This is a genomic window from Curtobacterium sp. ODYSSEY 48 V2, from assembly GCF_023712625.1.
Classification (GTDB): domain Bacteria; phylum Actinomycetota; class Actinomycetes; order Actinomycetales; family Microbacteriaceae; genus Curtobacterium.
In genome coordinates this window covers 57,672-115,065 of the sequence record NZ_JAMAXX010000001.1, presented here as the reverse complement: position 1 = coordinate 115,065, position 57,394 = coordinate 57,672, and the positions used below count along the sequence as shown (strand labels likewise).

Annotated in this window: 49 protein-coding genes and 1 pseudogene (2 of these 50 only partly in view); 33 read left to right on the top strand and 17 right to left on the bottom strand. The window is 71.5% G+C overall.

The features are described from left to right. From M3666_RS00490 to M3666_RS00460, 7 genes are all read left to right on the top strand, one after another. Positions 1-820, top strand: the 3' portion of a protein-coding gene (locus M3666_RS00490) for a polyprenyl synthetase family protein (protein ID WP_066651867.1). 239 nt of this gene lie to the left of the window's left edge; 820 of the gene's 1,059 nt are visible here — the last part of the coding sequence; the start codon falls outside the window, past its left edge; its stop codon occupies positions 818-820. Then, a complete protein-coding gene (locus tag M3666_RS00485; RefSeq protein ID WP_209684186.1) occupies positions 817-1,734 on the top strand; it encodes a phytoene/squalene synthase family protein in 918 nt (305 codons plus the stop codon). Before M3666_RS00490 ends, M3666_RS00485 begins: the two co-directional genes overlap by 4 nt. Further along, positions 1,731-3,395 carry a phytoene desaturase family protein gene (gene crtI / locus M3666_RS00480; protein WP_251154165.1) on the top strand — a complete coding sequence of 555 codons (1,665 nt, stop codon included), beginning with the start codon at positions 1,731-1,733 and terminating at the stop codon, positions 3,393-3,395. Before M3666_RS00485 ends, crtI begins: the two co-directional genes overlap by 4 nt. After that, entirely contained in the window at positions 3,395-3,757 is a 363-nt protein-coding gene (locus M3666_RS00475) for a lycopene cyclase domain-containing protein (protein WP_066651873.1), read from the top strand. Before crtI ends, M3666_RS00475 begins: the two co-directional genes overlap by 1 nt. Next, the gene (locus M3666_RS00470) at positions 3,754-4,224 is read left to right on the top strand and encodes a lycopene cyclase domain-containing protein (protein ID WP_251154164.1); all 471 of its coding nucleotides are present in this window, start codon (positions 3,754-3,756) and stop codon (positions 4,222-4,224) included. The genes M3666_RS00475 and M3666_RS00470 overlap by 4 nt, the downstream gene beginning before the upstream one ends. After that, entirely contained in the window at positions 4,221-5,147 is a 927-nt protein-coding gene (locus M3666_RS00465; RefSeq protein ID WP_144411207.1) for a prenyltransferase, read from the top strand. The genes M3666_RS00470 and M3666_RS00465 overlap by 4 nt, the downstream gene beginning before the upstream one ends. Before the next feature lie 114 nt (positions 5,148-5,261). Then, on the top strand, positions 5,262-6,305 hold the full coding sequence (locus M3666_RS00460; protein ID WP_251154163.1) for a Gfo/Idh/MocA family protein: 1,044 nt from the start codon (positions 5,262-5,264) through the stop codon (positions 6,303-6,305). 295 nt (positions 6,306-6,600) lie between these two features. Here M3666_RS00460 and M3666_RS00455 read toward each other — a convergent pair whose 3' ends face one another. Further along, positions 6,601-7,341 (bottom strand): MBL fold metallo-hydrolase, encoded by a 741-nt coding sequence (locus M3666_RS00455; RefSeq protein WP_251154162.1) that lies wholly within the window; start codon positions 7,339-7,341, stop codon positions 6,601-6,603. A gap of 63 nt (positions 7,342-7,404) precedes the next feature. Here M3666_RS00455 and M3666_RS00450 point away from each other — a divergent pair, with 63 nt between their 5' ends. From M3666_RS00450 to M3666_RS00440, 3 genes are all read left to right on the top strand, one after another. Beyond that, a complete protein-coding gene (locus M3666_RS00450; RefSeq protein ID WP_251154161.1) occupies positions 7,405-7,926 on the top strand; it encodes a hypothetical protein in 522 nt (173 codons plus the stop codon). 3 nt (positions 7,927-7,929) lie between these two features. Then, entirely contained in the window at positions 7,930-8,991 is a 1,062-nt protein-coding gene (locus M3666_RS00445; protein WP_066651884.1) for a YihY/virulence factor BrkB family protein, read from the top strand. A 93-nt stretch (positions 8,992-9,084) separates the two neighbouring features. Next, complete coding sequence (locus M3666_RS00440; protein ID WP_251154160.1) at positions 9,085-9,786, top strand: SDR family oxidoreductase; 702 nt, start codon at positions 9,085-9,087, stop codon at positions 9,784-9,786. 26 nt (positions 9,787-9,812) lie between these two features. Here M3666_RS00440 and M3666_RS00435 read toward each other — a convergent pair whose 3' ends face one another. After that, positions 9,813-11,387, bottom strand: a complete 1,575-nt coding sequence (locus M3666_RS00435; protein ID WP_251154159.1) for an ABC-F family ATP-binding cassette domain-containing protein — start codon at positions 11,385-11,387, stop codon at positions 9,813-9,815. 311 nt (positions 11,388-11,698) lie between these two features. Here M3666_RS00435 and M3666_RS00430 point away from each other — a divergent pair, with 311 nt between their 5' ends. Further along, on the top strand, positions 11,699-12,124 hold the full coding sequence (locus M3666_RS00430) for a DUF3151 domain-containing protein (protein WP_251154158.1): 426 nt from the start codon (positions 11,699-11,701) through the stop codon (positions 12,122-12,124). Between the two features lie 207 nt (positions 12,125-12,331). On the opposite strand, the gene M3666_RS00425 is transcribed toward M3666_RS00430, so the two are convergent. From M3666_RS00425 to M3666_RS00410, 4 genes and pseudogenes are all read right to left on the bottom strand, one after another. Continuing rightward, positions 12,332-15,388, bottom strand: coding sequence for a glycoside hydrolase family 2 TIM barrel-domain containing protein (locus M3666_RS00425; protein ID WP_374109566.1), 3,057 nt, complete (start codon positions 15,386-15,388; stop codon positions 12,332-12,334). A gap of 2 nt (positions 15,389-15,390) precedes the next feature. Further along, complete coding sequence (locus tag M3666_RS00420) at positions 15,391-16,326, bottom strand: carbohydrate ABC transporter permease (protein WP_081984575.1); 936 nt, start codon at positions 16,324-16,326, stop codon at positions 15,391-15,393. A gap of 182 nt (positions 16,327-16,508) precedes the next feature. After that, positions 16,509-17,426, bottom strand: a pseudogene (locus M3666_RS00415) (carbohydrate ABC transporter permease); the annotation flags it as partial. Further along, positions 17,423-18,787 (bottom strand): ABC transporter substrate-binding protein, encoded by a 1,365-nt coding sequence (locus tag M3666_RS00410; RefSeq protein WP_066651907.1) that lies wholly within the window; start codon positions 18,785-18,787, stop codon positions 17,423-17,425. The pseudogene M3666_RS00415 and the gene M3666_RS00410, both read right to left, overlap by 4 nt. A 379-nt stretch (positions 18,788-19,166) precedes the next feature. On the opposite strand from M3666_RS00410, the gene M3666_RS00405 reads away from it, so the two are divergent. Further along, entirely contained in the window at positions 19,167-19,442 is a 276-nt protein-coding gene (locus tag M3666_RS00405; RefSeq protein ID WP_251154157.1) for a hypothetical protein, read from the top strand. Beyond that, the gene (locus M3666_RS00400; protein ID WP_209684164.1) at positions 19,442-20,608 is read left to right on the top strand and encodes a Vms1/Ankzf1 family peptidyl-tRNA hydrolase; all 1,167 of its coding nucleotides are present in this window, start codon (positions 19,442-19,444) and stop codon (positions 20,606-20,608) included. The genes M3666_RS00405 and M3666_RS00400 overlap by 1 nt, the downstream gene beginning before the upstream one ends. Before the next feature lie 170 nt (positions 20,609-20,778). Here the strand turns inward: M3666_RS00400 and M3666_RS00395 are convergent, their stop codons facing one another. After that, a complete protein-coding gene (locus M3666_RS00395) occupies positions 20,779-21,942 on the bottom strand; it encodes an MFS transporter (protein WP_251154409.1) in 1,164 nt (387 codons plus the stop codon). A gap of 134 nt (positions 21,943-22,076) precedes the next feature. Here M3666_RS00395 and M3666_RS00390 point away from each other — a divergent pair, with 134 nt between their 5' ends. Further along, positions 22,077-22,817, top strand: coding sequence for a GntR family transcriptional regulator (locus tag M3666_RS00390; RefSeq protein ID WP_251154156.1), 741 nt, complete (start codon positions 22,077-22,079; stop codon positions 22,815-22,817). A 136-nt stretch (positions 22,818-22,953) separates the two neighbouring features. Here M3666_RS00390 and M3666_RS00385 read toward each other — a convergent pair whose 3' ends face one another. After that, on the bottom strand, positions 22,954-23,109 hold the full coding sequence (locus tag M3666_RS00385) for a hypothetical protein (RefSeq protein ID WP_158407723.1): 156 nt from the start codon (positions 23,107-23,109) through the stop codon (positions 22,954-22,956). Positions 23,110-23,314: 205 nt separating this feature from the next. Between M3666_RS00385 and M3666_RS00380 the strand changes: the two genes are divergently transcribed. From M3666_RS00380 to M3666_RS00350, 7 genes are all read left to right on the top strand, one after another. Continuing rightward, positions 23,315-24,418, top strand: a complete 1,104-nt coding sequence (locus M3666_RS00380; protein ID WP_251154155.1) for a LacI family DNA-binding transcriptional regulator — start codon at positions 23,315-23,317, stop codon at positions 24,416-24,418. Positions 24,419-24,651: 233 nt separating this feature from the next. Next, the gene (locus tag M3666_RS00375) at positions 24,652-26,433 is read left to right on the top strand and encodes an ABC transporter substrate-binding protein (protein WP_251154154.1); all 1,782 of its coding nucleotides are present in this window, start codon (positions 24,652-24,654) and stop codon (positions 26,431-26,433) included. Beyond that, positions 26,430-27,410, top strand: a complete 981-nt coding sequence (locus tag M3666_RS00370; protein WP_066651916.1) for an ABC transporter permease — start codon at positions 26,430-26,432, stop codon at positions 27,408-27,410. Before M3666_RS00375 ends, M3666_RS00370 begins: the two co-directional genes overlap by 4 nt. Then, a complete protein-coding gene (locus M3666_RS00365; RefSeq protein WP_066651920.1) occupies positions 27,407-28,363 on the top strand; it encodes an ABC transporter permease in 957 nt (318 codons plus the stop codon). Before M3666_RS00370 ends, M3666_RS00365 begins: the two co-directional genes overlap by 4 nt. After that, on the top strand, positions 28,360-30,123 hold the full coding sequence (locus M3666_RS00360) for an ABC transporter ATP-binding protein (RefSeq protein ID WP_251154153.1): 1,764 nt from the start codon (positions 28,360-28,362) through the stop codon (positions 30,121-30,123). The genes M3666_RS00365 and M3666_RS00360 overlap by 4 nt, the downstream gene beginning before the upstream one ends. Then, positions 30,120-31,007, top strand: a complete 888-nt coding sequence (locus tag M3666_RS00355) for an alpha/beta fold hydrolase (protein WP_251154152.1) — start codon at positions 30,120-30,122, stop codon at positions 31,005-31,007. The genes M3666_RS00360 and M3666_RS00355 overlap by 4 nt, the downstream gene beginning before the upstream one ends. A gap of 8 nt (positions 31,008-31,015) precedes the next feature. Next, positions 31,016-32,212, top strand: coding sequence for a glycoside hydrolase family 1 protein (locus tag M3666_RS00350; RefSeq protein WP_374109565.1), 1,197 nt, complete (start codon positions 31,016-31,018; stop codon positions 32,210-32,212). 112 nt (positions 32,213-32,324) lie between these two features. Here the strand turns inward: M3666_RS00350 and M3666_RS00345 are convergent, their stop codons facing one another. Further along, the gene (locus M3666_RS00345) at positions 32,325-33,263 is read right to left on the bottom strand and encodes a hypothetical protein (protein ID WP_209684154.1); all 939 of its coding nucleotides are present in this window, start codon (positions 33,261-33,263) and stop codon (positions 32,325-32,327) included. Between the two features lie 81 nt (positions 33,264-33,344). Here M3666_RS00345 and M3666_RS00340 point away from each other — a divergent pair, with 81 nt between their 5' ends. Both M3666_RS00340 and galE read left to right on the top strand, forming a co-directional pair. Then, positions 33,345-34,787 carry a polysaccharide biosynthesis tyrosine autokinase gene (locus tag M3666_RS00340; RefSeq protein WP_251154151.1) on the top strand — a complete coding sequence of 481 codons (1,443 nt, stop codon included), beginning with the start codon at positions 33,345-33,347 and terminating at the stop codon, positions 34,785-34,787. Further along, positions 34,784-35,734, top strand: a complete 951-nt coding sequence (gene galE / locus M3666_RS00335) for a UDP-glucose 4-epimerase GalE (protein WP_209684151.1) — start codon at positions 34,784-34,786, stop codon at positions 35,732-35,734. Before M3666_RS00340 ends, galE begins: the two co-directional genes overlap by 4 nt. A 105-nt stretch (positions 35,735-35,839) precedes the next feature. Here the strand turns inward: galE and M3666_RS00330 are convergent, their stop codons facing one another. After that, positions 35,840-37,075, bottom strand: coding sequence for a hypothetical protein (locus tag M3666_RS00330; protein WP_251154150.1), 1,236 nt, complete (start codon positions 37,073-37,075; stop codon positions 35,840-35,842). A gap of 27 nt (positions 37,076-37,102) precedes the next feature. Here M3666_RS00330 and M3666_RS00325 point away from each other — a divergent pair, with 27 nt between their 5' ends. From M3666_RS00325 to M3666_RS00315, 3 genes are read left to right on the top strand one after another with little or no spacing between them, the layout of a single operon-like run. After that, a complete protein-coding gene (locus M3666_RS00325; protein ID WP_251154149.1) occupies positions 37,103-37,885 on the top strand; it encodes a WecB/TagA/CpsF family glycosyltransferase in 783 nt (260 codons plus the stop codon). After that, a complete protein-coding gene (locus M3666_RS00320; protein WP_209684148.1) occupies positions 37,882-39,024 on the top strand; it encodes a glycosyltransferase family 4 protein in 1,143 nt (380 codons plus the stop codon). The genes M3666_RS00325 and M3666_RS00320 overlap by 4 nt, the downstream gene beginning before the upstream one ends. Then, the gene (locus M3666_RS00315) at positions 39,021-40,208 is read left to right on the top strand and encodes an NAD-dependent epimerase/dehydratase family protein (RefSeq protein WP_285840981.1); all 1,188 of its coding nucleotides are present in this window, start codon (positions 39,021-39,023) and stop codon (positions 40,206-40,208) included. The genes M3666_RS00320 and M3666_RS00315 overlap by 4 nt, the downstream gene beginning before the upstream one ends. On the opposite strand, the gene M3666_RS00310 is transcribed toward M3666_RS00315, so the two are convergent. Further along, positions 40,135-40,572 carry a hypothetical protein gene (locus tag M3666_RS00310; RefSeq protein ID WP_209684146.1) on the bottom strand — a complete coding sequence of 146 codons (438 nt, stop codon included), beginning with the start codon at positions 40,570-40,572 and terminating at the stop codon, positions 40,135-40,137. The two genes, M3666_RS00315 and M3666_RS00310, sit on opposite strands and share 74 nt — an antisense overlap. A gap of 2 nt (positions 40,573-40,574) precedes the next feature. Next, positions 40,575-41,780, bottom strand: a complete 1,206-nt coding sequence (locus M3666_RS00305) for an O-antigen ligase (protein WP_209684145.1) — start codon at positions 41,778-41,780, stop codon at positions 40,575-40,577. 21 nt (positions 41,781-41,801) lie between these two features. On the opposite strand from M3666_RS00305, the gene M3666_RS00300 reads away from it, so the two are divergent. Then, on the top strand, positions 41,802-42,635 hold the full coding sequence (locus M3666_RS00300; protein ID WP_209684144.1) for a glycosyltransferase: 834 nt from the start codon (positions 41,802-41,804) through the stop codon (positions 42,633-42,635). A gap of 51 nt (positions 42,636-42,686) precedes the next feature. On the opposite strand, the gene M3666_RS16955 is transcribed toward M3666_RS00300, so the two are convergent. Beyond that, a complete protein-coding gene (locus M3666_RS16955) occupies positions 42,687-46,154 on the bottom strand; it encodes an Ig-like domain-containing protein (protein ID WP_251154148.1) in 3,468 nt (1,155 codons plus the stop codon). An 831-nt stretch (positions 46,155-46,985) separates the two neighbouring features. On the opposite strand from M3666_RS16955, the gene dnaK reads away from it, so the two are divergent. The 4 genes from dnaK (at position 46,986) to M3666_RS00275 (ending at position 51,136) form a co-directional block, all read left to right on the top strand. Beyond that, a complete protein-coding gene (gene dnaK / locus M3666_RS00290; protein ID WP_251154147.1) occupies positions 46,986-48,851 on the top strand; it encodes a molecular chaperone DnaK in 1,866 nt (621 codons plus the stop codon). Positions 48,852-48,854: 3 nt separating this feature from the next. After that, positions 48,855-49,571, top strand: a complete 717-nt coding sequence (locus tag M3666_RS00285; protein ID WP_251154146.1) for a nucleotide exchange factor GrpE — start codon at positions 48,855-48,857, stop codon at positions 49,569-49,571. Between the two features lie 24 nt (positions 49,572-49,595). Next, on the top strand, positions 49,596-50,600 hold the full coding sequence (locus M3666_RS00280) for a DnaJ C-terminal domain-containing protein (RefSeq protein WP_251154145.1): 1,005 nt from the start codon (positions 49,596-49,598) through the stop codon (positions 50,598-50,600). Positions 50,601-50,725: 125 nt separating this feature from the next. Further along, complete coding sequence (locus tag M3666_RS00275; protein ID WP_251154407.1) at positions 50,726-51,136, top strand: heat shock protein transcriptional repressor HspR; 411 nt, start codon at positions 50,726-50,728, stop codon at positions 51,134-51,136. 153 nt (positions 51,137-51,289) lie between these two features. Here the strand turns inward: M3666_RS00275 and M3666_RS00270 are convergent, their stop codons facing one another. Next, the gene (locus M3666_RS00270; protein ID WP_066651959.1) at positions 51,290-51,946 is read right to left on the bottom strand and encodes a GntR family transcriptional regulator; all 657 of its coding nucleotides are present in this window, start codon (positions 51,944-51,946) and stop codon (positions 51,290-51,292) included. A 145-nt stretch (positions 51,947-52,091) separates the two neighbouring features. On the opposite strand from M3666_RS00270, the gene M3666_RS00265 reads away from it, so the two are divergent. Further along, entirely contained in the window at positions 52,092-53,240 is a 1,149-nt protein-coding gene (locus M3666_RS00265; protein WP_251154144.1) for a class I SAM-dependent methyltransferase, read from the top strand. Between the two features lie 62 nt (positions 53,241-53,302). On the opposite strand, the gene M3666_RS00260 is transcribed toward M3666_RS00265, so the two are convergent. The 3 genes from M3666_RS00260 to M3666_RS00250 form a co-directional block, all read right to left on the bottom strand. Next, positions 53,303-55,348, bottom strand: a complete 2,046-nt coding sequence (locus tag M3666_RS00260) for a hypothetical protein (RefSeq protein ID WP_251154143.1) — start codon at positions 55,346-55,348, stop codon at positions 53,303-53,305. 152 nt (positions 55,349-55,500) lie between these two features. Further along, the gene (locus M3666_RS00255; protein ID WP_251154142.1) at positions 55,501-56,331 is read right to left on the bottom strand and encodes an aldo/keto reductase; all 831 of its coding nucleotides are present in this window, start codon (positions 56,329-56,331) and stop codon (positions 55,501-55,503) included. 80 nt (positions 56,332-56,411) lie between these two features. Continuing rightward, the gene (locus tag M3666_RS00250) at positions 56,412-56,810 is read right to left on the bottom strand and encodes a pilus assembly protein CpaE (RefSeq protein WP_251154141.1); all 399 of its coding nucleotides are present in this window, start codon (positions 56,808-56,810) and stop codon (positions 56,412-56,414) included. A gap of 318 nt (positions 56,811-57,128) precedes the next feature. Here M3666_RS00250 and M3666_RS00245 point away from each other — a divergent pair, with 318 nt between their 5' ends. Next, positions 57,129-57,394: the 5' portion of a glycoside hydrolase family 2 protein gene (locus M3666_RS00245; protein ID WP_251154140.1), read on the top strand. 2,440 nt of this gene lie beyond the right edge of the window; 266 of the gene's 2,706 nt are visible here — the first part of the coding sequence; the start codon lies at positions 57,129-57,131; its stop codon lies beyond the right edge, outside the window.

Genomic DNA, 57,394 nt, shown 5'->3' with positions numbered 1-57,394 from the left:
CGCGTACGAGCTGCTGCACACCGCGCTCGTCGTGCACGACGACGTCATCGACCGCGACTGGTCGCGCCGCGGGGAGCCGAACGTCGCCGGGTCCTTCCGTGACACCGGCACCACCGGTGGCCTCGCGCTGCCCACCGCCGAGCACCGGGGGGTGAGCGCCGCCGTCATCGCGGGGGACCTCGCCCTCGTCGCCGCCGCACGCTTCGTCGAGGCGTCCGGTGTCGTCGACGACCGTCGTGCCCGGCTGCTCGAGATCCTCGACGACGCGGTCTTCGCGAGTGCGGCGGGCGAGATGACCGACGTCGACCTCGCGCTGGGCGTCATGCCCTCCGTCGACGAGGTCCTGGCCATGGAGCGGGCGAAGACGAGCGTCTACTCGTTCGAGGCGCCGCTGCAGTCCGGTGCCGTGCTCGCCGGCGCGGACGAGTCCGTCGTGGCCGCCCTCGGTGCCTTCGGTCGCGAGATCGGCATCGCCTACCAGATCGTCGACGACCTGCTCGGGGTCTACGGCGACGAGACCGTGACCGGCAAGTCCGTGCTCGGCGACCTGCGCGAGGGCAAGCGCACCATGCTCATCGCCTACGCCGCGACCACCGACTGCTGGGACGACATCGCGCCCTACCTCGGTGACCCCGACCTCGGCGAGGAACGCGCGGCCGAGCTCCGTGCGACCCTGGAGACCTGCGGCGCGAAGGCGGCGGCCGAGTCCCGGATCGCCGAGCACGCCGCCCTCGCCCGAGCCGAGCTCGCGGCCCTGCCCTACGAGCTCGCCGAACGACTGGAGCACCTCGTGTCCGAACTGCTGGAGCGCGTGCGGTGACCCAGACCGCACCACCGCGTCTGCCCCTGTACGACGCGACGGCCGAGGCTGCCTCCGGGGTCGTCATCGAGCGCTACTCGACCTCGTTCGGCCTGGCGAGCCGGCTCCTCACCCGGGACACCCGCGAGCACATCCGCAACGTGTACGCCCTGGTCCGCGTGGCCGACGAGGTCGTCGACGGTCCCGCGACCGAGGCCGGACTCGACCACGACCTGGCGCGCACCGTGCTCGACGAGCTCGAGGCCGACACCGAGCGTGCGATGGCACTGGGCTTCTCGGTGAACCCGGTCGTGCACGCCTTCGCCCGCACCGCCCGCACGACGGGCTTCGGGCCGGAGCTCACGAAGCCGTTCTTCGCGTCGATGCGCATGGACCTCGAGCGGACCGAGCACGACCAGGAGTCGTTCGACCGGTACGTGTACGGCTCCGCCGAGGTCGTCGGGCTGATGTGCCTCCGCGCGTTCGTGTACCGGGCCGGTCGGCCGACCTTCGACGACGCCGTGCTCGTCGACGGTGCCCGCGCGCTCGGGGCGGCCTTCCAGAAGGTGAACTTCCTGCGCGACCTGCACGCCGACTTCGAGGTGCTCGGCCGCTCGTACTTCCCGGGGGTCGACGTCCGCACGTTCGACGAGGCCACCAAGGACCGCCTGGTCGCCGACGTGCAGGCCGACCTCGACCGTGCCGCGCTGACGGTGCCACTGCTCCCCGTCGACGCGCGCAAGGCCGTCGGCCTCGCGCACGCGCTGTTCCAGGAGCTCAACGACCGGATCGCCGCCTGCCCGGCGGACCGCCTGGTGACGACGCGGGTGCGCGTGCCGAACCCGGTGAAGGCGCAGCTCGCCGCGCGCGTGCTCGCCGGCCGCGCCCCGCTGTCGTCCCGCGCAGCCCACCACCGGTCTGGAGGCCGTGCATGACCCCGTCCCGTGCCTCCCGTCCGTCCACCCCCGCATCGCGGCGCGCGGTGCCGGCCCGACGTGCGGTGATCGTCGGCGGCGGCATCAGCGGACTCGCGTCCGCCGCGCTGCTCGCCCGCGACGGCTACGCCGTCACCGTGCTCGAGCAGCGCGACCAGCTCGGCGGCCGCGCCGGGTCGTGGGAGCGGGACGGCTTCCGGTTCGACACCGGGCCGTCCTGGTACCTCATGCCCGAGGTGTTCGACCACTTCTTCCGGCTGCTCGGCACCACCGCCGACGCCGAGATGGACCTCGTGCAGCTCGACCCGGGCTACCGCGTCTACAGCGAGGGCGACGACGAACCGATCGACCTGCGCGCGGACCGCGAGGCGAACATCGCGCTCTTCGAGTCGATCGAGCCCGGTGCCGGTGCGCGGCTGCGGAAGTACCTCGACTCCGCCGAGGACACCTACGCGATGGCCGTCCGTCGCTTCCTCTACACGACCTTCCAGGACCTGACGAAGCTCGCCGCCCCGGACGTCCTCCGTCGTCTGCCGAAGCTCGCCCGGCTCCTGCTGCAGCCGCTGTCGTCGTTCGCCGCGAAGGCCGTGCGGGACCGCCGGCTCTGGCAGGTCCTCGGGTACCCGGCGGTGTTCCTCGGCACCAGCCCGTACGCCGCGCCGAGCATGTACCACCTCATGAGCCACCTCGACCTGGCCGACGGGGTGCTCTACCCGAAGGGCGGCATCACCGAGGTCATCGCCGCGGTCGAGCGCGTCGCCCGTCGCGAGGGTGCCGAGATCACCACGGGTGCGACCGTCGAGCGGATCGTCGTCGAGGACGGGCACGTGACGGGCGTCGTGCACCGCGATGCCTCCGGTGCGGAGCACACCGTGCCCGCCGACCTCGTGGTGAGCGCCGCCGACCTGCACCACACCGAGCTGCACCTGCTCGACGCGGAGCACCGGACGTACCCGGAGCCGCACTGGCGGAAGCGCGACCCGGGGCCGAGCGCCGTCCTCGTCTACCTCGGCGTCGACGGTCCCGTGCCCGGGCTGCTGCACCACACGCTGGTCTTCACCGCCGACTGGGAGGCCAACTTCGGCGCGATCTTCGGCAAGGACCGACACGTGCCGGACCCGGCGTCGATCTACGTCTGCGCGCCCTCGCTCACCGACGACACCGTCGCGCCCGAGGGCTCGAGCAACCTGTTCGTCCTGGTGCCGCTGCCCGCCGACCTGTCCATCGGGAAGGGCGGCATCGACGGTGCCGGCGACGCCGAGGTCGAGCGCATCGCCGACCGCGCGATCGACGTCATCGCGGAGCGCTCCGGCGTGCCCGACCTGCGCGACCGCATCCGCGTGCGCCGCACGATCGGCCCGCAGGACTTCGCCGACGACTACAACGCGTGGAGCGGCTCGATGCTCGGGCCGGCGCACACGCTGGCGCAGAGCGCGTTCTTCCGCGAGGCGAACGTCTCCCGCAAGGTGGACGGCCTCTACTACGCGGGCGCCTCGACCACCCCGGGCATCGGCCTGCCGATGTGCCTGATCAGCGCCGAGGTGCTGCTCAAGCGCATCCACGGCGACACGTCGACCGAACCGCTGCCGACGCCACTGCCGGCACCGTCGTCGGGGCCCGCCGGGTCGTCGACGGCCGGGTCCGCCCGGACCGTGGGCTGATGCCGGGGGCGTACCTCGCCGGACTCGTGGTGTCGATCGCCGGCATCGCGGTGCTCGACGCCCGGTACCGGCTGTTCCTCTGGCGCAGCCCCCTGCGTGCCGCGGCGGTGATGGTGATCGGGCTCGTGTTCTTCCTCGTGTGGGACGTCGCGGGCGTGCACCTCGGCATCTTCTTCATCGGGCAGGGCGACCTGCTGACCGGGGTGCTGCTCGCGCCCGAGGTCCCGCTCGAGGAGGTCTTCTTCCTCGTGCTGCTCTGCTGGACGACGATGGACCTGTTCGGTGCCCTGCGTCCGGTCGTGGCCCGGCGGCTCGACCGTGCCGGGTCCCGGGTCGGGCCCGACGAGGAGCGACGCTCGTGACCGGCACGGCGACGTACGCCCTGCTCGCGGTACCGTTCCTGACGTTCGCCGCGCTCGTCGCCGTGGCGGCCGGAGTCGTGTCGGCCCGTCGCCGCGGAGCCGGTCGCGGACAGGCCGGTCGTGGGCGGGCCGGTCGCCGGTGGGTCGGTGTGGGCGGTGTCGTCAGCGCCGTGGCGGCCGGCGTCGTCCTGCTCCTGATGACCGGCGTCTTCAACAACGTGATCGTGGGGCTCGGCATCGTCGCGTACGACGACGCGCTGGTCTCCGGCGCCCGGGTCGGGCTGTTCCCGGTCGAGGACCTGGCCTACTCGCTCGGTGCCGCCCTGCTGCTGCCGAGCTGCTGGGTCCTGCTCGAGCGGCCGCGGGCCCGGTCGTCCGCGCACCCCACCGTCCGCGGGGCGGGACGCGGGACCGGTACGGTCGGAACGCCGACCCAGCCACCCCGTCGACCGGAGGAGACCCCGTGACCGTGAGCAGTGCCTCCAGACCGTCGACCGCGCGCGCCCTGTTCGTGTCGTCGCGACCGATCAGCTGGGTGAACACCGCCTACCCCTTCGGCGCCGCGTACCTGCTCGGCAGCGGGGTCGGCGTCGACGGTGGCGGCGGCTTCTCGCTCGTCGCGTTCCTCGTCGGGGTCGTGTACTTCCTCGTGCCGTACAACCTGGCGATGTACGGCATCAACGACGTCTTCGACTACGAGTCCGACCTGCGGAACCCCCGGAAGGGCGGGGTCGAGGGCGCGCTGCTGGACAAGAGCGTCCACCGCACCACGCTGTGGGCGGTCGTCGTCACGAACGTCCCGTTCCTCGTCGCACTCGTGGTGCTCGGCGCGCTGAGCGGCAACGGGCCGTGGTCGTGGCTCGTGCTCGCGATCAGCGTCTTCGCGGTGATCGCGTACTCGGCTCCGGGACTGCGCTTCAAGGAGAAGCCGTTCCTCGACTCGCTGACGTCGTCGACGCACTTCGTCTCACCGGCGGTCTACGGGCTGGCGCTCGCCGGGCCGCACTGGACCGGGGCACTCGTCGCGGTCTGCGTCGCGTTCTTCCTGTGGGGTGTGGCCTCGCACGCGTTCGGCGCCGTGCAGGACGTGCTGGCCGACCGGGCCGGCGGCATCGGCTCCGTCGCGACGGTGATCGGCGCCCGGGCGACGGTCCGGCTGGCGTTCGTGGCGTACCTCGTGGCCGGCGTCGCGCTGCTGTTCTCGGACTTCCCGGGGCCGATCGCGGCGATCGTCGTCGTGCCGTACGCGCTCAACGTCCTGCCGTGGTGGAACATCACCGACGCCGGGGCCGAGGCGGCGAACGCGGGGTGGAAGCGGTTCCTCTGGATCAACTACCTGGCGGGCTTCATCGTCACGATGGCCCTCATCGGCTACGCCTGGACGCACTGACGCAGGCTGCTGCGCGGGCGGTGGGTGCGGCTGCACGACACTCGTCGTCGGCCTGACAGACTGGACGCACGCGCCGCGGGAGTCGTGGCGCGCCGGTCACGAAGGAGTGCACGCATGACGGTCCGCATCATCCACGTCGGTCTCGGAGGGTGGGGCGGCAACTGGGCCCGCACCGCCATCCCGCAGGTCACCGAAGTGGAGGTGGTCGGGCTCGTCGACCCGGTCCCCGCGACGCTGGACGCCGTGCGCGAGGACCTCGACCTGCCGGCATCCGCCGCCTTCGCCTCGCTCACCGAGGCGCTCGCCGGGGTCGAGGCCGACGCCGTCGTCATCACCGCACCGGCCGTCACGCACGTGCCGCTCGCGCTCGAGGCCCTCGAGGCCGGCAAGCACGTCCTGGTCGAGAAGCCGTTCGCGAACTCCACCGACGAGGCGCTCACGGCGGTCCGCCGGGCCGAGGAGCTCGGGCTCGTGCTGCAGGTCAGCCAGAACTACCGCTGGTACCCGGCACCCCGGGCGGTCAAGGAGCTGCTCGCGGCGAAGGAGCTCGGCGAGCTGTCCGCGATCAGCATCGACTTCCGGCAGTGGGACAACGACCAGCCCGTCGAGACCTACCCGCACTACCGGTTCCCGCACCCGATGATCAACGACATGGCGATCCACCACTTCGACCTGCTCCGGATGATCACCGGGCTCGAGGCCGTCCGCGTGTACGCCCGCGCGTCGTACCCGAGCCACAGCAAGTACCAGGACGAGGCCGTCACGTCGATGATCATCGAGCTCGAGGACGGTCTCGTCGTGAGCTACCGCGGCAGCTGGCTCTCGCGTGCTCCGCGGACCGCGTGGGCGGGGGAGTGGAGCATCCAGGGCGAGGACGGCGAGATCTGGTTCACGAGCCGCGACGGATCGCCGAGCGAGATCGCCGGGGACCGCGTGACGCTGCGGGCCGACCAGGACGCCGAGGCCGAGGCCGTCGACCTCCCGACGCTCGAGCACACCGACCGGCAGGGCGGGCTGCAGGCCTTCGCCCGGTCCGTCGAGGGCGGCCCGGCTCCCGAGACGAGCGGCCGGGACAACCTGCGGAGCCTGGCGCTGATGGAGGCCGCTGGTCGCTCGGCAGCCTCCGGCCGCCCCGAGGACGTGGTCCTGCCCGAGTAGGGCGTCGCGGGCTCGGGTGCTTCCGGGCGTACCTGGTCGATCCGGGCGTACCTGGTCGATCCGTTCGACCAGGTACGCCCGTTCTCACCAGGCATCGCAACCGTTCCGGGAAGGAACGGGTGCGCGGGGACGCACGTCACGACGGACGGGAGGCGCGGGGCGGGGCCGCCGCGCGCCTCCCGTCCGTCGTCCACCCGGCACCACTGCCGCGGGACTCGCGCTGCGCGACGGTCCTTGCGCGCGTGCACGCGAAGACCGTCGCCAGACCCGGGTCTCGGGCCCGGCAGTCCCGGCGCTACGCGGCGCCGGCCACCCTCCTGGCCTGCGCGACCGCGGCGCGCACGCCCCGCGAGAACGCGGGGCCGTGCCCGGGCAGCACGTGCCGGGCCTCGGTGTCCTCGAGCCGACCGAGCGACGCGACGGCCTCGTCGACGTCCGCCGTCGCGGCCGGCGCGACCACCCGCGGCCCGATCCCACCGGTGTAGGGGTCGAAGGTGACCAGGGCGTCGCCCACGATCAGCGCGTCGCGGTCGGCGAAGTGCAGCGCGACGTGCCCGTCCGTGTGCCCGGGCGTCTCGATGATCCACGGGTTGCCGGGGACGTCGGCGCGGGACTCCAGCGGCTGGGTCTCGGCGATCCCGTCCACCGTCGCCGCACCGGCGAGCAGCATCCGACCGAGCGGTGCGAGTCCGCCGGGGTGCACCGCGACGAAGCCGAAGCGGTTGGTCTGCGGCCGGTACGAGTACGGGTGAGCCGCCAGGTCGCGGTCGCCCGGGTGCACGAAGACGGGCGTTCCCCACTCGCGGTGCATCCTGGCGGCGGTGCCGACGTGGTCGAAGTGCCCGTGCGTGAGCAGCAGTGCCTCGACCCGAGCGGGCGTGTACCCGAGGTCGTGGACGGCGAGCAGCAGGTGCGGCCAGGCGGCGGGCAGCCCCGCATCGACGACGAGCAGGCGGTCGCCCGTCTCGACGAGGTACGTGTTGGTGTGTGCGATCTCGAGGCGGTGGATCCCCTCGGCGACGTCCCGGAAGAGCATGGGCTGCACCGTAGACCGCGGTCGCTCGGTGCGATGCCGGGGACCGCCTGGTAGGCACGAAGCATGGCCAAGGACAGCATCCCCGAGCTGGAGCTCGCGAACGTGCGGACCCGCGAACGCCTGACGGACAGCGTGAGCGAGATCCGGCGGCGCTCCGACGTGCCCGCGCGCACCCGGCTGGCTCTCGCGAAGGTCCGGCAGCGCTGGCACCGCGACCCGACGCCGCTCATCGCGATGGGCGTCACCGCGGCGACCGGCATCGCGGCGATCGTCCTCGGCACCCGCATCGGGCGGACCGACGCCGGGCACCTCGACCGTCCGGCGGCGTCGACCGCGTTCACCGCGCTCCTGCCCTTCGGCGCGCGCGGTGAGCTCGACGCCGACCAGGCGCGCGGCGGCCGGAAGGGGCGGAAGGCCCGGCGCAAGGCGGCCGAGGAGTCGCTCGAACGCGACCCGGTGCACAAGAACCGCGTGAAGCAGCGGGCCGGCATCGCCGCGGTCCAGCGCCGCGCGACGAAGAACCGGAAGCAGGCCGCCGCGCGGTCGAAGGCGGCGGCGAAGGCCCTCGCGAAGGCGAAGGGCTAGACCATGGCGCACAAGGACAAGACCCTCCAGCAGGAGATGCAGCACAAGCCGGCACCGGACGACCCCCGGAAGCCGGACAGCCCGACGGACCTCACGAAGCCGTCGTTCACGTACACGCTGAAGAAGACGCTCCGCGAGTTCACCAGTGACCAGTGCACCGACCTGGCCGCGAGCCTGACCTACTACACGGTGCTCGCGCTCTTCCCCGGTCTGCTGGCGATCGTGTCGATCCTCGGCCTGGTCTCGAACCCGCGGGACACGATCGACACCCTGCTCGACGTCGTCACGAACGTCGGTGGCGGGCAGGTCGCCGAGCTCCTCCGCGACCCGGTCGAGGGCCTCGTGCGTTCGCCTGCGGCGCCGATCACGTTCATCGTCGGTGTGCTCGGCGCCCTGTGGTCAGCGTCGGGCTTCGTCGGTGCCTTCGGCCGGGCGATGAACCGCATCTACAACGTCCGTGAAGGCCGGCCGATCTGGAAGCTCCGACCGACCATGCTCGGCGTCACGGTGTTCACCGTCGTGCTGCTCGTGCTGGGGCTCCTCGTGCTCGTCTCCGGACCGCTGGCCCGGGCGTTCGGCGACGTCATCGGCCTCGGCGACGCCGCAGCGCTCGTGGTCTCGATCGTGCAGTGGCCGATCCTGCTCGCGATCATGATCGTCGTCGTCGCGGTGCTGTACTACTGGGCGCCGAACATCCGCCAGTCCAAGTTCAAGTGGGTGAGCGGCGGCGCGCTGGTCGGCATCACGATCTGGATCATCGCGAGCGTCGGCTTCGGCTTCTACGTCGGCAACTTCTCGAACTACAACGCGACGTACGGCTCCCTCGGTGGTGTCATCGTCTTCCTGCTCTGGATCTGGATCACGAACAACGCGCTGCTCTTCGGTGCGGAGTTCGACGCGGAGCTCGAGCGCGGCCGTCAGCTGCAGGCCGGCATCCGGGCCGAGGAGGACATCCAGCTCCCCGAGCGCGACACCCGCCAGATCGAGAAGCAGGACGAGCAGCACGCCAAGGACGTGCTCGAGGGCATCAGGATCCGCGAGAGCGCCGGGCGCTCGAAGGACTGACCGGCTCCTGCACAGCGGCTGCGGCCGGCACCGCCCTCCACAGCCGGGAGGCGCGGTGCCGGTCCGCCACGCCCGCTCCGTAGGGTGGGACGCATGACCGACACCGCTCCCGCCTCCGCTGACCGTCCGACCGCACTCGTCACCGGGGCGACCCGCGGCATCGGCCGCGCGATCGCGCTGGAGCTCGGCCGCACCCACCACGTCCTGGTGGGCGGCCGCTCCGCCGACGCGGTCGCCGCGCTCGTGGCCGAGCTGCCGAGTGCGTCACCGTTCGTCGGCGACCTCGGCGCGGGCGACGTGCCGGACCTGCCGGCGTCGCTCGACGTCCTGGTGCACAGCGCCGGGGTCGAGCAGGGCACCCGCATCGCGGACACCTCGCGCGACGTGTGGGAGCAGGTGTTCGCCACCAACGTCTTCGCGGTCGCCGAACTGACCCGGCTGGCGCTCCCCGCGCTCCGGGCCGCGCGGGGCATCGTCGTGCCGATCAACAGCGGCTCGGGGTTCTCCGCAGGTCCCGGCGGCGGTGTGTACGCGGCGTCGAAGTTCGCGCTCCGGGCCTTCGCGGACGCGCTGCGCGAGGAGGAGCGGGCGAACGGCGTGCGGGTGTCGAGCGTGCACCCGGGCCGCACCGACTCCGACATGCAGCGCGCCCTGACCGAGAAGCTCGGCGAGGACTACGACACCGCGTACTACCTGGCGCCCGAGGACGTCGCCGCGGCCGTCCGGACCGTCGTCGACCTGCCGGAGCGCGGCACGATCGAGTCGGTCGCAATCCGGCCGACCCGGAAGCGGTAGCCGCCGGCCGGGCCGGCGCGGAAGGGCTACCGCAACGCGATCCGACCCGTCAGGTCGAGCCGCTCGAGGAAGGTCTCGTCGTGACTGGTCACGACGAGGGCGCCGCGGTACGCCCGGAGCGCCGCCACGAGCTGGTCGACGCTCGTCAGGTCGAGGTCGTTCGTCGGCTCGTCGAGCACCAGGAGCTGCGGCGGCGGGTCTGCGAGCACCAGCGCGGCCAGCGCCACCCGGAAGCGCTCCCCGCCCGACAGCGAGCGGACGGGCCGGTCCACCGTGTCGCCGCGGACGAGCAGACGCGCGAGTCGGTTCCGGAGCTCCCCGTCGGGTACGTGCGGGGCGTCCCGCCGGACGTTCTCGAGCACGGTGGCGTCGTCGTCGAGTCCGTCCCGACGCTGCGCGAGGTACCCGATCCGGTCGACGTGCGGCACCGCCGCGGTGTCCGGGACCGGGTGGTCCCGTGCGGTGGGGCTCCCGACGAGCTGGTCGAGCAACGTCGTCTTGCCGACGCCGTTGTCGCCCGTCACGGCGAGGCGTTCCGGGCCCTGCACGACGGTGTCCCGCCCGCGCACGGTGATCGTCGCGATGCGCCGTGACGCCGGCACGTCCGGGTCTGGGAGCGCCACGTGCAGGGGCTCGTCGTCGCGCAGGCGCAGTTCGGCCTCCCGGACCGCCGACAGGGCCTGCGCCTCCGCCGAACCGTGCGCCGTCCGGAGCCGACCAGCGGTCTCCTGCGCCTTCTTCCGCTGCTCGTTCGCCAGGATCTTCGGCATCGAGCGGCCCGCCTTCTCGCCCGCCCTCGCCCGGCGCGCGATCGTCGTCTCGGCCTCGATGCGCTGCCGCTTCTCCGTGCGGTGCCGTTGCTCGGCGACGCGGACCTCGCGGGCGACGGCGGCCTGCTGCACGGCGAGGTGTTCCTCGTACGCGCTGAACGTCCCGCCGAACACCGTCGCCGAGCCGCTGCGGAGCTCCACGGTCTCGTCGACGTGCTCCAGCAGCTCCCGGTCGTGACCGACGACGACGAGGGTGCCGCGCCAGCCGTCGACCAGGTCGAGCAGGGCCGCGCGGGCCCGCCGGTCGAGGTTGTTCGTCGGCTCGTCGAGCAGTGCGATCGGTCGTCCCCGCAGTCGGATGCCGACCACGGCCGCCAGGACCGCCTGCCCGCCCGAGAGGGTCGTGACGGGTCGGTCGAGGTCGTCGCCGTCGAGCCCGGGGACGTCCGCGAGCGCTGCGGCGGCACGCTCCTCGACGTCCCAGTCGTCGCCGACCGCGTCGAGGTGTGCAGCCGAGGCGTCGCCGTCCAGGACGGCTCGGAGCGCCGTCAGCGTCGTGCGGATCCCGAGCAGGTCCGCCACGGTGTCCCCGGGGCGGGCGTGCAGCCGCTGGGGCAGGTGGTCCACCGCACCGGTCGTGCTGACCGAGCCGGACGTGGGCTGGAGCCGGCCCGTGACGAGCCGGACCAGCGTGGACTTGCCGGCGCCGTTCCTCCCGACCAGGCCGGTGCGTCCGCGGCCGAAGGCGGCGGTGAGGCGGTCGAGCGCGACGGTGCCGTCGGGCCAGGTGAAGGTGAGGTCGTGCAGGACGACGGACGGTGTTGCGGGCATGGGGGTGCCTCCCGGATCGTGAGCTGGGCGCACGACACCGGACCCGCGGCGACCGGAGGGGTCGGCACACGGGAGCGCCCGAGGGGGCGCGACGACCAGGGCGCCCGACGGGGCGCGACGATCACGGTGTCAGCGCGAGGACTGCGCGGTACCGGTGATCGACTGCAAGGCTGCTCGTTCCGTCGGGGACCCCCGTGTCCGCCACCCGTGCTGCCGGTCGGTCTCCCGCCCCGGCGGCCCCGCGTGACGACGAAGTGTCACCCACCGTAGGGCGGACGCCGCTCCTCGGCAAGAGGTGACAGGCTGGGGGCATGCCGGAGAACCTGCTGCCGAACCCGACCGCGAACCCCGCGACCCTGCTGCCGGAGGAGCCCGAGGTGACCGCCGCGCTCGCCGCCGACGCCCCGGTGTCGAGCGTCGTCGTGTCGCACCCGTCCTCGAGCCTGGCGTGGGCGCTCCTCGCCGACGAGGCCTGGGCGCGCGGCGCGACCCTCGAGTCCTACGCCTACGCCCGCGTCGGGTACCACCGCGGCCTCGACGCCCTGCGGAAGGCGGGGTGGCGCGGTGCCGGGCCGGTGCCGTGGTCGCACGAGCCGAACCGCGGCGTGCTCCGCGCGCTCTTCGCCCTGCGCCGCGCGGCGTCCGCGATCGAGGAGCCGGGCGAGCCCGAGCGCCTGACGGAGTTCCTCGAAGCGTCGGACCCGGAGGCGCTCCGCGCCCTCACCGGCGGGGAGTAGCGGGCGGCCGTGGCGGCGCCGCTGCGCGGCTGCCGCCCGCTGCGGATGCAGTCCGACCGTGCGGCACCGCGCACCGCGGTGTCGGCGCGACGCCGCCGCACAACCGCAAGCACCTCGCGCCACGGGAACCCGTGGCGCGAGGTGCTTCCGGTTGTGCGCGAGCAAGCCGCGCCACGGCGCGCCGGCGCCGCCGCGGCCGCGCCGCCCCTACCCGAGCACCACGCTCCACGAGAACGCCTGCGGCCACAGCTGGTGCTCCGGGAGCACGTCGAGCCCGCAGGCCCGCGACCCCAGCCCGTGCTGCGCCGCGTCGAGGTACAGGTACGCGTGCTCCGGCGTCGGCAGCTCGTACGGGTGCATCGCACGCCCGAGCTCCTGCGCGGTCCACGGCGAGAGCGTGAAGCCCGCCCGGTGCGCCCCGACGGTCGACACCGTGAACGGCCCGACCGACAGCGTCCGCAGCCCCGGCCGGTGTCCGGTCTCCTGCGGCAACGAGTAGTCCACGGTCAGCGCCCGCGCCGGCGCACTGAACCGGCCGACCCGAGCAGCACGCGACGAGTCCGCGTACGACTCCGCCGGTCCGGTCCCGAACCACGAAGCATCGCCGTCGAGCAGCGACGCCGGCAGGTCGAACCGCACGCCGATCCGCGGCCAGGTGACGTCCCACGCCCCGAACGGCACCGCGTCGGTCTGCAGCAGCAGTCCGTCGTCGGTCAGGGTCCAGCGGTGCGTGACGTCGACGCCCCACCCGCTGTTCGCCGCCGCCACACGGACGCGCTGCTCGAGGCCGTGGTCGGTCCGCGACACCGACACGAGCCGGTGCGTCAACCGGTCGAGCCCGCGTGCACGCCACCGGACCGCCGACGCGGGAGCGGTGGGGTCGCCGACGCCCTTCGTCAGCACCGGGTCGGCCGTCTCGTACCCGCCCTGCGAGGCCAGGCTGTCGTTGTCCGTCGGTGCGCGCCACAGCTCGAGCCGCGGACCGGCGACCTCGTGCCCCTTCCAGGACACCAGGTCACCGCGGGCGGCGAAGGTCCCCTCGCCGAGACGGTCGCCGTCCCATCCCTGCCGGGAGGTTCGGGGCACGTCCGCCGCGCGGCTCGCCACGAGCCGCTGCGTGCGTGCGACGACGTGGCCGGTGTCCGCCCACGCGGTCGGCCCCGCCAGCTCCGCCGTCACGTCGAGCCACAGCTCGTCGCCGGGGGCCAGGGACCTGGAGTCCGCGGCTGCCGCGAGCACCTCGTCGGGCACCGGGACCGTGGCCGACTGCCGGGCCGCGACGACGCCGGGGGTGAAGCGGCCGCTGGCCTCCTCGACCCCGTTCCGCGACAGGGTCCAGCGGAAGCGCAGTCCCGCGGTCGATGCGGAGTGGTACCGGTTCTCGACGAGCACGGTGGTGTCCGACAGCGAGAACCGGATCGGGGCCACGACGGCCGCGAACTCCGCCAGCCCCGGCGTCGGGGAGTCGTCGGGCAGCACGAGGCCGTCCATCACGAAGTTGCCGTCGTGCACGACCTCGCCGAAGTCGCCGCCGTAGGCGTAGTAGTCCTGGCCGTCGGCGGTGCGGGCGAGGAGCCCGTGGTCCCGCCACTCCCACACGAAGCCGCCGTGCAGTCGCGGGTACCTGTCGACCAGGTCCTCGTACTCCTGGATCTGGCCGGGTCCGTTGCCCATCGCGTGGACGTACTCGCAGTGCAGGAACGGCTTCGTCCGCTGCCGCGCGGCCTCGGCCGGACCGCACCCGAGCAGCGGGGTCTCCGGGCCGCCACCGATCGACTCGGTCTCCTGCAGCGTCGGGTACATCCGCGAGTACACGTCGGTGTAGGCGCCGGTGTAGTCGCCCTCGTAGTGCACCGGGCGTTCGTCGTCGCGGTCGTGCACCCACTGCGACATCGCGGCGAGGTTCCGGCCGGTGCCGGACTCGTTGCCGAGCGACCACATGACGATCGACGCGTGGTTCTTGTCGCGCTCGACCGTCCGGGCGATCCGGTCGAGGTACGCGTCACGCCAGGCCGGGTCGTCCGAGGGGTTCCCGACCCAGTCGGTGAAGAGGAAGCCGTGGGTCTCGAGGTCGCACTCCAGGACCACCCAGAACCCGAGCTCGTCCGCCAGGTCGAGCACACGGGGGTGCGGCGGGTAGTGCGAGGTGCGGATCGCGTTGACGTTGTTCCGCTTCATGAGCGCCATGTCCGCGCGGGCGTGCTCCTCGTCGAAGACGCGGCCGCGCACGGGGTGGGTCTCGTGCCGGTTCACCCCGTGGAACACCACGCGCTCGCCGTTCACCAGGAACCGGTCGCCGACGATCGACACGGTGCGGAAGCCGAGGCGCAGCGCGACGGTCTCGCCGCCCGCGCGGCCGCCGGCGTCCGTGCCGGTGGAGACGGTCGCGTCGTACAGCTTCGGGACCTCGGCGCTCCACGGCTCGACGCCCTCGAGGGTGATCGGCGCGACCTCGTCGGCCGAGGCCCACGTCACGTCGACACCGAGGTCGGGCACCCGGAAGCGCACCGGGAACGCGGCATCGAGGGTCGGGAACGTGATCGTCCCCGTGCCGGTCTCCGGCCGTCCGGAGGCAGCCGTACCGGCCGTGGCGGCGTTGCCGAGCGTGGCGGTCCAGCCGGCGCGCACGAACACGTCGTCGATCGGCGCGGTCGGTCGGGCGAGCAGGGTGACGCTGCGGAAGATGCCGGGCAGCCACCACTGGTCCTGGTCTTCGAGGTACGAGGCGGCCGACCACTGGTGCACCCGGACGAGCAGCTCGTTCGACCCCGGCACGAGCAGCGAGGTCACGTCGAACTCGGTCGCGAGTCGGGATCCGGTCGACCAGCCCACGAGGGACCCGTTCAGCCACACCCGGAAGTGCGACTCCACCCCGTCGAAGCGCAGCAGCACCCGGGCCGCGGCGTCGAAGGACGCGGGGACCTCGAACGTGCGGCGGTGGTCGCCGGTCGGGTTCTCCTCCGGCGGGTGCGGCGGGTCGATCGGGAACGGGTACTGCAGGTTCGTGTAGCTCGGCGCGCCGTGCCCGTGCAGGACCCAGTGCGACGGCACGGGGAGGCTGCCCCACCCGTCCTCCACCCCCGGGAGCGGGACGTCCGCGACCGGCGACCACCGGAAGTCCCAGTCCCCGTCGAGCGACAGGGACGGGGCGTCGGTGTGCAACCAGGCCCGCGGCGCGAGCCGGGTGTCCGAGCCCGGTGCCGTCGAGGCGAGCGCGTCGAGCGCCTCGGGCGTGGTGCTGGTGGAGGACGAGTGAGCAGCGATGGTCAACCCTTGACCGATCCTTCCGTGAGGCCCCCGCGCCAGAAGCGCTGCAGGACGATGATCGCGATCACCAGCGGGATCACCGAGACGAGCACGCCGCCGGTGGTGAGCTGGTAGAACTCTGGCAGACGATCGACCTGTGCCCGCCAGTTGTTGAGTCCCAGTGTGATCGGGTAGAGCTTCTGGTCTGCCAGCATGATGAGCGGCAGGAAGAAGTTGTTCCAGATGCCGACGACCTGGAACAGGAACACGGTCACGAGCGCCGGGGTCATCTGGCGCAGCACGATCGTGTGGAAGATCCGCAGCTCGCCGGCACCGTCGATGCGGGCCTGCTCGAGGAGCGCCGTGTCGACCGAGGCGGCGGCGTACACCCGGCAGAGGAACAGCCCGAACGGGGAGACGAGGCTCGGGATGAGCACGCTCCAGTACGTGTCGGTCAGGCCCATCGTCGAGAAGAGCAGGAACAGGGGCAGCGCCGTCGCGGTCCCCGGCACGAGCACACCGCCGAGGATCGTGCCGAACACCAGCTGCCGCCCGCGGAACTCGTACTTCGCGAGCGCGTACCCGCCGGCCGCGGCGAAGTAGGTCGCCAGGACCGCGCCGACGCCGGAGTACAGGACGCTGTTCGCGATCCAGCGGACGAAGATGCCGCCGTCGTACGAGAACACCTGCTGGATGTTGCTGAACAGCGCGAACTCGCCGCCGAACCAGAACCCGTTCGTCGCGAACAGGGCGCCGGTGGTCTTCGTCGCCGCGATGACGACCCAGTACAGCGGCACGAGGAAGTAGACCGCGACGATGACCAGGATGGCCGTCACCACGATCTGCGAGCGGGGGGAGCGGTCGAGCTTGCGGCGCTGGTGCGCCGTGATCGACGTGGTGTCGACGGGCTCGGCCGCCTGCTTGGTGACTGGCGCCTCGATGGCTTCGCTGGTCATGCTTCCGCCCCCTTGCTGTCGGCCTGGAGGCGCGGCGCGGCTCCGGTGGTGGTGCTGCGGTCCGCGACGCCGGTGGCGGGTCGCGACCCGGTGGCGGACGTGCCGCGCGTCTGGAGCGCACGCCGTGCCTCCAGGCCGTCGCGCTTGGCCCGCTTCTTCTGGTCGCGCTCGTTCTTCGGCGCGCGGTTCGTCAGCGCGAGGAACGCGAACGACAGGATGAACGCGGCCAGCGCGATGATCACGGCCTGCGCGCTCGCGACGCCGTACTCGTTGAACGCGAAGGCGTTCGTGTACGCGGCGTAGTTCGGCGTGTACTCGGTGTCGATGGCGGGCGCGACCGTCGACAGGATCTGCGGCTCGGCGAAGAGCTGCAGCGTGCCGATGATCGAGAAGACCGTCGTGAGCACCAGGGCCGGGGCGATGAGCGGGATCTGGATCCGCCACGCGACCTGGAAGGGGCCGGCGCCGTCCATCTTCGCGGCCTCGTAGACCTCGCCGGGGATCGACTTGAGCTGCGCCACGATGATGAGCATGTTGTAGCCGGTGTAGGTCCACGTGACGATGTTCGCGATCGACCACAGCACGCTGTTCGCGCCGAGGAAGTCCGGCTGCAGCCCCATCGACTGCAGCAGCGACACGATCGGCGACAGGCCGGGCACGTAGAGGAACGACCAGAGGATCGTCGCGATGACGCCGGGGACGCCGTACGGCATGAAGTAGACCGCGCGGAAGAAGGCGGGCCAGCGGGCGCTCGCCGACTCGAGCAGCAGCGCGAGGATCGTGCAGAGGACGATCATCACCGGCACCTGCACGATGCCGAACAGGAGCATGCGCCAGATCGAGCCGACGAACCCGGCGTCGTTCAGCGCGGTGACGTAGTTGTCGAAGCCGGCGAAGCGGCCGGTGACGCCGTCCTCGCCGAACAGGCCCTCGCGGTCGACGGTGGTGAAGCTCTGGAAGAGCGCGCTGATGATCGGGATGATGAACGTCAGCACGAACAGGGCGAGGAACGGGGCGAGCAGGATCCACGGGGCGCGCTTCTGGGCGCTCGTGGCCTTGGTGCTCGTGCGGAAGCCGGATCCCGGCTGGGTGGCGGTCATCGTGCGGTCCTGACGCTGAGGCCCTTGTCCTTGAAGGACTGGACGATCTCCCGCTGGGCGAGCTCGACCGCGTCCGTGAGCTTCAGCCCACCGGTGAGCTTGCGGCGGAACTGGTTCTGCAGGCTGGTGAAGGCCGACTGGGTCACGGGCGACCACGACCACTCCAGGTTCTGCTCCTGGGCCGAGGGGACGAAGACCTCCTCGTTGTAGTTCTGCCCGGAGAACCACTCGGACGGCTGCTGGCGCGCCTTGCCGATGTAGTCCTTCGCCGGCGACCACCCGATGCCGCAGTACTTGATCATCGCGTCGACGCCCTCCTTCGAGGTCGTCATCCACGTGATGAACTCGAGCGCTTCCGCCGGGTGCTTCGCGTTCGCCAGCACGGCGGCCGTCGAGCCGCCGATCGAGCTCGAGCCGTAGCCGGTGCCGCCCCACGTCTGCATGGGGGCGACCTTCCACTTGCCCTCGCCGCCCTGCACGGACTGGATGAGGGCGTCGCCCCAACTCGCGCTCGTGACCGCGGCGATCTTGCCGCTCGCGGCGGCGGCGTACCAGCCCGGGGAGTACGCCCCGGCACTCGTGTCGACCAACTTGTCGTCGATGACCCCGTCGAAGAACTCGGCGACCATCATCGTCTTGTCGTCGGTCATGTCGACGACCCAGGCGTCACCGTCGGTCCGGAACCAGCGCGCGCCCGCCTGCTGCGCGTACGCGGCGAAGGGCGAGGCGTCGGCGACCGGGAACACCTCGAGGTAGTTGCCGTTGCCCGTGCCGCGCACCTTGTCGGCCAGGTCGCGCCACTCGTCCCACGTCGTCGGGGGCTGACCGCCGGCCTGCTCGAGGATCGCGGTCTGGTAGTAGAAGCCCATCGGGCCGGTGTCCTGCGGGATGCCGTAGACGCCGTCGACGAACTCGACCTGCGACCACGCGGCCTCGTCGTACTTCGACTGCACGTCCTTCGCGCCGTACCGGGCGAGGTCGACCAGGCCGTTCGCGAGCATGAACTCCGGGATCTGCCGGAACTCGACCTGCCCGATGTCCGGACCGCCGCCGGCCGCGAGCGCGGAGTACATCTTCTGGTACCCGCCCGCGTTGCCCCCGGGGATCCAGTTCGCGGTGACCTGGATGCGCGGGTTCTTCGCGTTCCAGACGTCGCAGACCTTCTGGAGGTCCTTGAGCCACGCCCAGTAGGTGATCTGGACGGTCTCGCCACCGGCGGCCGCGGGGACCAGCGCAGCCTTGTTGACGTTCGTCGATCCCGGGACGGCGCACCCGGCGAGCAACCCCGCCGCAGCTGTTCCGAGTCCGAGTCCGAGCAGGTTCCGTCGTGACAGGACGGTTCTCGATGGGATGGGTGTCATCACGGCTCCGGTTCGTCGTTGAGCGGGGTCGGAGCCAGCAAAGCACAAAACCGAGCGAGGCTGTGCATTCCTGAAGTATCCACAGAACGTCGTGACCGAACCGTGGCCCGGTGCCTCCGGCGACGCGGCGCGGTGCGGCGGCGCGCGACGGCGCGAGACTCGGTTCCGCGGACACGTTCGCGGTCGCGGCGACGCGAATCCGTCCGCTCACGCGAGCCTCGGGGCGGGCCGTCGCCGCTCCGCACCGCGCTGGCTGCGTGTTCGCTCCGACCTCCGAACGTGGTCAGCGCCGAGCGCGCACCGTGGTCAGCACGCACAACACCGAAGCCGCAGGCGGCCCGACAGCGACGTCGGCGGCACCGACGCAAAGGGGCAGGCGATGACCGATCGCGGCAACAGCACGCACGGACCCGAGCTCGACGACCAGCTCGCGCACGAGGCGCAGAGCATCGTCCAGGGGCACGGCAGCAACGCACACGTCGAGGAGTTCCGGCAGTCCGAACCGGTGCCCGACGACACCGACGACGCCGAGACGGTGACGGCCTCCGGGTACGACGGCGAGCTCGAGGGGTCGTTGCAGGACGACGGATCGGGCGTCGGCGGGGGATCGGACGCCGTCTTCACGACCGAGACCGACGAGGAGGGCGAGCGCTGATGGCCCAGACCACCCGCGAGACCAGCGCCCTGCAGCCCGAGATCGTCCAGGCGCTCCAGACGCCGGGCACCTGGACGTGGGCCTACGTCGACGCGTCGGGCAACCGCGAGGACCCGCGCCGCATCGCCGCGCTCCAGCGTCGGACCGTCTCCGATGCGCTCGCGGGGCAGGGCTGCTCCGAGCGTGCCGCACAGATCATCGAGGAGGAGCTCGTCGAACAGCCCGGCGTGCCCGCACCCGTCGCCCGGTACGTGCTCGTCCGCGACGACGAGCTCGTGCTCAGCGAGGTGCTGCCCGGGCACCTGCACGGCCAGGAGTCGATCGGCACCGGCGCCGTCCCCGACCTGCTGCCCCTGCTCGCCCACCGGCCCTTCGACCTGCCGTTCCTCGTCGTCACCGTCGGACGTGAGGGCGGCGGCTTCCGCAGCTACCGACTCGGGCACGCCCCCACCGGCGCCGCCGAGGACGAGCAGCGCGTGCAGGGCCGGACCGACACGCTGCACAAGGCGAAGTCCGGTGCCGGGTGGAAGCAGCCGCACTGGCACCAGCACGCCGAGGAGATCTGGAAGCAGACCGCCGGCGAGGTCGCGGCCGCGATCGAGGAGACCGTCCGGGCGACCGCGCCCCGGCTGATCGTGCTCGCCGGGGACATCCGTGCCCGCGAACTCCTGCGTGGTGAGCTCTCGACGTCGACCCGGGCGCTGGTCACCGAGGTCGCGGTCGACCCGCGCGCCGACGACGCCTCCGAGAAGGCGCTCGTGCAGCACGTCGACCTCGCCCTCGCCCGCGTCCTGGCGTCGCGGCGGCACGACGTGCAGGACCTGCTCCGCACGCACGAGGGTCGCGGGGACAACGAGAGCGTCAGCGGGATCGGTGCCGTCGTGTCCGCGCTGCAGCAGGCCCAGGCAGCCGTCGTCACGCTCGACGCCGGTGCGCTCGGGGACCGGACGCTGTACGCGCTCGATGCCGCACCCTGGGTCGCCACCGCTCCCGAGCAGGCCGCGGGGGCGTCGGTGCTGGGGCAGGTCCCGGCGGTCTGCGCACTCGTCCGGGCGGTCGTCCTGACCGACGCCGAACTCGTCCTGGTGAACGCGGCGTCGCTGCCGAGCGGTGCCCCCGCGTCCGCGCTCCTGCGCTGGCCGGTCGGTCCCGCCGTCCCTGCCTGACCCCGTCCGCCGCGGAGGCCCCTCGCACGGACGCCCCTTCCGCGGGACGCAACGTCGGCGGTTGCTCGCAGCGGTACACCCCTGCGAGCAACCGCCGACGTTGCGTGTTGCGGGCGAGGCTCCTCCGGGTCGCGTGCCGGGCGTCGAGCTGCCCGGGGCGGTGCTGGGCGTCAGTCGTGGGAGACGTCGTCGCGCGGGACGACCGGTAGCGCGAGCAGGGGGAGCGCAGCCACGATCGCGAACGACGCTGCGAAGCCGAGCACCCCGACGAGTGCACCGACACCGGGGCCGACGGCGCTCGCCGCCAGGAACTGCCCCGTGTTCTGCGCACCGAGCGCCCGGCCCGACCACGAGGGCCCCGCCGCCTCGGCCACCGACGTGTAGGCGAGCCCGTTGTCCGCCACGGTGACGCTCGTGGCGATGACGAGGAACACCGCCGCGGGCGCCCAGTGCGACACGTCGACGAGCGCGAGTGCGCCCATCACGGCCGCTGCGGCCACCGCGACGACGCGCAACGGCCCGACCCGGGAAGCGACGCGGTCGCTCCAGGCGCCGACCAGGATGCGCCCGACGGCCCCCACGAACTGCGAGGCGCCGACCAGCAGCCCGGCCGCAGGCGTCGACCAGCCGAGGCCCACCAGCCAGACCAGCCCGTACGTCGAGAGCGTGAACTGCGGCACGACGAGCAGCACCGACACGAGGTGCACCCGCCACAGGAACCCGGACGCCCGGTACGGGTTCGCTGGGCCCCCGTCGATCGTCGCGGTCGCCGCCGCTGCCCGGGCCTGCCGAGGCCGTGGGGGATCGACGATGCTCACGGCGCAGAGCACGGTGAGCACCGCGCACAGCACGAACGGCAGCACGAGTGCGGTCCGGACACCGTGCGTCTCGGTCAGCAGCGGCACCGTCACGGCAGCGAGCGTCACGCCGAGCGGCTGCGACATCTGCCGGATGCCCATCGCGAGACCGCGGCGCTCCCTCGGGAACCACCCGACCACGACCCGTCCGCTCGCCGCGTTCGTCGACGCGCTCGTCATGCCCGCCGCCAGGAACGCGACCCCGAGCAGCAGTGGGTCGCCCGCCGTGACCCACGCCGCGACGACGGTCAGGGTGGTCAGCGCGAGTCCGCCGGCGATCACCACCCGTTCGCCGACGCGGTCGGTCACCGCGCCCCAGGCGATGAGGGTGAGGACGAGGCCGATCGTCGGGGCGGCCGCGAACAGTCCCGCCGACGCGAAGGGCATCCCCTGCGCCAGCAGGTGCGGGATGAGCAGCGCCGGGGCGGAGACGACGAGGGTCCCGGCGGCCTGTGCCGCGACGCCGAGCGCGAGCATGGTCCACGCCCTGGCGGGGACGACGGGCGGAGCGGCGGTGGTGGTCTGCGCGGGCACGTCGTCTCGATCGGGGAGCGGTTGGTGTACCAGGACGGTATACCAACACGCGTCGATCTGCACTACGCTGGTCCGCCGTGACCGAGACGACCGAGACCGCCGCGCCCGTCTCGCAGACGAGCCAGCTCTACGACAACCTGCGCGCGGCGATCCTGACCCTCGACATCGCCCCCGGAGAGCGGATCTCGGAGCGCGGACTCGAGGGACGCTTCCACGCCTCGCGGACCCCCGTGCGCGCTGCGCTGTCACGGCTCGAGCGCGAGGGGCTCATCCTCCACGAGGGGCGGTCGTGGACGGTCACCCCGATCGACCTCGACGAGATCGCGTCGCTCGCCGAGCTCCGCGGCGTGCTCGAACCCGCCGCGGCGCGTCTCGCCGTCGAGCGCGCCTCCGCCGAGCAGCTCGACGAGGTCCGTGCGCACCTCGACCAGCTCCGCAGCACACCCGACCGCGAGGCCGGGATCCGCATGGGGTCGACGTTCCACCTGGACCTCGCCGCGCTCGGGGGCAACCGCTTCGTCACCGATGCGATCGCCGACGCCCTCACTCGACTCGAGCGGACGCGGTGGATCGAGGTCCGCACCGCAGAGGCGCGCGAGGCCGCGTGGGACGAGCACAGCGCGATCCTCGAGGCCGTCCGTGCAGGCGAGGCCGACCGCGCGGCCGAGCTGCTGGCGGCGCACGTCGCGGGGACCAACGACCGCCTGCTCGCGTTCATCGCGCAGGAGCGACGGCGCCTGCGCGGTGCCGGCATGGCGATCGTCGGCAGCCCGGAGCTGCTCGGCGACGGCGACCCGGCAACCACCCAGGCGCACTGACCACCCAGGCGCACCGGTCAGGAGCGACCGGCCGCACTCGCCACCCGGGCGCACCGGCCAACAGGCACCGGGGCGCACCGGCCGGGAGGCACCGGCCGGACCGACGAGGCGGACCCGACCCGTGCCTCCCGGCTGGTCAGGCCCTGGTCGTGGGTTCCTCGGACCCGTCGATCTCCTGGGCGGACAGCGTCGCGCCGTGCTCGGTGTGGTCGAGGAGCGCGTCGCGCACCTCGGCCTCGTCGGTGGTGAGTCGGATGGCGTGCTTGCTGCCGGACCGCGTCTGCTGGGACATCGAGAGTTCCTCCTGTGTGCGTGGGCACCGTCGTGGTGCGCTTCCTCACGGGACGTTCTGAGGTCGCAACAGTCTGCGCCCGCCCCTCCGCGGAACGCAAGGGTGTCGGCCGGCCTGTGGAGGAGTCGGAGTCGGGCCCGTGCCTAGGATGGTGCGGCCGCGCACCGGTGCAGCGGCCGGGTGGACGTCGGACGGGAGGCACGGCATGAGCGCGCAGCGCACCGCACCTCCCACGGTCTACGACGTCGCGTCCCAGGCCGGCGTGTCCATCGCCACCGTCTCCCGCGTGCTCCGCACGCCGGACGCCGTCCGTGAGGGCACCCGCGACCGCGTGCAGGCGGCGATCCGGAGCCTCGGCTACGTGCCGTCCGGCAACGCACGCGCCCTGGCCGGCAAGCGGACCGGCGTGGTCGGCCTGCTGCTGCCCGGGTTCGACGTCGTCCCGGACGAGCGACCCGACCTCGTCACGGACGGTGGCGTCCGGGTCGTCGACGACCGACGCCACGTCACGCAACCGTTCTCGTCGAACCTGTACTTCGACGAGGTCCTGCGCGGTGCCGAGACCGAAGCGTGGCAGCGGGGGCTCGCCCTGATGGTGGCGGCCGGGCGCGGGTCCTCGCGGGACGTCATCGTGAACGACGTCGCGGGTCGGGTCGACGGCCTCGCGGTACTCGCGCAGACGGTGCCCGACGACCTGCTCGAGCACGTCGCCCGGCGCATCCCGGTCGTGGTGCTCGCGGACGACCGGCGCTCGCACGGCTTCGACTCGGTGAGCGTCGACAACGCCGCGGGCATGCGCACGCTCGCCTCGCACGTGATCGGTCGGCTCGGGATCCGCTCGCTGGCGTACCTGGCGGGGCCGATCGACTCTCCGGACGACATCGAGCGTTCGGCGGGCTTCCGCCAGGCGCTCGCCGACAACGACCTGGCGGCGTCCGACGTGCGGGTGGTGCACGGCGACTTCGGGCGCGCACGGGCTCGTGAGCTCGCGTCGGCCCTGTTCGACGGAGTCGACGTCCCCCGCGGGGTGATCTGCTCGAACGACCAGTCCGCGCTCGGCGTGCTCGACGCCGCCGGGGCGCGGGGGCTGCGCGTCCCCGAGGACGTCGTGGTGACCGGCTTCGACGGCATCGACGCCGGGCGCTTCTCGACGCCGCCCCTGACGACGGTGCACCAGCCGATGGGGGAGCTCGGTCGTGCGGCCGTCCGGGCGATCGTCGACCGGTTCGAGCGGCGCGACGGGCCCCCGCGCGCTGTGCGGCTGCCGGTCGAGGTGCTGCTGCGCGAGAGCTGCCCGCCCGCGCTGTAGGCGTCGCCGAGTCGGGGTCTGGCCCTGGCCCAGGTCGCACGACATGCCGCCGACTGCCGCTCCGGTCGCACGACTTGCCGTCTGTACGGCGAACGGGCGGCATGTCGTGCGACCGGAACGCTCGTGGACGGCCCTCGGTCGTGGCGACCACCAGAAGGGACCGCAGTTGCGGAGCGCGATGTAAGCGCATACATTGGGCGGAGCACCCACTCGACACGGAGGTCGACCGAGCAATGACGCTTCCCCCACAGCGCACGCGCGGGCACCGCGACCCGCGCACGGACGGACGGCGGACGCCACCGGCGCCGCACACCCCCGCCCGCCGGCGCGGCCGCATCGCCGCCGCCATCGCCGGACTCGCGGTCGTGGCCCTCGTGGCCACCGGCTGCAGCATCCAGGTCCGCTCCCAGCCGGACCCGAGCATCGGCAAGGACACGATGCTCATCAACGCGGACCGTGGCAACCCACTGTTCGACCGTAACTTCAACCCGTACATCCCGAACGCCCGCACCGCGAGCAAGTGGATGTACGAGCCGCTCATCGAGATCAACCCGCTCGACGGCAAGGGCACCCCGTGGCTCGCGAGCTCCTGGGAGCTGCCCGACGCGCGGACGATCGACATGACGATCCGCAAGGGCGTCGAGTGGTCCGACGGCACGCCGTTCACCCCCGAGGACGTCCTCTTCACGTTCGACCTGCTCAAGAAGTTCCCGGCGATGGACGTCAAGGGTGCCTGGCAGCACATCGACCGCATCGAGCGGGACGGCGACCACCTGGTCTTCCACCTCAACGGCGAGGACGTCCCGAGCCTCAACATCATCGGCGCGACCTACATCCTCCCCGAGCACCACTACGGGAAGGTGAAGGACCCGGTCACCTGGCGTGACCCGAACCCGGTCGGCACCGGTCCGTTCGTCCTGGGCAACTACTCCGACCAGCAGTACTCGATGGACAAGAACCCGACGTACTGGCAGGCGGACAAGATCGCGATCGAGCACCTCGTGCTCCCCGCGACGAACACGCAGCTCGACACCGTCACGCGTGGCTACGACTGGGCGTACTCGTTCATCTCGGACGTCAAGGGCACGTGGGGGGCCGCGTCCGACACGAACCAGTGGTGGTTCCCCGCCGGCGGCGTGATCGGTCTCATCCCGAACCTGACGAAGGCGCCGTACGACGACGTCAACGTGCGCAAGGGCATCTCCTACGCGCTCGACCGCGACGGCATCGCCGAGACCGCCTCCGAGGGCAACCTCAGCGCCGCGGGTCAGACCGGCCTGATCCTGCCGAACCAGGAGCAGTACCTCGACCCGTCGATCCCCGACAAGGGGATGATCACGCAGGACACCGACCGCGCCCTCGCCGAGTTCGCGAAGTCCGGCTACGAGCAGCAGGGCGGCAAGCTCGTCAAGGACGGCAAGCAGCTCGAGATCAACCTGATGACCGCGAACGGCTACTCGGACTGGCTCCGTGCCGCACAGCAGGTGCAGCGTGACCTCGGGAAGATCGGCGTGAAGGTGCAGATCCAGGCACCGCAGCCCGCCGGCTACCAGCAGAACATCAACAACGGCAAGTTCGACATGGCGATGGGCGGCATGGGGAACGGCGACGTCTTCCAGGCCTACAACTCGCTGCTGTCGAGCGACTTCTACCAGCCGGTCGGCAAGTCGACGGTGAACAACTTCGAGCGGTACAGGAACGCGGACACCCAGAAGCTCCTCGACGAGTACCGCGGCACGACCGACCGTGCCGAGCAGCAGCGGATCCTGGACCAGCTGCAGGCCATCGTGTACGACGACCTGCCCGTGATCGGCATGTACTACGGCGGACTCTGGGGCCTGTTCAACACCGGCAAGTTCGTCGGCTGGCCGAGCGCCGAGGACCCGTACATGGCTCCGCAGAACTACGACTCCGCACCGCTGCTCATCTTCACGAAGCTCCGGCTCCGTGACAGCGCAGCAGGCAAGCAGATCCTCGAAGAGCAGAAGACGCAGCAGAAGGAGGCGGGCAAGTGAAGTACATCCTCCAGAAACTCGTCCTCTTCGTCCTGACCCTCTGGGCCGCGGTCACGCTGAACTTCGTGCTCCCGCGCCTCATGCCGGGCAGCCCGTCCGACGCGGCGCTTGCGAAGCTCAGCCAGAACGGTCCGGTCACCGACGCCACGAAGAAGGCCATCGAGGCCCAGCTCGGCGTCCCCAGCGGCAACCTCTGGGACCAGTACGTCAGCTACCTGCACCAGGTCGTCACCCTCGACTTCGGCACGAGCTACACGTTCTACCCGCAGCCGGTCGGTGACCTGGTCGGCCGCGCACTGCCGTACACGCTCGTGCTCGTCGGCACGGTGACGGTCCTGGCGTTCGTCATCGGCACGCTGATCGGTGTCGCTGCGGCGTGGAAGCGCGGCACGTGGCTCGACTCGCTCCCGACCCTGTCCGGCAGCTTCATGTCGACGTTCCCGTACTTCTGGACGGCGCTCCTGCTGCTGTTCTTCCTCGGCTACGTCCTGCACTGGTTCCCGACCACCGGGGCGTCGTCCGCGACGAGCGTCCCGGGCTGGAACGGCACCTACATCGGCGACGTCCTGCGGCACGCGGTCCTGCCGGCCGTGACGATCCTCGTGACGAGCCTCGGCGGCTGGATCATCGGCATGCGCAACGCGATGATCAACACCCTCGGTGACGACTACGTCACCTTCGCCGAGGCCAACGGCCTCCGCGGTCGCACGGTCGCCGTCCGGTACGCCGCGCGCAACGCGATCCTGCCGAACCTGACCGGCTTCGGCCTGGCGCTCGGTGGCGTGGTCGGCGGCTCGGTGCTGGTCGAGCAGGTGTTCGGCTACCCGGGCATCGGCTACCTGCTCTTCAACGCCGTGATCGGGCAGGACTACCCGCTCATGCAGGCCCTCTTCCTGATGATCACCGTGTCGGTGCTCATCGCCAACTTCATCGTGGACGTCCTGTACGGCGTCCTGGACCCGAGGACGCGCCGATGACCGACAACGCGACCGTCGCAGTACGGACCCAAGACAAGCAACAAGACCAGGGCGACCAGCAGGCCCCCTCCAAGCTCCGATCAGCAGGACGACAGTTCGGCGTCGTCTGGAGCAACACGAAGGCCCGCATCGGCCTGTGCATCCTCGGCACCTTCGTCCTCATCGCCCTGTTCGCCCCGCTCCTCGCCCCCTACGGCGGCAGTCAGAACGGCTTCGCGCGGAATGCCGACGCCAGCTGGGCGCACTGGATGGGTACCACCGCCGCCGGCGAGGACGTCCTCTCCCAACTGATCTACGGCGCCCGGGTCTCCGTGCTCGTCGGCGCGGTCGCGGGCCTCCTGTCCACGCTCGTCGCCGTCGCGATCGGCCTGAGCTGGGGCTACATCCGCGGCTGGGTCGCCGAGGTCATCGGGTTCATCGTGAACCTGTTCCTCGTCATCCCGGGCCTGCCGCTCATGATCGTCATCGCGGCCTACCTGCAGAACGGCGGCATCGCGGTGATCATCGCCGTGATCGTCGTCACCGGCTGGGCCTGGGGTGCGCGCGTCCTGCGCAGCCAGACGCAGTCCCTGCGCAGCCGCGACTTCGTCACCGCGGCGCAGTTCTCCGGTGACGGTGCGACGCGCATCGTGTTCCGCGAGATCCTGCCGAACATGACGAGCCTGATCGTCGGCAGCTTCTTCGGCGCGGCGACCAGCGCGATCCTCGCCGAGGCCGGTCTGGAGTTCCTCGGACTCGGCGACTCGTCGATCGTCAGCTGGGGCACGATCCTCTACTGGGCGCAGAACTCGAACGCACTGCTCACCGGCCAGTGGATCCTGCTGTTCGCCCCCGGTCTCTGCATCGCCCTGCTGGCGATGAGCCTCACCCTCATCAACTTCGGCGTCGACGCCGTGTCCAACCCGCGGCTGCGCGAGGGCGCGCGCCGCAAGCGCAAGGAGGTCACCGCATGAGCGGCGCAACCAGCGACGGCCTGGAGGCCCGTGGCGGCACCGCCACGCGCCTCCCGTCCGACGGCACCCAGGCCGAGGTCCTGCTCGACGTCCGCGACCTGTCCGTCGTCTACGAGTCGGCCGGCCAGACGGCCGTCCAGGCCGTCGACCACGTCTCCTTCCAGCTGCGCAAGGGCGAGTTCGTCGGCCTGGTCGGCGAGTCCGGCTCGGGCAAGTCGACCCTCGGCTACGCGCTGACCCGGCTGCAGAAGCCGCCGGCGCGCACCAACGGCGGCAGCATCGTCTTCGGCGGGGCGGACATCCGTGACCTCGACGACGAGGCACTCCGGCAGCAGCGCCAGGGCGGCTTCGCGATGGTGCTGCAGTCCGGCATGAACGCGCTCAACCCGGTGCGCACGATCCGCAACCACTTCATCGACGTCTTCAAGGCCCACGGCCACGTGCCGCGCGAGCGCTGGGACGCCCGGATGCGGGAGCTCATCGGCAAGGTGAAGCTGCCCGAGACGATGCTCGCGCGGTACCCCGGCGAGCTCTCCGGCGGCATGCGGCAGCGCGTGTCGATCGCCCTCGCGCTGTCGCTCGAGCCGCAGCTCATGGTGTTCGACGAGCCGACCACGGCCCTCGACGTCCTCGTGCAGCACGCGGTGATGGACACGATCATCGAGCTGCAGCGGTCCGAGGGGTTCACGGCGATCCTCATCAGCCACGACCTCGGCATCGTGCTCGAGGCCACCGAGCGCGTGCTCGTCATGCACGAGGGGCGGATCGTCGAGGACGGCCGGTCGCTCGAGGTCCTCCGCGACCCGCAGGACGACTACACGAAGATGCTCCTGTCGCACTACGCCGATCCGCGCGCGGAGGTCGTGTCGCTGCCGGGCTTCCCCGATCGGTCGCAGCGGTCGGTCTCCCGTCAGGAGACGACCTCGTCGTTCGCCACCGTCGGGTCGCGTGAGCGCAGTGCCGCGAAGAACCCGATCGTCGTCGACCACCTCGTGAAGACGTACCCGGCGCCCCGCCGCGGTGAGCAGCCCGTGCAGGCGGTCCGCGACGTGTCGTTCACCCTCGAACCCGGGCAGTCGCTCGCCCTGGTCGGCCAGTCCGGCTCGGGCAAGTCGACCATCGCGAAGATGCTCACCGGCGTCGAGCAGCCGACCTCGGGCACGGTGCGCTTCGGCGACACGGACGTGGCGAAGCTCGGGCGGCGGGGGCTCAAGGACCTGCGCTCCGAGGTGCAGATGGTGTTCCAGGACCCGTACGCGGCGCTCAACCCGCTGCACACGGTGGAGTACATCCTGTCCCGGCCGATCGCGAACTACACCGGGCTCCGCGGGCGGGATGCCCGGCGCCGGATGCTCGAGATCCTCGAGACCGTGGGCCTGACCCCCGTCGAGCAGTTCGCGCAGAAGCTCCCGCACCAGCTCTCCGGCGGGCAGCGGCAGCGCGTCGTCATCGCCCGGGCGCTCGCGAGCGACCCGCAGGTGATCATCGCCGACGAGCCGGTCTCGATGCTCGACGTGACGCTGCGGGCCGGCGTGCTCGCGCTGCTCGAGGACCTGCGCGAGCAGTGGGGCGTCTCGCTCCTCTACATCACGCACGACCTGCTGAGCGCGCGGCTCATCACCGACGACATCATGGTGCTGCACGACGGCGCCGTGGTCGAGCGGGGCCGGACGGCCGAGGTGCTGCAGCACCCGCAGGACGACTACACGGTGGCGCTGCTGGACGCGGTACCGAACCCGCGGCGCACACTGCTCGCATGACCACGGTGCACGAGTTCCCGTCCGTCCCGGCCTTCGGGCACCTCCCCACGCCCGAGGGCGTCGACGTCGTCGGCATCGACCTGCCGGTCGGACGGCTCACCGCCTACCGGGTGGTCCCGTCCGGACCGTCGGAGGGCGTCGTGCTCGTCGTCCCCGGGTACACCGGCTCGAAGGAGGACTGGCGCACCTTCATGCCGCTCCTGCGCGAGGCCGGCTGGACCGCGGTCGCGATCAGCCGCCGCGGTCAGGCGGACTCGGCGGCACCGACCGCACCGTCCGACTACGCGTTGGACGAGGAAGCGGCCGACGTCGTCCGGGTCGCGGCACTGCTCGACGACGGCGCGCCCGTGCACCTGATCGGGCACTCGCTCGGCGGGGTCATCGCCCGTGAGGCCGCCATCGCCTCGCCGCAGTCGTTCCGGTCCCTCGTGCAGTTCTGCTCCGGCCCGTACGGCTGGCCCTACCGCAAGGTCACGGAGCTGACGATCCTGCACGACACCGGCGGCAACCTCCGGCAGCTGTTCGACGCCACGAACCCGCTCTGGGCGTACCGACCCGACGAGGAACTCCCCGACGACGCCCGGATGGTCCGCGACCGCTTCGACGCCACGAGCCCGCTGAGCGTCGTCGCCGGCGGGCACATCCTCGAGGACCACACCGACTCGTCCGCCGATCTCCGCGCGACCGGGCTCCCCGTCCTCGTGGCGCACGGCGAGTGGGACGGTGCCTGGCCGATCCCGTGGCAGCGGCAGATGGCGGAGGACACCGGCGCCCGCTACGAGGTCGTCCCCACGAGCTACCACGGCCCCCACGTCGAGAACCCGGCCGCGACCATCGCGCTGTTCGACTCGTTCTTGACGAGCACTGACTCGTCGCAGCACTGAAAGGACCCATCATCACCACGCTGCAGTTCCCCGACGGCTTCCTCTGGGGTGCCGCCACCGCCGCCCACCAGATCGAGGGCAACAACGTCAACAGCAACTGGTGGGTGCACGAGCACGAGCCCGACACCACCATCGTCGAGCCCTCCGGCGACGCCGCGGACAGCTACCACCGCTACCGCGAGGACATCCGCATCGCCGCCGACCTCGGCCTGAACTCCTACCGGTTCAGCATCGAGTGGGCACGCATCGAGCCCGAGCGCGGTCACGTCTCCCGCGCCGAGGTCGACCACTACCGCCGCATGGTCGAGGCCTGCCACGAGGCCGGCATCGAGCCGATCGTCACCCTCATGCACTTCACCGTGCCGCGCTGGTTCGAGCGCGACGGCTTCTGGCGCGCCGACGACGCGGCCGACCTGTTCGCCCGCTACACCGAGGCCGCGCTGCCGGTCGTGCAGGACGGCGTCCGCTACGTCTGCACGATCAACGAGCCGAACATCGCGGCGATGCTCGCCGGGGGAGAGGACGCCGCCAACCTGGTCGCCTACGGCCTGCCGAACCCGGACCTGCACGTGGCGGACCAGCTGCTCGCGTCGCACAAGCGGTCCCGCGAGGTCCTGTCCCAGGTCGCCGGGCTCCAGTCCGGCTGGACCATCGCCACGCAGGCGTTCCGCGCGAACGGCGAGCCCGGCTCCGAGGAGATGCTCCGCGAGTACGGCTACCCGCGTGACGACTGGTACCTCGAGCAGGCCGCGGGCGACGACTTCCTCGGCGTGCAGGCGTACACCCGAACCTTCATCGGGCCGGACGGGCCGCTGCCCGTGTCGAACGACGTCGAGACGACCCTCACCGGGTGGGAGTTCTGGCCGGAGGCGTCGGCCGACGGGCTCCGCAGCGCGTGGGAGCTCTCCGGCCACGTGCCGCTGATGATCACCGAGAACGGCATCGCCACCGCCGACGACTCCCGCCGGGTCGCGTACACGCAGGGCGCCCTCGAGGGGATCCACCGCTGCATCGAGGACGGCATCGAGGTCCTGGGCTACCAGCACTGGTCCCTCCTCGACAACTACGAGTGGGCCTCCGGCTACCGCCCGACCTTCGGGCTCGTCGCGTGGGACCGCGAGACCTTCGCACGGACGCCGAAGGACTCGGCGCGCTGGTACGGGAAGGTCGCGCAGGCGAACGCGCTCGAGACCCGTCGCGACTGACGCGATCCCCTGACGGACTGGAGGCGGGGGGGGCCGCGGGCCCCCCCCCTCCCGGCCGGTGGGCGGGGGCCCTGGGGCCCCCCCGCCTCCAGTCCGTCCATGGGCCCCTCGATCAGCGGGTCGCCTCGTCGCTCGAGGGATCGTCGGCGACGTGGGCCTCGCCGAAGGCGTGCGCGTCGAACCAGGCGAGCAGCACCTCTTCCGCCTTGCGCGACCCGCGCTCGCGGGCGATGTCGAGCGCCGTCCGGTCCTCGGCGTCGAGCACCGTGACGTCCGCGCCCCGTTCGATGAGCGCCTCCGTCGTCCCGCGCCGGTCGAACCAGGCGGCGGCGTGCAGCGGGGCGAAGCCCCAGCGCGGGTCGACCTCGTCGATCCCGGTCGGGTCCGCGCCGAACCCGTCGAGCTCGAGCGAGAGCCCGCCGACGTCCCCGTGACCCGCAGCGCGCACCGCGGGGGCGGCCCACTCGAGCCAGCCGTCCGGCACCGGGCCGTGCCAGCCGTGGGTGGGGCGTGCCTCCAGGTCGGACCACGCCGACTCGGCGACGGGGCGGACCTCGATCACCACGTCGCGGAAGTGCACCGCGAGCTCGCCGGTGGGGGAGAGCAGCAGGCGGAGCTCCCAGACGTCGGCGTCGACGTGGGCGATCTCGCCGCGGGAGACCTGGACGTCGCCGGCGAGGACCGCGAGCGCTGCGGTGTCCGCGGGCTCGAGGACGGCGCGGTGGAACTCGAGCGTCACACGGGCGTGGTTCCAGCGGCGCCAGAGGCCGTCCGGGGTGTCGAGGACCTCGTCGGTCCGGACGACCACGACGGCCCGGACCGTGCGGGTCGGCGCCTCGTCGATGCCGGCGGTGTCCGGGGTGCCGGTCGGCGTCGTCGTCTCGGTCTCGTGCCACTCGGCGATGCGGGCCTCGTTCCACGTCACGGACGCGAGGGCGGCGACGGACGGGGGTGCATCGGTGACCAGACGGGCGAGGTGCTCGGCGTAGCCCTCGACGTCCTCGAGGGAGACGTACCCGACCCCGGGCCAGCCCACTCGACTCCATCGCACGGGGTCGACCCTACCGAATCGCCCTGCCGTTCGACTGTGCTCTGATATACTGACATGTGAAATCGGAACAGGAAGGCCTCCATGTCGCTCGTCGAGTACCTGCAGCTGCTTCGTCGTTCGTGGCTGGTGATCACCTGCACCGCGCTGCTCGGCATCGCGGCGGCGAGCTCGTTCCTGCTGGTGGTCACACCGCAGTACACGACGTCGACGCGGCTCTACATCTCGGCGTCTGCGGGCGACGGAGCGGTGGCCAGTGAACTCACGCAGAGCAACTCGTTCGCCGTGCAGGCCGCCGTGACGTACGCCGGCGTCGCCGCCAGTCCGCTCGTGCTGCAGCGCGCGATCGACGAGCTGCACCTCGACGAGTCCGCCCGAGACCTCGCGACGCGCGTGACGGCCACGACGAAGGACGGGACGGCGCTGCTCGACATCGCGGTGACCGATTCCGACCCGTCACGGGCGGCGGAGACGGCGAACGCGATCGCCGTCGCCTTCGGCGATGTCCTCACGTCGAAGCTCGAGCCTGCGCGTGACGGCGACCGCCCGCTCGTCTCCAGCACGGTCATCGCTCCCGCCATCGCCCCCGCGGCGCCGACCGCTCCCCGCCCGGTCCCGGTCATCGTCGCCGGGTTCGTGCTCGGGACGGCCGTGGGCGTCGGCTTCGCCGTCCTGCGCAAGGTGCTCGACACCCGGCTGCGCAGCGTCGCCGCGATCGAGGACGCGACCGAGGTGCCCTACCTGGGCAGCATCCTGCACGACCCCGAAGCACCCGTCCGTCCCCTGCTCCTGCAGCACGACCCGCGCAGCGCGGCGGCAGAGGCGGTCCGTCGGGTGCGCGCGGCGCTCGAGTTCGTCCGGTTCCCGGAAGGGCGGGCGACCTTCGTCGTCACCAGCGCCGGTGCGTCGGAAGGGAAGAGCTACAGTGCGGCGAACCTCGCGCTCGCCCTTGCCGAGACCGGGTCGCGTGTCGCCCTCGTGGACAGCGACCTCCGTCGCCCGCAGGTCGCGGAGCGCTTCGGGCTCGAGGGGGCTGCCGGACTCAGCGACCTGTTGATCGGACGACTCGAGCTGTCGGACGTCCTGCAGCCGTGGGGGCGCCAGGGCCTCGTCGTGCTGCCGTCCGGCCCCGTGCCACCGAACCCGTCCGAGCTCCTCGGGTCGCCGGCGATGGGTGCGCTCGTCGACGAGCTGCAGCAGCACTTCGACTACGTCGTCATCGATGCGCCACCGGTGCTGCTCGTCGCCGACGCCGCCGTCCTCAGCCGCTTCGCTTCGGTGCTGCTCGCGGTTCCGCACGGCAGGGTCAGCCGCACGACGATCGCGGCGGCGATGCGGACGCTCCGCGGGGTGGGCGCGAACGTGATCGGGTCGATCGGTACGCTCGTACGGCCGACGGAGGGTGATCAGCCCTACCGCTACGGCGCTTACGGAGCCGCTTACGGAGCTGAGGAGACGGAGCCGGCGGCAGAGGTGCAGTCGGCTCTGGTCGTCGGTGGTCCCGCGCGACCGGGGTCGCGAGCATGAGCGTCACGCTCGTCACCGGCGGCGCCGGGTACATCGGTGCGCACGTCGTGCGGGCGCTGCTCGCCAGCGGCGACCGCGTGGTCGTGGTCGACGACCTGTCGACGGGATTCGCCGACCGCGTCGACGTCCCGATCGCACGACTCGACCTTGCCGGCGCCGGTGCCTCCGAGGCACTGGCCTCGGTGCTCGAGGAGGAGCGGGTCGACAGCGTGGTGCACCTGGCCGCGCTGAAGGACGTCGGTGAGTCCGTCGCCGACCCGGAGCGGTACTACCGGGTCAACGTCCTCGGGGTCGTGCACGTGCTCGAGGCCATGCGGCGAGCGGGGGTGCGCGACCTGGTGTTCTCGTCCTCGGCCGCCGTCTACGGGAACGTCGACAGCGAGAGCGTCGACGAGGACGCACCCTGTCGCCCGATCAACCCCTACGGTCGCTCGAAGCTCGTCGGTGAGTGGGCGATCGAGGACGCCACACGCGCCTGGGGGCTGCGCGCCCTCCGGCTGCGCTACTTCAACGTCGCCGGCGCGGGCGGTCGGCACCTGCGGGACCGCGTTGCGGCCAACCTCATCCCGATCGTGCTCGACCGGGTCCGACGGGGCGAGCCCGCTCAGGTCTTCGGTGCCGATCACCCCACCGTGGACGGCACCTGCGTTCGTGACTACGTCCACGTCGAGGACCTCGCAGATGCCCACGTCGCAGCGGTGCATGCGCTCCGATCGGACCGCACGGGCGACGACGCCCTGAACATCGGTACCGGCAGGGGGGCCTCCGTCCGCGAGGTCATCGACGTCATCGGAGCGGTGACCGGGGCCGCGGCCGAGGCGCGGGTGGTCGACCGGCGCGTGGGTGACCCGGCGGCGATGGTCGCGAACCCCGCACGAGCGCAACGACTCCTCGGCTGGCGGGCTCGTCGGGACCTGCGAGAGATCGTGCGCTCCGCCGGCGAGTGACGATGATGGCGGAGGGCGGTGCCGGTCGGTGCCGCCCTCCATCGTCGTGACCTCCCCTGTGTGATCGTCGTCGTCTCCGGTGCGTCACCGGGGCGAGGACGAACCTCACACGGTCGGGGCGACAGGACGCCACCGCAGGACGGCGTGGAACCAGGGGAGGACCAGCCAGGGCGCGGCCGTCGAGGCGATCGCGACCGGGACCGGGGTGCCGAGGGCGGTGAGGGTGACCACGAGCGTGCCGAGCGAGGCTCCGAGCGTGACCAGCCGCAGTGCCATGAGTTCGCGCCACGACCGGCGGTAGCGCATGAACGCAGTCGTCGTCGACGCCAGCCAGAGCGCCACCGCGAGGAGCAGCACGGCCGGTGCCGGCGCGACGCGGAGGTCGGCGAGCAACGCACCCGGCGCCGTCAGGAGGGGGAGTGCCACCGCTGCGGCCATCCCGGCGACCACGGCCATCGCAGCCGCAGCTGCAGTCACCCAACCGAGCGAACGGAGTGCGTCGATCCTCCTGTCCGGACGGTTCCCGGCCCGCGCCTGGTCCGCCTCGCGTCGGAAACGGGCCACGAGCAGTGGTGACACGGCGACCAGTGCCATCTGCAGCGGTCCGGCGACGAGGGTCGTGCTGGTCCGCACCGCACCGGCTTCGACGAGCCCGCTCGTCCATCCGACCATCGTGACCACGGCTGCCGGGACGCAGCCGACCAGGAACCCGTCGAGCATCATCCACGGGATGTCCCGGCCGACGGTCCGGAGGTACGTGCGCACCGCGATGTGCGTCCCGGGTGCGTGACGGAGCAGGAGGGTCGCGGCCGCAGACCACGTCGCGACCGCGAGGGAGCCCGTCACGACGACGATCCGCGTGCGCTCGCCGATCGGGGGGCCGGACGCGAGGGCAGTGGCACCGAGCGCGAGGACGGCGAGGTGGACGGCGTCCCCGGCGGCGGCGCGGCGGAACCGCCCGCTGGCGAGCTCGGTGGTCCTGGCGGCGTTCCACGCTGAGGCACCGAGCAGTGCCATCACGAGCGCCGCGGCACCCCACCCCAGCGCGAGCCGATGTGCGACGACGCCGACAGTGAGCGCTGCTGGCAGTGCCGCGGCGACCTGGAGGCGGAGGCCGGTGGTGCGGTGTGCGTCGGCGGCGGCAGGGTCTCCTGCGCACCACGTCAGCACCGGCTGCGTGACCCCGGCGAGGGTGGCGAGCGCGACGTAGTGCACCGAGAGGACCAGGGCGAGCGCTCCCCATCGCTCCGGCGGCAGGGCTGTCGTGCCGATGAGTGTCAGGGTCACCTGGCCCACGCTGAGGAGCACCTGCGCGAGGAGAGGCCATCGGAACTGTCGCACCGTGTGAGTATATCGTATGATATTGATATGACAGCAGACGCTCCCCTCGAATTCGACGCGCTCCCCAGGCGCGCACTGACCGGGATCCCGGTGGTCGTGGCCGACCGCGGTCAGGCCGTCGGACACCTCATCGACCTGGCACGTGCCGGCCGCCCCGGTGACGTGCACCTGGCGAACTCCTACGTGATGTCGCTCGCCGCGCGTGCCCCCGAGTACCGCCGGATCCTGATCGAGTCGGCCGCCGTCTACCCCGACGGCAAGCCGCTCTCGTGGGCATCCCGACTGCTACCGGGTCCGCGGTTGTCGCAGGTGCGCGGGCCGTCGCTCTTCCCGGACGTGCTGGATCGAGGGCGCGCTCGGGGTGTCCGGCACTACCTGCTCGGCAACACGGACGAGGTGCTCGAGATGATGCGTCGCGAACTCGAGCGACGCTTCCCCGGAGTCCTGATCGTCGGGACGCACAAGTCGTACTTCCGACCGATGACCGACGAGGAGCAACGCGCGCAGGACGACGACATCCGCGCCGCGGACCCGGACATCGTGTGGGTCGGCCTCGGCACTCCGCTGCAGGACGCCGAGACCCGGCGTCTGGCGCGCGAGGTCGGGGTGCTCGCGATCGGCGTCGGGGTGGTGTTCGACTTCGTCGCGGGTACCAAGGCGGAGGCCCCGGCGTGGACCACACGACTCGGTGTCGAGTGGTTGTTCCGCCTCTGCTCCGAACCCCGACGCCTGTGGCGACGGTACCTCGTGGGCAACGCGGTGTTCCTCTGGGCGGTGCTCCGTCAGCTCGCGTCCCGGACCCGCTCGTGACGCCCTCGCGCGGTCTCGCCCCCGATCTCGTCGTCCTCAGCCAGGTACCGCCGCCCGTGCACGGCCAGACGCTCATGACGAAGCGGACCCTCGACCTGCTCGCTCGTGACGGTTGGATGCTGCGTCTGGTGGACCGGAGGTTCAGCCGGAGCATCGACGAAGTCGGCGCCCCCGGTGTGCGCAAGATGCTCGCGGCCGTCGGTCTCGCCGCTCGACTCGGAGGGCAGGTGATCCGCCGACGCCCCGACGCCGTGCTGCTGTTCGCGACCACCAGGACGGCGTCCTTCTGCGTCGACGTCGTCCTCGTCCGCCTGCTCCGAGCGGTGCGGGTCCCCGTCGTCCTGACCATCCACTCGGTGGGATTCCGCCGGATCGCGGCGAGGAGTGCGGTCGGCGCCGCTGCGGTCCGGAGCCTGCTCGGAGCAGCCGAGGCAGTGGTGTGCCTCGGGCCGACCCTGACCGCCGATGTCCGACCGTTCGTGCGCACCGACCGGGTCCGGGTCATCCGGAACACCCCGGCGGAGGTGCCGCCCGTCAGCGTGGCGGAGCGGCAGGTCCAGGGCAGGCGGACCGTGCTCTGGCTGTCGAACCTGATGCCCGGGAAGGGTGCCGAGACGTTCGCGCACGTCGCTGCCGACCTCGCCGACCACGACGTCGACTTCCGCATGGTCGGACCGGTCGCTGACGATGCCACCGCCGCGGCGGTCCGATCGATCGTCGCCGGGTCCGCCGTCCGCTCCCGCTTCCACCTCGACGGGCCGGCGTACGGTGCCGCCAAGTGGGAGGCGGTCCGCGGAGCGACCGTGCTGGCCTTCACCTCCGAGCTCGACGAGGCCCAGCCGCTCACGATCGTCGAGGCCATGGCCTGCGGTACTCCGGTGGTCGCTTTCGACCGCGGCGGCATCGCGGACCTCGTCGAGCACGGCGTGACGGGGTTCCTCGCCGAGCCGGGCGACACCGCGGCGTTCGCTGCACACCTCCGGCAGATCCTCGACGACCCCGGTCTCGCCGCGCGACTACGGCGGGGAGCACTCGACGCCTACGCCGCCCGGCACGCTCCGGACACCCACGTCCAGGCATGGCGGGACCTCTTCGACCACCCCCGAACCACTTCCACGATCTCCAGGAGGACCAGATGACCACCCGACCCACCACCACTCGACCCATCGTGCTCGTGACCGGCGGAGCAGGCTTCATCGGCTGTGCGCTGTCCCGCGTGCTCGCCCCGACGTCGGCGCGGTGGATCGCGGTCGACGCCCTGCACCCGCAGGTGCACGCCGAGCGCCGACGCCCGGACGCGCTCGACCCGGCTGCCGAGCTCGTCGTCGCTGACGTCACCGATCCCGATGCATGGGATGCACTGCTCGCGACGGTGCGACCGGACGTCGTGGTCCACCTCGCTGCGGAGACCGGGACGGCCCAGTCCCTCGACGAGGCGACCCGTCACGCCGACGTCAACGTCTGTGGGACGACCGTGATGCTCGACGCCCTCGGCCGTCACGGTGTCCTCCCGTCCCGCATCGTGCTCGCGAGCAGCCGCGCCGTCTACGGCGAGGGCGACTGGCTCGACACCGTGTCCGGTGCCGTGGTCCGCCCCGGGCAGCGGACGCACGACCAGCTCGAGGCCGGGGCGTGGGACCATGCCGGCGCGACCTCGATGCCCTCGGACGCACGACGGACCGTGCCGGCACCGACGAGCGTGTACGGCGCGACGAAGCTCGCTCAGGAGCACGTCCTGGGTGCGTGGTGCGCTGCTCGCGGTGTGGGTCTCGCCGTCCTCCGGCTGCAGAACGTGTACGGGCCGGGCCAGTCGCTGACGAATCCGTACACGGGCATCGTCTCGCTGTTCTCGCAGCTCGCGCGTCGCGGTGACTCCATCCCGGTCTACGAGGACGGTGCGATCGTCCGCGACTTCGTGCACATCGAGGACGTGGCCGGTGCGCTCGCCGCGGCGGTCACGGGCGGCCCGGAGGTCGAGGGCGCGCCGATCGACGTCGGGTCCGGTGTGGCGACCACGATCCTCGACCTCGCGCAGCGGATCGCGGCGTTCCACGGCGCTCCGGCCCCGCGCATCACAGGCGCGTACCGGGACGGCGACGTCCGCGCGGCGTCGTGCACCGTCGAGGACGCTGCCGCTCGCCTGGGGTGGACGCCGCGGTGGTCCGTCGGTGCCGGTGTTGCGGACCTGCAGACGTGGATCGACCGGTGTCTGCGCGAGGACGTGCCCGCACTGGTGTCTCGTAGATGGGTCAGTACCCCTCGGGCGCCGGGGCGACGACGTTGGACCGCCCCTGGTCGTCGACCTGGGGCTGCGACGGCGTGACGATGCGGTTGCCCTCGGAGTCCTCGTCGAACGAGACCGCCCCGACCGCCTCGACCCGCACGTAGTTGAGCTTGCCGGACACGGTCATCGTGTCGAGATCGCGCCCCGCGGTGACCTGCGTCTTCGACGCTCGGATCTCGAGCGAGCTGCAGGAGCCGTCGAGTCGGACGACTGCGTCGTCCTCGGTCACCACGGCCTTGCCGTCAGGGCAGGTGACGGCCGCGGCCGTCGTGACCGACGTGGACGGGGATGACGAGGGCGAGGGGTGCGTGTCGCCGTGTGCCGAGCAGCCAGCGAGGCCGGCCACGAGGGCGAGGCCGACGGCGACCGGGGCGGTACGACGGGTGGAGGTGTGGAGCGTCATGGTCAGGGACCTTTCGTGTGGCGGGTGGTCGGAGCCGACAGCGGGATGGTCGTCGGCGGGTCCCGTCGCGCGTCCGACCCGAGGGACAGTCCGATGAGGACCGCCGTCGGACCGATCGCGAACGGGTAGATCAGGGTGTTGTCGGTGGCCGCCGTGACCAGCAGGGCGAGGAACGCGGCGAGCGCTGCCCAGTGCACGGCGTCGTCGGTGCGCTGCGCAGCGCGGGCGATCCGGACGAGGGTGGTCACGGCAGCGAGGGCGAAGAGGGAGACGCCGATCCAACCGGTGTCGTGCAGGAGCCGGAGCCAGTCGTTGTGCGGCTGCCGGATGCCGACGAACGTCTCGGTGACGAGCCGCGCGGCGCTCCCCGGCCCGTGGCCGACCAGCGGTGCGCTTCTCGCGTGGTCGGCCACGACGTCCCAGAGCTTCGCGCGTCCGGACGTGTTGATGGCGACCCCACCGAGCATCGCGTTGTCCCCCGAGGTGAACCGGCCGCGGTAGGACGGCACCCACGTCCACACGGCAGCGAGTGTCGCGCCGGCACCGACGACGGCGAGGATCGCAAGGCGGATCCTGTGGCCCACCGGTCGGCGGGTCACGAGGACGACGAGGACGAGGAGAGCCACCACCGACGCTGTGCGGGAGAGGCTCGCGACGATGCCGACGACGATGACCGCGGGGGCGATCCGCAGCAGCCACGGTCCGGCGCGGAGTGCGGCTGCAGCGGCGAGCATCGGCAGTGCGGCGAGGGCGTACGAACGGATGCCGTCGGTCAGCAGCCCGAGGGTCTGTTGGACGGCGAACAGCGCGGTGGCGAGCAGGCCAGAGGCGGCGAACCACCGGAGGACACGATCCGCGATGTCGGGGGTCGCCTGGAGGGCGACGAAGGCGGGCAGCAGGAGGAGGATCGTGTAGGCGGCGACGTTCTGCAGACCGTCGACGTCCGGTGCGAAGAGGGCCCGTCCGAACGCGAGCGCGAGGAACAGCAGACCCGGGACGGCGACCGGCGATCGAGACCCGATCAGCATGGGCGCGAGCGCCGTGCATGCGGCTGCGCTGCCCGCGGTGACGATCCCGCTCACCGAGGTCGACCCCACGTGGAGCACCGACGTCACGCCCGCGAGCACGCCCACCAGGGCCGCGAGCGCCGTGATGGCGTGGACGGTCCGGATCCCCTGCCCGGGCTGCACCACCATCACGTCTCGCATAGCAAATGTTAGTATATCAGAGTGAGTTGCCTCCCCATTCCTCCTGATCCGATCCGCCTCTCGATCGTCATCGCTGCGTACAACGCGCAGGCGACCCTGCAGCGGGCCATCGCCAGCTGCTTGACGCAACGTGTCGACGAGCCGTTCGAGGTGCTCGTCGTCGACGACGGGTCGACTGACAGCACCGCGGCCGTCGCGCGGTCGTTCGGTCCCGAGGTCCAGGTGCTGTCGTCGGACGGGAACCGCGGACGCTCCGCTGCACGGAACGCCGCGATCGAGGCGGCCCGCGGCTCCGTCATCGTGCCCCTCGACGCCGACGACCGGATGCTCTCCGGGCGTCTCGCCGCGCACGTCGCCGCCCTCGACGGCAACCCGTCCGCGGTCGCCGTGTTCGGACGTTCGATCGGGGTCCACCCCGGGGGCACGCGCCCATGGCCGCTGATGCCCGGAACACCGCAGGGTGTCGACGAGGCCTTCGCCCGAGGCAGGATGGCGGTCAACCACCCCGCGTGCGCGTTCCGGCGGTCGTGGTGGGAGGCGCTCGGTGGGTACGACGAGCAGGTCCGGGTGGCGGAGGACTTCGACCTGTTCCTGCGTGGCTGGACGCCCGGCGCGTACCTTCCGCACGACGACGTCGTCCTCGAGTACACGATCAGTGGCAGGTTCCCCTCGTGGCAGTACTGGTGGGCCAACGAGCGGCACCGCCGCGCGATCGTGGCCCGCGCCGGTGATCCGGCGCAACCGTTCGTCGACCACCTGCACCGCGCCTCCCGTCCGGCGTTGCACGGCCTGGAGGTGCTGCGTTGGTCCGCCTCGTCGGTGCGCGACCGCACGGCTCGCCGCAACGGCCGCTGACACGGGGAAGGCCCCCTCCGCAGTGCGGAGGGGGCCTTCTCGTCGTGACCGTCAGTTCTCGGTGATCGTGATCGTCCGGGTCTGCTGCTCACCGACCGGTCGGTCGTTCAGCAGCTGCGTGAAGGTGATCGTGTGCTCACCGACCGTCAGGTCCTTCGGGCTGATCTCACCGAACCAGCCTTCGCCGTTCGCGGTGACCGTGGTGATCTCGCTGCCGTCGGTGTCCGTGATCCGGACCTGCGCGCCCGGGGTCGCCCAGCCGATGAAGGACGGCTTCGGCCACCAGTTGGTGTAGCCGTCGGTCGGGGCCTCGATGCGCAGCGGGTCAGCCGCGATCGTGTACTGCACAGAGGTCTCCGTCGTGGCGTCGTTGAACGTCTGGCGGAAGTGCAGCGTGTGCGTGTCGTAGGACAGCGCCTTCTCGCTCACGATGCCGAACCAACCGTCGTCGTTCGCCTGGACGTGCGCCAGACGGGTGGTGCCGTCGGTGTCGAACACGTCGACCCAAGCGCCCGGCGTCGCCCAACCGATGTACGACGGGTTCGGCCACCAGCTCGAACCGCCGTCCTGAGGAGAGTCGATCTGGAAGGGCTTGTGCGCGATCGTGATCGAGACCGTCTTGGTGTTCGTCGCGCCGTTCGCGGTCTGGGTGAACGTCAGCGTGTGCTGCCCGTTCGCCAGCGCCTTCGCGCTCGTCACGCCGAACCAGCCCTCGGAGTTGATGTCCTCGCTGCCGAGGACGTTGTCGTTCTCGTCCGTGATCGTCACGTGACCGCCCGGGGTGCCCCAGCCGATGAGGGCCGGGTTCGGGTACCAGGCCGTGCTCCCGTCGACCGGGGAGTCGATCGTCAGGTCGCGGATCGAGTCGATGGTGACGGTCCGCGTGATCGTCTCGGTCTCGCCGCCGGGCTTCGTCTGCGTGATCACGAAGGTGTGCACGCCGTCACGCAGGGTGGCCGTGCTGACCTTGCCCCACCAGCCGTTGTCGTCCACGGTGGCGCTGCCGATCTCCGGCCCGCCGACGCCGTCCTGGATCCGGACGGTCGACTCTGCGGTACCCCAGCCCATGAAGTACGGCGTGCGGTTCGCGGTGGCGCTGTTGTCCTCCGGGCTCTGCACCGAGAAGGGGCGGGACACCCCGGCCGGCTTGGTCACGGTCACCGAGGAGCTCCCGGATGCCGTGAAGGCGCCGTGGTCGCTCGAGCCGGAGACGGTGAAGGTCGCGTCACCGGTACCCGGCGTCACGCCTTCGATCGGCAGGCTCCAGCGGGTCTTCGTACCCTTGGCAAGCGTCCAGCCGGCAGCCGTGCTCACCGTGACGGTGGCCTTCGCACCATCGTCCTTGACCTGCACGGTCGCGGAAGACCGGCTGTCCGTCTGCCAGGTCGAGCCGTCGGCGGAGGTCTGGGCCTTCGCGGTACCCGCGACGAACTTCGTGCCGGCCGGAGCCGTGACCTCGAACGTGGTGCCCGTGAGCGACGTCAGGTCCGCGGTGGCCTCCAGGCCCGCGAACACGTCCTGCTGCTCACCGACCTTCACCTCGGTGTCGAACCCGAGCGCCGTCGATGCGATGCCGCCGTTCTCGATGACCGGTTCGGCGACGGTGGCGGAGAAGGTGCCGTGCGCGATGACCTGCTCGGTCTTCGCGGGGATGACGTCGACGGTTCCGCCGGTGAGGGTGTCGCCGGCCTTCTGGCCGTCGAGGATCTGGAGCTTGAACTGGATCTTGCGGAAGGAGTTCGACCAGGTGTTGTCGCCGCTGATGGTCGCGGTCGTGCCGTCTGCCGACACGGTGCCGCCGACGGTGCTGCCCTTGCCGTCGCCACCGCGGACGGCGGCGAACTTGGTCCCGGCAGGGGCGTGGAGCGTGACCTCACCCTGACGCGAGGCCGAGGACGACATCGTGCCGGAGACCCAGTCGGTGGTCTGCCCGGCGGGCGTCGCGGGGACGTCGAAGGCGACCTTCGAGCCGGTCTTGGCCGCGAACGAGCCCTCGCCGACGACCGTGTCCGTCCCCGCCGTCTTGATGGTGGCGGTGCCGCCGTTCAGGGTCGAGTCGGCTGCTGCGTCGTCGTTCACGCGCAGCTTGAGCTGGATCTTGCGGTAGTCATCGGCCCAGGTGTTGTCGCCCTTGAAGAACGCACTCTGGCCGTCGCTGCTGACCTGCCCCGTGATGGTCGAGCCGTTGCCGACACCCTCGCCGCGTGCTTCGACGATCGTCGTGCCCGCGGGAGCCTTCAGCTCGAGCTCACCCTTGGTGTTCTTCGAGATCGATCCGTCGATCCAGTCCGTCGTCGTCCCCGGCGCCGCGACCGGCACCTTCGGGAACGTGATCGTGGAGCGGCTGACTGGCGTGGTCACCGGCGAGGTCGCGTCGATCGCGACTGCGCCGTGGTTGGTCGAGCCGGTGATCTTGTAACCGAGGGTCCCGGCCCCGTCGGGCGTCTCGCCATCGGCCTTCACCGGAGCCAGCCAGCGGAGCTGGTAGCCCTGCTCCTGCACGAAGTAGGACGACGAGCTGTCGAAGGTGCCGGTGAGCTTTTCGCCGTCGACCTTGGTGACGCTGAGGGCGAGCGAGTCGCTGTCGCGCCAGGCCTCGCTGTTGTTCTTGCGCCACTGCCCCTTGAGCGTGGAGCCCGCCGCGAACGTCGTGCCGGACGGCGCGGTCAGCTCGACCGAGGCCTTCAGCTCGGTGTACTTGGTCGTCGCCTCCGTGCTGAACGGCACGTCGACCGTCCCACCACGAACCAGCGCCGTGCTGTCCGAGGCAGCCGCGGTGACGCCGCCGTTCTGGACGGCGACGGTGGCGGAGAAGGTGCCGTGGGCGACGATCTGCTTGGTGTCGCTCGTAATGATGTCGGCGGTTCCGCCGGTGAGGGTGTCGCCGGCCTTCTGGTCGTCGAGGATCTGGAGCTTGAACTGGATCTTGCGGAAGCTGTTCGAGAAGGTGTTGTCCTTCTCGATGGTCGCGGTCGTGCCGTCCGCCGAGACGGTGCCGTTGACGAAGCTGCCCTTGCCGCCGCCGCCGCGGACGGCGGCGAACTTGGTGCCGGCGGGGGCGTGGAGCGTGACGTCGCCCTGTCGCGAGGCCGAGGACGACATCGTGCCGGAGATCCAGTCGGTGGTCTGCCCGGCGGGCGTCGCGGGGACGTCGAAGGCGACCTTCGAGCCGGTCTTGGCCGCGAACGAGCCCTCGCCGACGACCGTGTCCGTCCCCGCCGTCTTGATGGTGGCGGTGCCGCCGTTCAGGGTCGAGTCGGCTGCTGCGTCGTCGTTCACGCGCAGCTTGAGCTGGATCTTGCGGTAGTCGTCGGCCCAGGTGTTGTCGCCGGAGAAGAATGCGCTCTGGCCGCCGTTGCGGATCTGGCCGGTGATGGTCGAGCCGTTTCCGACGCCGAGGCCGCGCGCTTCGATGATCGTGGTGCCCGCGGGAGCCTTCAGCTCGAGTTCACCCTTGGTGTTCTTCGAGACCGATCCGTCGATCCAGCCCGTCGTCGTCCCCGGCGCGGCGACCGGCACATCCGGGAACGAGATCGTGGAAGACAGCGAGATCAGCGTCGGGTCGCCAACAAAGTCAAGTCCTGTGCCAGAGTAGCTCAGCCATCGATTCGTCCAGCTTGTGTAACCGGGAACTGGCGGCGCATAACTGCTGGTGGGCGAACCGATGACCAAACCCGAGTCACTCACGAGTTTACCGTCCTCGAGATGCCAACTGGGTGCGCTCGCGCAGTTTACATGTGGGCCAAGTACCGTTTGCGTCCGACCGGATGCCGAGGTATTCGTGAACCTGCCAAGGCAATACCCGCCGTCCGCTCTCAGCCGATAACCGTTCGCCGTGAGCAGGGCGTCGAAAGCCGGCGCCTGTTCAAGAGCTTGCTGCAGGCTTGCGTAGCTCTTGTAGAACGTTTCCGTTGCGTTACCTGCCGCTCGCTGGCTGGGCGTGACGATGCTCGAACCGCTTTGGAAGAGGAGCTTGACACGAGGCGCGCTCTCTGCGCGCGTCGCAGCATGTGCAGGCGCGACGACGGTGACGCCGACGGCGAGGGACGAGAGGGCGACGCCGGTCGCGACGGCCCTCCGGAGGAATGACTTCATGTGAAGAGATGTCTTTCGGATCGAGGCCACGCGCGCAGGACAGCGCCGGGCACTGGTCATAGGACATAAGAAATATCAGCCATGTTCCTGAGGTTCTGCCGAGTGCGATGACTACGGCGGGCTTGCGCCCATTGGACTCAACTTCGGGCCGATGGACTTGACGTACCCCCATACCCGAGTAAACTTGAGTGCAGCGGACGCAACTCCGCGTAGGCTTCAGCAAGACCACGAACCCAACCGAAGGAGCACCACAACATGGGACGTGCAGTAGGCATCGACCTCGGAACCACCAACTCGGTCGTCAGCGTGCTCGAGGGTGGCGAGCCCACCGTCATCGCGAACGCCGAGGGGCTCCGCACCACGCCGTCGATCGTCGCCTTCACGAAGGACGGCGAGGTCCTGGTCGGCGAGACCGCGAAGCGCCAGGCCGTCACGAACGTCGACCGCACCATCGCCTCCGTGAAGCGCCACATCGGGACCGACTGGAAGGTCGACATCGACGGCAAGAGCTACACGCCGCAGGAGATCTCGGCCCGTACCCTCGGCAAGCTCAAGCGCGACGCCGAGCAGTACCTCGGTGAGGACGTCACCGACGCGGTCATCACCGTGCCGGCGTACTTCAACGACGCCGAGCGCCAGGCCACGAAGGACGCCGGTGAGATCGCCGGCCTCAACGTCCTCCGCATCATCAACGAGCCGACCGCTGCGGCGCTTGCCTACGGCCTCGACAAGGGCAAGGAGGACGAGCTCATCCTGGTCTTCGACCTCGGTGGCGGCACGTTCGACGTCTCCCTGCTCGAGGTGGGCAAGGACGACGACTTCTCCACGATCCAGGTCCGTGCGACCTCGGGCGACAACCGCCTCGGCGGTGACGACTGGGACCAGCGCATCGTCGACCACCTCGTCAAGAAGTTCAAGAGCGAGCACGGCGTCGACCTGTCGACCGACAAGATCGCGAAGCAGCGCCTGAAGGAAGCGGCGGAGCAGGCCAAGAAGGAGCTGTCGTCGCAGATGTCGGCGAACATCCAGCTCCCGTACCTGACGCTCACCGCCGAGGGCCCGCTGAACCTCGACGAGACCATCTCGCGCGCGCAGTTCGAGCAGATGACCTCCGACCTGCTCGACCGCACCAAGAAGCCCTTCAACGACGTCATCAAGGAGGCCGGTGTCTCGGTCAACGACATCGCGCACGTGGTGCTCGTCGGTGGCTCGACCCGCATGCCCGCCGTGGCCGAGGTCGTCAAGAGCCTGACCGGTGGCAAGTCGCCGAACCAGGGCGTCAACCCGGACGAGGTCGTCGCCGTCGGCGCCGCACTGCAGGCCGGTGTCCTGAAGGGTGAGCGCAAGGACGTCCTGCTCATCGACGTCACGCCGCTCTCGCTCGGCATCGAGACCAAGGGCGGCCTGATGACGAAGCTCATCGACCGCAACACGGCGATCCCGACGAAGCGCAGCGAGACCTTCACGACCGCCGACGACAACCAGCCGTCGGTCGCGATCCAGGTCTTCCAGGGCGAGCGCGAGTTCACCCGCGACAACAAGCCGCTCGGCACCTTCGAGCTCACCGGCATCGCACCGGCTCCCCGCGGTGTGCCGCAGGTCGAGGTCACGTTCGACATCGACGCCAACGGCATCGTGCACGTGTCCGCGAAGGACAAGGGCACCGGCAAGGAGCAGTCGATGGTCATCTCCGGCGGCTCGTCGCTGCCGAAGGAGGACATCGAGCGCATGGTCCGCGAGGCCGAGGAGCACGCCGCCGAGGACAAGGCCCGTCGTGAGGCGAACGAGCGTCGCAACCAGGCCGAGCAGCTCGTCTACTCGATCGAGAAGCTCATCAAGGAGAACGACGACAAGCTCCCCGCGGACGTCAAGTCCGAGGTGCAGGCCGACGTCGACTCCCTCAAGTCGGCCCTCGCGGGTGACGACGACGAGGCCGTGAAGACCGCGTTCGACAAGCTCAACGAGTCGCAGGGCAAGCTCGGCCAGGCCATCTACTCGCAGCAGGACGCGGGCGCCGCGGCCGGTGGCGAGCAGCCGACCGCCGACCAGCCCCAGCAGGACGACGAGGACATCGTCGACGCCGAGGTCGTGGACGACGAGGACGACAAGGACAAGAAGTAACGCATGGCTGACGACACCAAGAACCCGGACCCGCAGGACGAGAACCTGCCTGGAGGCTCGGCTGACGGTGCGCAGGCAGGGCGCGGCCCGGCGGACGGTTCCGCCGGGCCCGCCGGCTCCGCAGGCGCCGGTCACCCCGACGGGTCGGAGGACGGCGCGACGGCTGACGTCGACGGCGCCGAGGACCTGATCGAGGCCGAGGGCCCCGACGTCGAGGTCCCCACGGACCTCTCGCCGGAGGACCAGGCGCTCCTCGACGACGCCGCCCGCGGAATCGCCGAGGACAAGCTGAGCAGCGAGGACCGCGACCTCGTCGCAGAGATGCGGGCGGACATGCTCCGCGCGCAGGCCGAGCTGGTGAACTTCCGGAAGCGCGTCGAGCGCGACCGTGAGGCGAACCGCGACGCCGCCATCGCCGAGGTCGTCCGCGCCCTGCTGCCGGCCCTCGACGACCTGACCCGCGCCGAGGCCCACGGCGACCTGACCGAGGGCCCCATGCAGGTCATCGGGCAGAAGATCCGCGGTGGCTTCGAGAAGTTCAAGCTGGTGCAGATCGGCGAGAAGGGCGAGCTCTTCGACCCGAACGTGCACGAGGCGATCGTGCAGCTGCCGACGCCGGGTGCGACCGACCAGACCGTGGCGGACGTCGTGGAGCCGGGCTACAAGCTCGGCGACCGCGTGCTCCGCGCGGCCAAGGTCGCCGTCGCGGTCCCCGCCTGAGGCTCGGGAAGGAGGTAGGGATTCATGGCCAGTCAGGACTGGTTCGACAAGGACTTCTACAAGGTCCTCGGCGTCGACAAGACGGCGAGCGACGCTGAGCTGAAGAAGACCTACCGGAAGCTCGCCCGGCAGTACCACCCGGACTCCAACCCGGGTGACGCTGCCGCCGAGTCCCGCTTCAAGGAGATCAGCGAGGCCTACTCGGTGCTCTCCGACAAGGAGCAGCGCGCCGAGTACGACCAGGTCCGTGCCATGGGCTCGGGTGCCCGCTTCACCGCGGGTGGCCCGGGCCAGGGCGGCGGGTTCGAGGACGTCTTCGGCGGGATGTTCGGCCAGCAGGGCGGGCAGCGTGTGCGCTTCGGCCAGGGCGGTGCTCGCGGCGGCGCCGGCGGCTTCGAGGACATCCTCGGCGGGATGTTCGGCGGCGGTCAGGGCTTCGGGCAGTCGTCCGGAGGCTTCCGCGGGTTCGGCGGTCCGACCAAGGGGCGCGACGTCACGGCGTCGACGACGCTCGACTTCACCACCGCCATCGCCGGTGACACCGTCAAGCTCGCGCAGGGCAACGGCCGGCCGGTGAACGTCCGCATCCCCGCGGGCGTCGCCGACGGGCAGAAGATCCGCCTGCGCGGGCGCGGCGAGCCGAGTCCGGACGGCGGAGAGGCCGGCGACCTGGTCGTCAGCGTCTCCGTCCGCAAGCACCCGGTCTTCGAGCGGGACGCTCAGCACCTCCGGGTGGACGTCCCCGTGACGTTCGTCGAGGCGGCGCTCGGCGCGACGATCCAGGTGCCGACGCTCGGCGGTGAGCCCGTCAAGCTCAAGGTCGCCCCGGGTACGCCGTCGGGCCGTGTCCTGCGCGTCAAGGGCCGCGGGGTCACGACCAAGAGCGGGACCGGCGACCTGCTCGCCACCGTGCAGGTCGCGGTGCCGTCGCACCTGTCGGACAAGCAGCGCGAGGCCGTCGAGGCCCTCCGCGCAGTCCTGCCCGACGAGGACCCCCGCGAGGACCTCCTCGCCAAGGCGCGCGGCTAGCGCTGCGCAGCCACAGCAGTGAACCGGTCTGGAGGCTCGGTGCGGCTCCGTCAGGAACCGTCACCGGGCCTCCAGACTGGTTTCCGGACCACGCGGACGACGGAAAGGAACCAGCCATGACCGACATGGACGAGAACTCGCCCGTCTTCGCGATCGCGGTGGCGGCGGAGCTCGCCGAGATGCACCCGCAGACGCTGCGGCAGTACGACCGGCTCGGCCTGGTCGTGCCGGGCCGCACCCGCGGCGGCTCGCGCCGCTACTCGATGCGCGACGTCGCGCAGTTGCGCGAGATCGCGCGGCTCGGTTCCGAGGGGGTGTCGTTGGAGGGGATTCGACGGGTGCTCGACCTCGAGAACGAGAACCAGGTGCTCCGCGATCGCGTGCGCGAGCTGGAGCGGGCGCTCGCCGATCAGCTCATCGCGCGCCCGGGCGCCCGTGTCTTCGCGGCGACGACGACCGGCGCTGCAGTCCCGCTGCGCGCGGGCATGCGACCGCAGCGGAACACGGCGGTGGTGCTGTACCGCCCCCAGCGCTGAGGTCAGTCGACCGGCGGGTCGAAGAGGTCGCGACGCACGCCGTCGACCGCGGTGCACCGGGGGAGCGAGGGGCGGTCGTCCTCGGACGAGCAGCGACCAGGACGGTGCGCCCGGACCGTGTCGATGACCGAGCGGACGCAGGACGCGCACATGTCAAGACCGCCCACGGTCGGGGTCGGGGAGCAGGTGGACCGTCCAGGTCGCCCGCTCCGCGAGGCGTCCGTCGCGGCAGTCGACCGCGACGCGGAGCGCGACGAGACCGTTCCGGATGTGTTCCCAGGGCAGCGCGCTCCGGATGTCGTCGTGCCGCAGGCGGTACGTCAGGCCGTCGAGGGTCCCGCTCAGGGCCGCCACGAGGAGGGGGTTGTCGCACGCCGCGAGGAAGGTCCGGTAGACCGGGGTGATCGCGTCCGAACCCCACTGCCACGTGGGCATCGCCATGCAGTCGAGCACGAGCCCGATGCGCCGGAAGAGCGCGGCGCGGTCGCGGTCCCCGAGGTCGCCGATCGTGGTGCGGACGACGCCCCCGAAGAGCAGTCCGAGCGTCTGCAGCGTCGGGATGAGTTCGTCGCGGCGCGGGACCGTGACGCGCGTGTACCGGTTCGGCCGGAACTCGACGAGACCGAGGTGCCCGAGGTCCGACAGTGCCTCTCGCACGGGCGTCCGGGAGCACCGGAGCCGGAGCGCGAGCTGTTCGTCGTCGAGCAGGGTCCCCGGGGCGAGCGCCCCGCTCATGATCTCGGTCCGCAGGCGTTCCCGCGCCTGGTCCCGCAGGCGGGGACGCCGGCCGGCGTCTGGCGAAGCGAACATCGGCCCCTCTCGCTCGTCCTGCCGTTGCTCGTCGCGCAACGGTCTCCTCCGAGCGTAGGGGCTTGGGATACCACCGGCACCGGTGATATACCGCTGCCGTGCGCACCGGCGCGGCTCCGCACCGTCGTCTGAGTACCCTGGGGCCGTGCCATTCGACTTCGCCGACCACTTCCGGCGCTCCCCGGTCAGCGACGAGCCCGACCTCGTCGCGATCGACGGCACCGACCGCTTCATGCTCGACGAGGCACCGCACGTGCACGGGGACGCGCTCCGGCAGCCCGGTGAGGTCGCCGTCGTCGACGACCGGTACGGGGTGCTGACCCTCGGAGCCATGACCGTGCACGGCGCGTCGGGCGTCCGGGTCGTGCAGGACTCGCTCGTCGGGGTGCGGGCGCTGCAGGCGAACGCCGGCACCTTCGGCCGGAGCGGCTTCGTGCTGACCGAGACGCTCGAGCAGGCCTTCCGCGACGTCCGCCTGGTGCTCCTCCGGCTGTCGAAGTCGAACGACCGGCTCGACGAACTCGCACGCGCCGTCGCCCGCTGGGCGGCGCCCGACGTGGTCCTGCTCTGCGGCGGGGTCTCGAAGCACATGAACCTGTCGCAGAACGACGTCCTGCGCCGGTACTTCGGCGAGGTCACCGCGTCACGGGGTCGCGGCAAGTCGCGGCTGCTCATCGCGCAGGACCCGCTCCGTGCGACGGCGGTGCGCGCGGACGCGACGAACCCCTGGCCGCGGTCCGTGCACGTCGACGAGCTCGGGATGACGCTCGTCGCGCACGGCGGCGTCTTCGCGGGGACGTCGCTCGACCAGGGCACCCGGGTGCTGCTCGACGTCATGGACGACGCCGTCCCGTCGGCGCGGGTCGCCGTCGACCTCGGGTGCGGGAACGGCGTCATCGCGACTGCTCTGGCGCGCCGCCGCCCGGCCGTCAAGGTGGTCGCGACCGACGTCTCGGCGATCGCCGTGGCGTCGACGCGGGCGACGGCGGTGGCGAACGGCGTCGCGGACCGGGTGACGGTCGTCCGGTCGGACGCGGGCGACGAGCTCGACGAGGGGTCTGCGAAGCTCGTGCTCTGCAACCCGCCCTTCCACGAGGGCACCACGGTGAGCACCGACGCGGCCGAGGCGATGTTCCGCAACGCGGCCACGATCCTCCAGGCCGGCGGTGAACTGTGGTGCGTCTGGAACTCGCACCTGCGGTACCGACCCATGCTCGAGCGGCTCGTCGGACCGACCCGACAGGTCGTCCGGACCGCGAAGTTCACGGTGACGGCCTCGCGCCGGGCCGACTGAGGCGGGGACGACGACGGCCCCGTCACCGTGGTGACGGGGCCGTCGTGCGCGAGCGGTCGGGCTCAGATGTGCACGGACACCTGGGTCTGCTTGCCGCCGGCGGTCACGGTGATCACGTGGTCACCCTTCGCGAGACCGGACAGGGAGAGCTTGCCCTCGCCGTCGGCCTTGATCGCGCCCGCGGCGAGCTGCTGCTCGCCCTCGTGGGCCTGCAGGCCGGCGATGCCGGTGGGGAGGCCCCACACGGTGATCTGCGCGGTGCCGAAGAGGGCGCTGGTGCTCGTGACCTGGGCCTCGAGCTGGTCGGCGGCGTGGTCGCCGTTGCCGATCGTGAGCGTGCGCTCGACCTGCTCGCCGTCGATCGTCGCGGTCGCGGTGACGACCGTGGTGAGCTTCTTCGGAGCGGTCACGACGACCTGCGCCGCTTCCTCGTCGCCGAGGGTCACCGTCTTGGTCTTGCCGTTGGCCGCGACGGTCACCTCGGTGCCCTTCGGGCCGAGGACGTCCACGGCGACCTGGCTGTCGCTGATGCGGGTCGAGTCGACGGCGAACGCGGTGTCGGACGCGCCGTCACCCGGCTCCTCGGTGCCGCTGCCGTCGCCGGGCTCCTCGGTGCCGCTGCCGTCGCCGGGCTGCTCGGTGCCCTCGCCGGGCTGCTCGGTGCCGCTGCCGTCGCCGGGCTGCTCGGTGCCCTCGCCGGGCGCCGAGTACGTGAGGACGTAGTCCGAGCTGGTCCAGGCGCCCGTACGGCTCTCGAAGAGGAAGTGCAGGTCGTTCTCGCCCTCACGCAGGTCGCGGGAGAAGGCCAGCGTGAACTCGCCGTCGGCGTTCGCACGCCCCGACGCGTAGGTGCGGCCGTTCGCGTCCTCCAGGTCCACCGTGCTGTAGGCACGGACGCCGGAGCCGGAGATCGCGGGTCGCGCCTCGTGGACGGTCGATCCGCTCGCCAGGGCCGGCTCGAACGTCGAGGACTTCGGCGTGTAGGTGATGTCGAGTCGCTGGCGCTCGACCCAGTCGCCGTTCGCCTGCTGGAAGCGGACGACGACCCGGTTCTCGCCCTTGTAGAGGGAGCCCTCGAGCTTCGTGGACCAGTGCCCGTGCTCGTCGGCGGTGGCGACGCCGAGCGCCGGGCCGGTGATGCCGCCGATGCTCACCGAGCCGCCGGGGCGGGCGGTGCCCTCGAACGTCGGCTGCGAGGTGCGGACCTCGTCGCCGTCGTGCAGGTTCGTCACGGCCTCGACCGGGGACTGCCCCTCGCCGGGCTGCTCCCCGCCGCCCTGCTCGCCGCCGCCCTGCTGGCCGTCGCCCTGACCGGCACCCGGCTGCTCGCCGCCGCCCTGCTGGCCGTCGCCGGGCTGCTCGCCGTTGCCGGGCTGCGTGCTGCCGGTGTCGACCGGGGCCCAGTTGCTCACGGCGAACAGGTCGTGGTTCGGGGTGCTGGCCGGGATCACGTCGTTCACGGCGCGGAGCGCGGCCTGCTCGGCTGCGGCACCGCCCGGGATCGTGATCTCGAAGCGGCCGTCGGCGCCGGTCGGGGCGCTCGCCACGATCGACCCCCGGTCGAGCGATGCCTCGACGCGCACGTCGCGGTTCGCGGTGCCGCGGACGACCAGGTCGTCGCCCTTCCGGTCGACGGACGAGACGACCGGGTCGGCGGCGTAGGCGTCGAGCTGCGCCTGGTCCGGAGCACTGTGGTGCCCGTCCGCCTTGACGACCGCGGCGGTGATGACCTGCGGACCCGACGGCAGGACGGCGAGGTCGCAGGTGTACAGGTGCTGGTTCGCCGGGGTGTTGTGCCCGGTGCAGAGCAGGTGGCCCTGCTGGTCGACGACCTTGAGCGAGCCCTTCGAGACCGAGCTCGTGACCGCGACGGACGGGGTCGCGCGGCTCGCTTCGAAGACGCTGAGCCCGTCGCGCTCGCCGGTGCTCCGCGCCCCCTGGACCTCGTTGATGCCGGTGAAGCTGTCGGCGATGGGTCGCTCGTGCGTCGCGCCCGGGATCGTCGGGAGGTCGGGTGCCGCGTTGGCGGCCGTCGCGACGACGAAACCCGACGAGGTGAGGACGAGTCCGAGTGCCGCCCCGGTGGCGGCACGGGTGATCTTGCGCATGGGTTCCTTTCGGTGGGATCCGTGCCAGTGACAGCGCGGACGAGCACCCATGTTGTATTTCGCATACTGAAACTATTCCGGGTGTGAGCGATACCCCGTGCACGACGAAGCGCCCCGCCGGTGGCGGGGCGCTTCGTCGACGTGACCTCGGATCAGGCGGGGACGTAGTCGAACGTGTCGGGGTCCGGGCCCGTGCGGTGGCCCTTGTCGAGCGACGTGATCGCCGTCATGTCGTCGTCGGAGAGCTCGAAGTCGAAGATCGCGAAGTTCTCCTCGACCCGCGAGCGCGTGACCGACTTCGGGAAGACGATGTCGCCGCGCTGGATGTGCCAGCGGAGGACGACCTGCGCCGGGGTCTTGCCCGTGGCGCCGGCGATACGGGTGATGGTCTCGTCGTCGAGCACGAGGCCCTGAGCGATCGGGGACCAGGCCTCGGTCGCGATGCCGTGCTCGGTGCCGTAGGCGCGGAGCTCGTCCTGCACGAGGTACGGGTGCACCTCGATCTGGTTGACGGCCGGGGTGATCGTCGTCTCGGCGGCCAGGCGGTTGAGGTGGTGCGCCTGGAAGTTGCTCACGCCGATCGAGCGGGCGGTGCCGGCGTGGTAGAGCTCCTCCATCGCCTTCCAGGTCGGCACGAAGTCCGACACCGTCGGCAGCGGCCAGTGGATGAGGAAGAGGTCGGTGTACCCGCCGAGCAGGTCGGCCGACTTCTTGCCGTTCTCGGCGGCGAGGGCCGGGTCGTGGAAGCCGTTGTTGAGCTTCGACGTGACGAAGATCTCGTCGCGCGGGATGCCGGACGCCTCGATGGCCTCGCCGACCTCCTTCTCGTTGCCGTACATCTCGGCGGTGTCGATGTGGCGGTAGCCGACCTCGAGCGCGGTGAGGGTCGCCTCCTTCGTGTCGGAAGGATCGATCTGGAAGACACCGAAGCCGAGCTGCGGGATGGTCTTGCCGTCGTTCAGGGTGATGTTCGGAACGGTCATGTCACCATGCAACCAAAGCGCCCCCAGGAGGCATTCCGGCAACACTCAGTCGGGCGCGCTGCGCGCGGGAACCGGACCGCTCAGGCGAGCGCGGCCGTGATGTACGCGAGCAGGGCGTCCCCGTACGCCTCGGCCGGGTCGTCGCTGCGGAACTCCCGGGCGACCCCGTCGATCGTCGCCGTGACGACGAACCCGGCGGCGAGCGACACGAACGCCGGTCCGAGCAGGTCGCGCAGCTGGTCCTCCCGCGGGAGCCAGAGCGACTCGGACGCCTCGACCGAGTCGAGCGCCCACTCCGTCGTGCCGTTGAAGCCGAGCGAGGTGCCGCTGGGGTGGTCGTGCCGCTCCACCGTCATCTCGGAGACGGTGTAGACGTCGTCGTCGACCCCGGGCTTGTCGATCACGAACCGGTCGCCCGTCCCCGGGTGCCAGCGGAGTCCGGCGTCGCGCAGCGACCGGGCGAGTTCGACGGTGATCACCGCACCACCCTGCCACGCAGGGCCGGAGGGCGGACGCGACCCGACGGGGTCCGACGCCGTCAGGACGCGTCGCGCGGTCCGTCGTCGCGGACGTGGTCGCCGGCAAGGTCGACGTACTAGCATCGCCGAGCACCCCCGCGCGCGACGAGCACTCGTCCGCGCGCGCGGACGCGACGACGCCTGGGCGACCGGTGCCGTGCCTCCCGGCCGCTCACGCGACCACGGGCACGACCGCCGGCCGGTGTCACGGTGCCGGGGCGGCCACGAGCCGCCGCCGGGTCCTGTCCGCCCTCCCCGTCCGCCCAGCAAAGGACCCGCATGACCCTCGAGCGCGAGGAACTCCGCGACGACTGGACCGTGGCGATCGCCGGCGACCAGGTGCCGACCGGGGCACCGGCCGGGATCACGGGTCGCACGATCCCCGCCACGGTGCCGGGTCAGGTGCACACGGACCTCGAACGCGAGGGACTCGTCGCGGACCCGACGTTCGACCGCAACGAGGACGGCGCGAAGTGGGTCGGCCGGGCCGACTGGGCCTACCGGCGGACGGTGGACGTCGCACCTCGGGGGCACGAGCGCGTCGA

Excerpts from the sequence above, each read along its gene's own strand:
- M3666_RS00310 (WP_209684146.1), bottom strand. The coding sequence starts at position 40,572 with ATGACGCTCCACACCTCCACCCGTCGTACCGCCCCGGTCGCCGTCGGC.
- galE (WP_209684151.1), top strand. The coding sequence starts at position 34,784 with ATGAGCGTCACGCTCGTCACCGGCGGCGCCGGGTACATCGGTGCGCAC.
- M3666_RS00420 (WP_081984575.1), bottom strand. The coding sequence starts at position 16,326 with ATGACCAGCGAAGCCATCGAGGCGCCAGTCACCAAGCAGGCGGCCGAG.
- M3666_RS00440 (WP_251154160.1), top strand. The coding sequence starts at position 9,085 with ATGACCGACACCGCTCCCGCCTCCGCTGACCGTCCGACCGCACTCGTC.
- M3666_RS00455 (WP_251154162.1), bottom strand. The coding sequence starts at position 7,341 with ATGCTCTTCCGGGACGTCGCCGAGGGGATCCACCGCCTCGAGATCGCA.
- M3666_RS00430 (WP_251154158.1), top strand. The coding sequence starts at position 11,699 with ATGCCGGAGAACCTGCTGCCGAACCCGACCGCGAACCCCGCGACCCTG.
- M3666_RS00395 (WP_251154409.1), bottom strand. The coding sequence starts at position 21,942 with ATGCTCGCGCTCGGCGTCGCGGCACAGGCCGCCGGGACCCTCGTCGTC.
- M3666_RS00355 (WP_251154152.1), top strand. The coding sequence starts at position 30,120 with ATGACCACGGTGCACGAGTTCCCGTCCGTCCCGGCCTTCGGGCACCTC.
- M3666_RS00375 (WP_251154154.1), top strand. The coding sequence starts at position 24,652 with ATGACGCTTCCCCCACAGCGCACGCGCGGGCACCGCGACCCGCGCACG.
- M3666_RS00365 (WP_066651920.1), top strand. The coding sequence starts at position 27,407 with ATGACCGACAACGCGACCGTCGCAGTACGGACCCAAGACAAGCAACAA.
- dnaK (WP_251154147.1), top strand. The coding sequence starts at position 46,986 with ATGGGACGTGCAGTAGGCATCGACCTCGGAACCACCAACTCGGTCGTC.
- M3666_RS00460 (WP_251154163.1), top strand. The coding sequence starts at position 5,262 with ATGACGGTCCGCATCATCCACGTCGGTCTCGGAGGGTGGGGCGGCAAC.
- M3666_RS00315 (WP_285840981.1), top strand. The coding sequence starts at position 39,021 with ATGACCACCCGACCCACCACCACTCGACCCATCGTGCTCGTGACCGGC.
- M3666_RS00400 (WP_209684164.1), top strand. The coding sequence starts at position 19,442 with ATGGCCCAGACCACCCGCGAGACCAGCGCCCTGCAGCCCGAGATCGTC.
- M3666_RS00325 (WP_251154149.1), top strand. The coding sequence starts at position 37,103 with ATGACAGCAGACGCTCCCCTCGAATTCGACGCGCTCCCCAGGCGCGCA.
- M3666_RS00380 (WP_251154155.1), top strand. The coding sequence starts at position 23,315 with ATGAGCGCGCAGCGCACCGCACCTCCCACGGTCTACGACGTCGCGTCC.
- M3666_RS00410 (WP_066651907.1), bottom strand. The coding sequence starts at position 18,787 with ATGACACCCATCCCATCGAGAACCGTCCTGTCACGACGGAACCTGCTC.
- M3666_RS00340 (WP_251154151.1), top strand. The coding sequence starts at position 33,345 with ATGTCGCTCGTCGAGTACCTGCAGCTGCTTCGTCGTTCGTGGCTGGTG.
- M3666_RS00475 (WP_066651873.1), top strand. The coding sequence starts at position 3,395 with ATGCCGGGGGCGTACCTCGCCGGACTCGTGGTGTCGATCGCCGGCATC.
- M3666_RS00260 (WP_251154143.1), bottom strand. The coding sequence starts at position 55,348 with ATGCGCAAGATCACCCGTGCCGCCACCGGGGCGGCACTCGGACTCGTC.
- M3666_RS00405 (WP_251154157.1), top strand. The coding sequence starts at position 19,167 with ATGACCGATCGCGGCAACAGCACGCACGGACCCGAGCTCGACGACCAG.
- M3666_RS00450 (WP_251154161.1), top strand. The coding sequence starts at position 7,405 with ATGGCCAAGGACAGCATCCCCGAGCTGGAGCTCGCGAACGTGCGGACC.
- crtI (WP_251154165.1), top strand. The coding sequence starts at position 1,731 with ATGACCCCGTCCCGTGCCTCCCGTCCGTCCACCCCCGCATCGCGGCGC.
- M3666_RS00385 (WP_158407723.1), bottom strand. The coding sequence starts at position 23,109 with ATGTCCCAGCAGACGCGGTCCGGCAGCAAGCACGCCATCCGACTCACC.
- M3666_RS00435 (WP_251154159.1), bottom strand. The coding sequence starts at position 11,387 with ATGCCCGCAACACCGTCCGTCGTCCTGCACGACCTCACCTTCACCTGG.
- M3666_RS00445 (WP_066651884.1), top strand. The coding sequence starts at position 7,930 with ATGGCGCACAAGGACAAGACCCTCCAGCAGGAGATGCAGCACAAGCCG.
- M3666_RS00255 (WP_251154142.1), bottom strand. The coding sequence starts at position 56,331 with ATGACCGTTCCGAACATCACCCTGAACGACGGCAAGACCATCCCGCAG.
- M3666_RS00305 (WP_209684145.1), bottom strand. The coding sequence starts at position 41,780 with ATGCGAGACGTGATGGTGGTGCAGCCCGGGCAGGGGATCCGGACCGTC.
- M3666_RS00280 (WP_251154145.1), top strand. The coding sequence starts at position 49,596 with ATGGCCAGTCAGGACTGGTTCGACAAGGACTTCTACAAGGTCCTCGGC.
- M3666_RS00360 (WP_251154153.1), top strand. The coding sequence starts at position 28,360 with ATGAGCGGCGCAACCAGCGACGGCCTGGAGGCCCGTGGCGGCACCGCC.
- M3666_RS00275 (WP_251154407.1), top strand. The coding sequence starts at position 50,726 with ATGGACGAGAACTCGCCCGTCTTCGCGATCGCGGTGGCGGCGGAGCTC.
- M3666_RS00285 (WP_251154146.1), top strand. The coding sequence starts at position 48,855 with ATGGCTGACGACACCAAGAACCCGGACCCGCAGGACGAGAACCTGCCT.
- M3666_RS00270 (WP_066651959.1), bottom strand. The coding sequence starts at position 51,946 with ATGTTCGCTTCGCCAGACGCCGGCCGGCGTCCCCGCCTGCGGGACCAG.